This window comes from Bradyrhizobium sp. BRP56, from assembly GCF_020194035.1.
Taxonomy (GTDB): domain Bacteria; phylum Pseudomonadota; class Alphaproteobacteria; order Rhizobiales; family Xanthobacteraceae; genus Bradyrhizobium; species Bradyrhizobium australafricanum.
Window position 1 is genome coordinate 56,817 of sequence record NZ_JADYVV010000016.1, and the last position, 56,589, is coordinate 113,405.

Sequence of the window (56,589 nt, forward strand, 5' to 3'; positions counted from 1 at the left end):
GCGCAGATCGGCATCGCTAAGCGCAACGGTCACCATGTTGCCCCCGGAAAGGTCCGCTGCATCGATTGCAGCTCGCTGAGGAGATGGCCGAGATGTTCGCTGTGGCTGCCACTGCGGCCGCCCTGCTGCATCCAATCGCTCTTCGGCAACGACAGCGTCGCCTCGTTGATGATGCCGGTGACCGTCTTCAGCCAGCGCGGCTGCAGCGCCGCAGGATCGATCGCGATGCCGGCATCGATCAGGCCGCGCTCGCCGTCGTCGACCGCGAACATCTCGCCGGTATAGGCCCAGAGGTCGTCGATCGCATCCTGCGCGCGGCGATGGCTCTCCTCGGTGCCGTCGCCGAGGCGAACGATCCATTCCGACGAATGCCTGACATGATAGGCACTCTCCTTCTCCGACTTCGCCGCGATCGCGGCAAACGTCGGATCGGACGAGGCCATCATGGCGCGCCAGTAGAGATCGGCAAATGCCGCGTAGAAGAACTGCCGCACCATGGTGCGGGCAAAGTCGCCGTTCGGCTGCTCGACCAGCAGCAGATTGCGATACTGCCGGACGTCGCGCAGATAGGCGAACTTGTCTTCGTCGTTGCCTCGGCCCTCGACCTTGGCCGCGTAGCTGTAGAGCTCACGGGCCTGACCGAGCAGGTCGAGCCCCATATTGGCGAGCGCCATGTCCTCTTCCATGGCGGGCGCATGGCCGCACCATTCGGACAGCCGATGGCCAAGGATCAGCGCATCGTCGGCGCGGCGCAGCGCGTAGAGCACCAGCGGCGTTTCGGAGACTTCGATGTTGGCGGTTGCCATGTTCTCTATTCCACCTGCATCCACTTGCTCGACGTCATCCTGAGGAGCCTGCGCAGCAGGCGTCTCGAAGGATGGCCGCGGTTACGATCGGGCGTCATGGTTCGAGACGGCGCTGCGCGCCTCCTCACCATGACGGGTGAAATTCACATGTGCCCGACTTCGTCGGGGACGTCGTAGAAGGTCGGGTGACGGTAGATCTTGGATTCCGCCGGCTCGAACATCATGCCCTTCTCGGACGGATCGGACGCGGTGATCGCGTTCGAGGGCACCACCCAGATCGACAGCCCCTCGCCGCGGCGGGTGTAGATGTCGCGCGCGGCCTGCAGCGCCAGCGTCGCGTCGGCCGCATGCAGCGAGCCGACATGCTTGTGCGCGAGGCCATTGCGGCTGCGGATGAAGACTTCCCAGAGCGGAACGTTCGGCGTGGCCATCTCTAGCGCTCCCTTATTCTGCGGCTTGCGCGAGCTGGCGGCGCTTGCGCTTCTCGGCATAGGCCATCGCGGCCTCGCGCACCCAGGCGCCCTCCTCATGCGCCTTGCGGCGCGCGGCGAGACGATCGCGGTTGCAGGGGCCGTTGCCTGATAGCACCTGCTTGAATTCGTCCCAGTCGATCGGGCTGTGTTCCCAATTGCCGTTTGCGTTCTGCTTCATGCCGGGATCGGGGATCGTCAGGCCCAGGAATTCGGCCTGCGGCACGGTGGCGTCGATGAATTTCTGACGCAGCTCGTCGTTGGAGAAGCGCTTGATCTTCCATTTGGTCGAGGTGTCGCTGTGCTGGCTGACCTGGTCCGGCGGACCGAACATCATCAGCACCGGCCACCACCAGCGATCGAGCGCGTTCTGCGCCATCGCCTTCTGCTCCGCGGTGCCGCGGCACAGCGTCACCATGATCTCAAAGCCCTGGCGCTGGTGGAACGACTCTTCCTTGCAGACGCGGATCATCGCGCGCGCATAGGGGCCGTAGGAGCAGCGGCACAGCGGGATCTGGTTCATGATCGCCGCGCCATCGACCAGCCAGCCGATGGTGCCGATGTCGGCCCAGGTCAGCGTCGGATAATTGAAGATCGAGGAATATTTCGCCTTGCCCGAGAGCATCGCGTCGACCAACTCCTCGCGCGATGTGCCGAGCGTCTCGGCGGCGGCGTAGAGATAGAGGCCGTGGCCGCATTCGTCCTGCACCTTGGCGAGCAGCGCAGCCTTGCGGCGCAGCGACGGCGCGCGGGTGATCCAGTTGCCCTCGGGGAGCATGCCGACGATTTCGGAATGGGCGTGCTGGGAAATCTGCCGCGTCAGCGTCTTGCGGTAGGCGGCGGGCATCCAGTCATTCGGCTCGATGCGCTCGTCGGCATCGATGCGGGCCTGGAACTGACTGGCACGGGCCACGTCCTCGACGCCGCGATCGTCGCCGTCGGATGAGTTGAGCGCCTGCGTGTACATGGCCGACCTCCCAATGTGTTGTTAGGCAGGAATATATGACACAAATTTCCAAATGCAAGACATTTCTGTAATATGTTCAGGCGCCCTCGAAACGGCGCGCCACCGCCCCGTTGGGCTTCGGCAGCGGCCCGTCCTGGTTGGTTGCATGGTCGTCAAGCCATTGTTCCGACGGCGAAAGCAGCCCGCGATAGATCTCGCCGCAGAGCTTGCGCGCCGCCCTGCCCGGCCAATCCTTCGGCAGCAGCTGATACGGCAGCAGCGGATCGCGCAGCACGACGCGGCGGTAATGGTGGATCAAGAGAATGCGCGCGGTGAAGGCGTCGGCGTCGCTCAGCGTCTCGCCGCGGATGATTGAGCCGTACAGCGGCTCGAACGTCTTCATGAACTTCAGATAGGCGTCCGCGGTGCGGTCGAGCGGCCAGCTCTCGCTGAGCAGCCGGCGTCCGCTGTCATCTTCCGCGGAGACTTCGAGCCGGATCGCGCGCGACGCTTCATCAGGGATCGGAACGCCGGACGGCGCAACCCACACGCCGGGCAGCGGGGTGCCGAAGCCGGCATTCTTCAACGCCTCGCGCGCGGCGTCGCGGTCCTCGGCATTGCCGATCAACAGCAGCTCGAAGCGGCCGGTCCAGTCCGACGGCGGCGGATCGTAGATGTGCCGGGTCGCGGTGTCGAAGGTCTGCCGGCCCTTGGCGTTCAGCCGATAAAAACTGTTGCGGCCGACCTTGTTGCGCTCGAGCCAGCCGTCGGCGGCGAGCCGCGACATCGCGGTGCGCACCACATTGCCGTCGATGTCGAGCGACTTGAAGAATTCGAGCAGCGTGCCGAGCCACACCGAGCCGCCGCGCGGCACGATGGAATCGCCGAACACGGTGATGATGATCGAGCCGGTGCGTGACGGCTCGCGCTTCAGCTGATCGACGATGCGGGCAAGCGGCTGTGGCATGCCCAACGCATAGCGCGTTTTGTCGATTCACGACAATGCGGGGTCTTCTCCTTCTCCCCGCGTGCGGGGAGAAGGTCGGGCTGAGGGGGGCTCTCCGCAATCACGGTGCGAGTTGCGCTCGTGGAGACTCCCCCTCACCCGGATCGCATTGCGCTGCGCTTCATGCAATCCGACCTCTCCCCGCAAGCGGGGCGAGGCAAGCAAGTCAGCGATTGGGATCCGGATAGACCAAGCTGCGCCAGCCGCTGCGATCGAACGGCGCCCACTCGCCTTCCTTCTGCGCGAGGCGATCGGCAACCGCGTAGACCACGGCCGGGTGATGACCCATGCCGCAATGGCTGCTCTCGACCTCGATGCTGTCGGTCATCGACGAGGCCTGCTCGCGGCAGCCCTGCCAGGCGCAGACGCCGTCGGTGCGGCTGAAGATCGCGGTGGTCGGCACCGGCGGCGCGCTGGCGAGCGAGCCGCCGAAACGGGAATCCTCTTCATCGGCGCGCCGGCCGCTGGCCATCTCATAGACGCGCCAGGCGTTGGTCGACTTCGGGCCGGCGGCAAACGGGCTGCCGAGCGTGATCACCTGGCGCACGCGCTCCGGCATCATCTTGGCGAGCTGGCGCGCATAGAGGCCGCCGAGGCTCCAGCCGACGACCGAGACCTTGCGGCCGGTGGTTTCATTCATCTCCTGCAGCAGGTCGACCATCCCGTCCTGCACGCCGGCGCGAAGCCCGAGATTGCGGCCCTGGCGCCAGCCGCTGACGGCGTAGCCCTTGCTCCTGAGAAAGTCGCGCAGCGGCCGGGTCGACATGTCGGAAGCGATCAGCCCCGGCAGCACCAGCACCGGATGCCCATCGCCGCGCGGCGCGAGGCTGAGCAGCGGCAATGCACCAAGAAAGGCGCCGAGCTCATGAATGGCGCGGCCTTCCAGAAACATCAGCGTCCTGGACGGTGGGCGTAGCGTCTGCGCAGCAACGGACATTTCAGCTCCTCTTCCGGCAGGGCCGCCGGCAATGGGACCAACGAGAATGGGTCAACGGGATTGACTCAAACCCGGCGGAATCGTTCCGCAACGCAACAATCTGTCCTGAAAAGCTAGGGAACCGGACACTTTCGTGCAAGCGGTCCAGGTCACACTTGCCACAACTAAAGTGACATTCGTGCCCAATCGGTCACAGCAGCCGCAGGGCGTATTCCAGCGTGTAAAGCGCAAGGCCGGCAAGCCCGCCGATCAGCGCGCCGTTGAAGCGGATGTATTGCAGGTCCTTGCCGACATTGACCTCGATCAGGGAGATCAGCTGCTCCATGTCCCAGCTCTTCATCTGGTCGGCGATGAAGCCCGAGACGCCGCTCTTCTGCTCGGCGACGACGGTGCGCAGGATCGCCACCAGGCCCTGATTGATCTCGCCGCGCAGGTCGGCGTCGCCGTCGAGCGCGTCGCCGGCCTCGACCAGCATTCGCGCCAGCTGATGCTGCAGCACCTGCGACTCGCCCGAGGCGCTGCGTTCGATGAAGTCCTTGACGTTGGCCCAGATGGTGCGCCCGAGATTGGCCAGCTCCGGCCGCGCCATCAAATCGCGCTTGAGACCATCGATGCGATCGGCGAACGCCTTGTCGCTGCCGAGCCGGTCGACAAAGGACAGCAGCATGCGATCGAACTCGCCGCGGAACGGATGCTGCGGGTCGTTGCGCACTTCCTCAAAGAATTTCGTGGCGGAAGCGATGATCCGGTTCACCACGAACTTGTCGGCACGATAGAGCCTGAGCAGCGTCGGCATCTCGGCGCGGACCTTGTCGCGGATCACCGCCATGGTCTCCTGCTGCGTCAGCGTCTGGTGCAGCACGCGCAGGATGTCGTCGAGCAGGCCGCCATGCTTGCCCTCCTGCACGAAACCGCGCAGCGCGCCTGCCGCGAGCGGCGCGAGGTCGATCGAGAGCACCTGCGTCGTGACGCGGCGGCTGATGAACTGCATCAACCCCGAGCTCTCGGTCGCCGCGAACGCCTCGGGCAGCATCCGCAGCACGAAGCGGGCGAGATCCTCCGAACGTTTGCGGTCGCGCAGCCAGTCGGCGATGAACGAACCGAAATCGATCTCGCGCAGCTTGGCCTCGACCGGCCCGGATTCCAAAAAGTTGTTCTCGATGAACTCGCCGAGCTTCACGGCGATGCGCGCCTGATTGCTCTGGATGATCGCGGTATGCGGGATCGGCAGGCCGAGCGGCCGCTTGAACAAGGCGACGACGGCATACCAGTCGGCGAGGCCGCCGATGGTCGCGGCCTCGGCAAATGCCGCGATGAAACCGAACACTGGATGCACCGGCAGCAGCGTTTTCGCTGCGATGAAGATGATGAAGGTTGCCGCCAGCACGCCGGTCGCCAGCCACTTGACGCGCCGCAGCTCGGCCGCGCGTTCGACGTCGACTGGCGTTGCCATGAGGGCGGCGGGAAGGGTCATGGGCACTTCGACTGAACGGTAGTTTACATAGGCGCCACAGGCGCAGGCGTTATCCTGAGGTGCGCGCACTTTGCGCGCCTCGAAGGATGGCCACAAGCACCGTCGCTCGCGGCCATCCTTCGAGGCTCGCCGAAGACGGCTCGCACCTCAGGATGACGACCGTGAGGCAAAAAAGAAGGCCCGCAAAATGGCGGGCCTTCGAAAAGGGCAGTTGGTCAGCGCGGCCGCGATCAGGCGGTCTTGCCGTAGACCTTGGCGAAGTTGTCCTGCGCGGTCTTCGCACCGTCGGTGACGAGCTTGCCGAGATATTCGGTGGTGGCCTTCGCCCGCGAGACGAACAGTTCGCCACGCGCACGGGCCAGCTCCGACTGGATCTGGGCGGCTTCGCTCAGCGACTTGGCAGACGCGAGCTTGTCGATACCGGCGAAGAACGCCTCGGCGTCCTGGTAGATCGCCTGCTGGATGTTGCGGCTGATCTTGGCGGCTTCGGTCACCGAACCGGCAACAGCGGACTCGATCACGTTGGTCACCTTCTCCGAGCCGGCATAGGCATCGGCAGCGCGGGTCTTGGCGGCCTCGGCCTGCTTCTTCACGAACTCACGGGCGGCTTCCGGAACTTCCAGGTTCTGAAGCTTGGTGAACGCCTCGGTGACGGGCGCGAAGGCTTCCTTGACGCTGTTCAGCACGGAATTGGTTTCGGTGGTCATTGGGGTCTCTCCATCCTCAGGTTTGAGCTATGGGCTCACCCCGTCCGGTTTGGCCCGGGGCAACGGTGTTATGACACACCTCATGGTGCGCCGCAACATTGATGTTGCGACGCGATATCACGAACCTGTGAACAGCACGAAGATCCGGCAGATTGCCTAGAGAACCAGCAGAAAGAGGTTTCTAATTACCGCTTACCGCGTAAGAGACCCCGTACGCCTCCATCTGTGCCCGGACCTGCGCCACATTGTGCCCCAGCACGACAATGTCGTGGGTCTTGCCCTCGACGTCGCGGACATGGTCGCGCAGCAGGGCCTCCGCCTTGAAGCCGAGGCTTTCGAACAGCGCGATCGCCGCCCGCTGGTCGACGGTCATCTGCACCGAGAACTTCTCCAGCCCGGCGCCGAGCGCGATGGCGAAGGTCTCCTGCGACAGCGCCCGGCCGACCCCCTGCCCGCGCACATCGAGCGACACCACCATCCGGATCTCGCCGACATGCGGCGACCAGGAATGCGGATCGCGCACCAGGGTGCCGCAGCCGACCACCTTGCCGTCCTTGATCGCGAGCAGGCTCGTGATGTCACCGCGCTCGATCTCGTTGATCCAGGCCGACAGCACCTTCGGCTGGCTGATGTTGCGCGGCAGGAACAAGAGATCATGCGTCGGCAGCTTTTGCGCGAAGGCAAGCACCGCGGCCTCGTGGTCCCGAATCATCAGGCGAAACTCGATGTCGCCCGCCTCGGTCTTGACGCGGCGCGGATAGGAACGTTGTTCGGTCATGTCGATCTCTCTCAAGTCGACCCTTCTTAGGTCGATCTTTTGCTCAACCAGGAGTCCAGTTTCGGCCACAGCCGCTTGATTGCATTGGCGCCGGCGACCAGCGAGACGTGACCGCCCTTCAGCATCACCTCCTCCTTGTCCTCGGAGCCGATCTTTGTGATCAGGTGCTTTGCCGCATCATACGGCACAATGTGGTCGTGCTCGGCGACCGCGTGCAGGATCGGCACCTTGATGTCGGCAAGCTTCGCCTCGCGGCCGCCGACGGTCATGGTGTCGTTGTAGAGCTTGTTGTCCCACATCAGGTCCTTGGTGATGGCGCGGAAATATTCGCCGGCGAGCGGCAACGTGTCGGTCGCCCAGCGATCGAACATCCGGTACGACTTGACGAACTCGTCGTTCCAGATGTTGTCCCAGAGCTGGATCTGGCCGACGACACGCGCGGCCGGCCGCAACATGTCGAACGATTGCAGGATCAGTTCGGGCGGCATGTTGCCGGTGCTGTCGATCAGCCGGTCGACGTCGAAATAACGCCGGTCGGCGAAATTCGAGAACAGCTTCATCTCGCGGAAATCGATCGGCGTGGTGAAGCAGATCAGGTTCTTCATCGGCCCGTCGTTGAAGATCGAGCCGTACAGCAGCGACAGCACGCCGCCGAAGCAATAGCCGATCACCGAGACGTCCTTTTCGCCGGAATCCTGCTGCACGCGGCGGACCGATTCCGGAATGAAGTCGAGGACGTAATCCTCCATGCGCAGCGATTTTTCCTCCGGCTTCGGCGCACTCCAGTCCAGCATGTAGACGTCGAAGCCGCGCCTGAGCAGGAATTCGATGAAGCTCTGCCCCGGCACCAGGTCGAGGATGTAGCCGCGGTTGGTGGTCGCCATCACGATCAGCACCGGCACGCGATAGACCTCGCTGGCCAGCGGCCGGTAGTGATAGAGGTTCATGGTGCCGCGCGAATACAGCACGTCTTTCGGCGTCGAGCCGAGCGACGGACCGGAGCTCGAGAAATACTCGACGCCCTTGATGCTGCGCTGGATCGCGCGCTGCACCTCGGACTGGACCCGCTCGGAGATCGAGGCGAAATCAAAGGGGGTGGGAGCATTCATTTGCTGCCTCCCTCCGCCGGCGGCTGCTTGGTCCGCGGTGGCCGCGGCGTTGCGCCATGGCCGTCGTCCGGCGCCAGCGAATTGTGGTGCACCTGCTGCAGCAGCGTCTTGATCTCGTTGAGCTGGTTCTCCATCGATTGCAGGCGCTCCGCCATGCCGACGAGCTGGGCGCGGCTCGGCAGGTTCATCGCCAGCAGATATTTCTCCATCAGCTCGCCGAGCTGCTTCTGCGCGCCGGCCGCGACGCCGCCGGCCTGGTTCATCGCCTTGGAAAATTCCGGCGAGCTCATGAGCTGGTTGCCGAAGGAGTTGAACCCCTTCTCCATCTCGCCAATCATCGTCTGCCAGATCACGGCAGGGTCGTTGCCCTTGTCGGCCATGCGGCGCTCCTCCACACCAATTTCGGGCGCTTGCCGCGCTTCGATTTGTTTCTGCCATACGACACTGTTGCTGCTGATCGGTCAACTGCGCGGCGCGACCGGCGACGCCGAGGCTCTTCTGCGCTGCGTCAATCCGTGGCATAGAGGTTCTTGACCGCGACACCAGCAGGGGACGCCCGTGACCACGCTCGCCCATCAGCCGCCGCAGATCATCCGCGCCAATGGCATCGACATCTGCTACGAGATTTTTGGCGATGCGAATGCCGAGCCGCTGCTCCTGATCATGGGCCTCGGCGCCCAGATGATCCATTGGGACGACGAGTTCTGCCGCCAGCTCGCCGCGCGCGGTTTTCGCGTCATCCGATTCGACAACAGGGATATCGGCAAATCCTCCCGCCTGAGCGGCGGCAAGCGGCTGACCGCGCTCGAACTGCTCAAGCTCCGCTTCCTGAAGATCCCGGTCGCAGCGCCCTACAAGCTGGCCGACATGGCGAGGGACACGATCGGGCTGATGGATGTGCTCGGCATCCGCACCGCGCATCTGGTCGGGGCCTCGATGGGCGGCATGATCGCGCAGGAGGTTGCCATCACCTTCCCCGAGCGCGTGCGCTCGCTGACCTCGATCATGTCGACCACGGGCAATCCAAAGATCCCGGGCCCGACCCGCGAGGCGACCGCAGTGCTGATGGCGCCGCCACCGAAGAGCAAGGAAGAGTATTTCGTCCGCTTCGGGCAGACCTGGAAAGTCCTGCGCAACGGCTCGTTTCCCGAGGATGAGGCGCTCGATCCCGAACGCGCGCGGCGCACTTTCGAGCGCGGCCTCAATCCGGAGGGCGTCGGCCGCCAGCTCCGCGCCATCCTCGCCTCCGGCAGCCGCAAGGAGCGCCTGCGCGGCGTCAAGGCGCCGACGCTGGTGATCCACGGTACCATCGATCCGCTGGTGCATCCCGAAGGCGGCAAGGACACCGCGGTCTCGATCCCGGGCGCGAAGCTGGTGATGATCGAGGGCATGGGCCACGCCCTGCCGATTCCGATGTGGCCGCAGATCATCGACGCCATCGACAAGCACGCGCATGGCGCGGCGGCGAAGGCGGCGTGAGGCCAGAGCGTTTTCGAGCGAAGTGGATACCGGTTCGCGTGAAGAAAACGCCTCAAAGCCAGAATCGAGAGCCCCGTCCCGATTCCATCGGAACGGGGCTCCGGTATCTTCCGGTAACTATGTGAGCCAGGAGTGCGTTCTTCCGGGCGCAGCATGGACGCTGTAGAGAGCGCTATCCACCGCTCAGCCACCGGGAGCAACCAGATGAAGACCCTTCTCCGGCCACGGACAGCCGTCGCCGCTCTCCTCCTCGCGCTCGCGTCTTCATCGGCAATGGCTGCCGCCAGCGAAACGCAGCAGGAAGCCAACCGCAAGGCGGTGCTGGCGTTCTACGAGAAGGGACTGAACCAGAAGGACGCCGACGCGGCGCTCGCCTATGTCGGCAACCGCTATGTGCAGCACAATCCCGGCGCGGCCGACGGCCCGGAAGGCTTCCGCAAGTTCATCGGCTTCCTGCGCGAGAAGTTTCCGAACTCGCACAGCGAGATCAAGCGCTCATTCGTCGACGGCGACTACGTGATCCTGCACGTCCACGCCGTGCGCGAGCCCGGCACCCGCGGCAACGCGATCGTCGACATCTTCAAGCTCGAGGACGGCAAGATCGTCGAGCACTGGGACGTGGCGCAGCCCGTTCCGGAGAATCCCTCCAACAACAACACGATGTTCTGAAGCATCGCGATGGCTTGTGCTCGGCCACTGGCATGATCATGCTGGCGGGCGCGCCCGGATGGCAGCTAGTCCTTGACCGCGATCCAGATCACATGGCGGACACCGCGGCCCCGGCCGGTGGCTCGGACGGCAATTTCGTTGACCGCGAACCCGGCCCGGGTCAGCGATTTCGGGAACCTGGCATTCGGACCGGACGACCAGACCGCAAGCACGCCGCCGCACCGCAATGCCGCGTGTGCGATCTTGAGCCCGGAGACATCATACAGCGCGTCATTGGCCTTGCGGGTGAGACCTTCAGGCCCGTTATCGACGTCGAGCAGGATGGCATCGAAGCTGAGCGGTTGGCGTTCGATCACGCTGGCAACATCCTCCTCCCGGATATTCACACGCGGATCGTTCAGGCTGTCGCCGAAGATCTCCGCCATCGGGCCTCGCGCCCAGGCAACGACAGCCGGCACCAGTTCGGCCACCACGATTCTCGCCTCGGGCCCGAGCACGGCGAGTGCGGCCCGCAGCGTAAAGCCCATGCCGAGGCCGCCGATCAGAAAATGCGGCCGTTCGACGGTCTCGATCTTCTTCGCGGCAAGCGTCGCCAACGCCTCTTCCGAGCCCGACAGGCGGCTGTTCATCAGCTCGTTGGTGCCGAGCATGATCGAGAATTCGCGGCCTCGCCGCATCAGACGCAATTCACCCTCGGTGCCGGGAATGCGCGTGGTATCGATCTTTTCCCATGGAATCATGCGGCGGTTTGTATCATGGCAGGCACCTCTGCCGTAGCCCGGATGAAGCGAAGCGAAATCCGGGGGCCAGTCCGCCCGCATGCGACGCTGTCCCGGATTACGCTTCGCTCCATCCGGGCTACAACGAAGCAGCTACCCACCTGTCCAGACGTCGAGCACGTAGCGGTTCCTGGTGCCCATTTCCTCGATCCAGCGCGCGGCGGCGTCAGTGTCGACACCGGTGCGCTCGCGATAGATCGACATCAGGGTCGCCTTGACGTCGGGCTCCATCCTGCCGCCGTCGCCGCAGACATAGACGATCGCACCCTTCTGGATCAGCTCCCAGACCTGGTCCTTCTGCGCGGCGACGAGGTGCTGCACATAGGTCTTCGGACCGTCGGCACGCGAGAAGGCGGTGTGGAGTTCACTGACGCCGTCGGCTGCGAACGCCTTCAGCTCATCCGCATAGATAAAGTCCTGCTCGGGGTGCCGGCAGCCGAAGAACAGCATCGCCGGCCCCAGCGTCGCACCCTGCGCCCTGCGCGCGGCGCGCTCCTGCAGGAAGCCGCGGAACGGTGCGAGCCCGGTGCCCGGCCCGATCATGATGATCGGCACGGCGTTGTCGTCGGGCAGGCGGAAGCCGGCCTTGGTCTCCTTGATGGTGGCGTGGACGGTGTCGCCGGCGCGGCGGCGCGCCAGGTAGTTCGAGCAGACGCCCTTGTAGATGCCGCGGCCGGAACTTGCCGGCGCCTCCACCACGCCCACGGTGACACTGCAGCGCTGCGCCTCGCCGGCCGGAGACGACGAGATCGAATAATAGCGCGGCGCCAGCAGCGACAGCATTTCAAGATAGAGGTGGAACGGCAGCTCGCAGGCCGGATATTCCTCGAGCAGGTCGAACACCGATTTGCGCTTCGCCAAGACGTCGGTGCGATAGCGCGCGGCCGACGCCTCGTCGTCGCCGACATAGGCCATCAGCTTCGGCTTGGTCACCGGGCAGCGGGTGTGCTCGGCCATGATCTGGATCTGCTTGCGGGTCGCGACCTGCTGCAACTCGACGAACTCGGTGAGCAGCCGCCCGACCGACACGGCGTTGCCGACCGGCAATTGCGCGCGGCGGCCTTCCGAGACCTGCAGACGGATCTGGTCGGCCGGCAGGAAGCCGAAGCGGCGCGCAACGGAATCGACCAGAGTCGGATCGTTGCGCGGCACCACGCTGAGATGATCGCCGACACGGTATTTCAGACTGGCCGGCAACTCGACCTCGATATGCCGGGTCGAACGCTCCGACGGATGAGCGCCTGCCTTGGTCTGCAGCTCGCTGTTGGCGAGCACCTTCATCGGCACCGCGCCGCCTTGCGTCACGATGGTGTTGACCGCACCCTGCGCCACCGGCTCGATCGCATAGAGCGGCTCGTCCTCGGCGGTCCGGGTGAAATTCCAGTCGATGCCGAATTCCTTGGTCGCGACCTTGGCCGCCTCCGGGAACCATTTCTGGAACTGGCCGTCGAGATCGCTGCGCGCATCGCCCTCGCCGCGCGGATAGACCGCGCGCGCACCATGTTTGGTGAGCTGCTCGTCGATGAAGCGCGGCACCGACTGGTAGGTCGCCGCCCAATCGCTGTTGCCGCAACCGAACACCGCGTAGCGGACCTTGGCGAAGGCATCCTTCGGCAGGTCGCTCTCGAGCCATTTGACGAACTGCGTGGCGTTGTCGGGCGCCGCGCCGTTGTAGGAGGCGCAGATGATCAACACGCCGCCCTCCTCCGGCAGCTTGCCGACATAATCGTCCAGCGGACCCAGCCGCGTCGCGAAGCCGTTGATCTCGGACAGATCGGCCATGCGAGTCGCCAATTCCTCGGCGGAGCCGAGATTGGAGCCGTACAGCACCAGCATCGGCGTGTTGTGGCCGGGACGCGTGGTCGGCGCGCGCGGCGCCTTCGGCGCGGCCGCAACCGCGCCCGTGCTGCCGGCGAACGCGCCGCGGTCCTTGTCGTCGCGCGGCCGTACCTTGATCCTGAAGCCGTCCGGCTTGACCGTCAGCGTCTCCTTCAGATGCATCTGGTAGCGATGCACGTCGATCAGCTTGAAGCGTTGCAGGATCATCCCGATCGCCAGCGCCGCCTCGTGCATGGCAAAGCCGCGGCCGATGCAGGCGCGCTGGCCGTTGCCGAACGGCTTCCAGGCATTGATCGGGCGCTTGGCCTCCGCCTCACGGCTGAAATTCTCGGGATCGAACACGTCGGGGTTCGGACCCCAGACGCTGGGATCGCGATGCAGCGCCATCACCAGGATGGTGATGAAGGTGTTCTTCTTCAGCTTGTACTTGCCGCCGATCATCTCGTCGTTCAGCGGCGCGATGCCGTAGGCCGGCGCCGGCGGCCACAGCCGCAGCGCCTCCTTCAGGCATTGGGTGATGTAGGTGAGCTGCGTCACCTGCTGATAGGTCGGCCGCGCATTGACGTCGGGCCCGAGGACGCGATCGACCTCCTCATAGGCCTTCTTCAGCACCTCCGGGTGCTTCAGCAGCGCGTAGATCGTGCACGACAGCAGGCCGCTGGTGGTCTCGTGGCCGGCGATCAGGAAGGTGTTGATCTGGTAGCGGATGTTGACGTCGTCGAGTTGCTCGCCGGTGGCGCGGTCGACGCCGGTCATCATCGCCGCCAGCATGTCCTTCTTGTCGTCGGTCGCGGCCGTGTTGCCGCGCCGCTCGGCGATGATCTCGTCGACCATCTTGTTCATGAAGGCGACGTCGTCGGCGAGCGTCTTGCGCCGCTTCTGCATCCACAGACCCTCGAGCGGCAGGCCGCGGGTCATCATGATGGTTTCGAGCGAGCGCACCAGCGATTCCACGAACGGGTGGTAGTCGCGGCGGTAGAACGAATTGAAGCGGTAGTCGAAGCCGCAGAGGCCGATGGTGTCGAGGGTGAGCGCCGTCATGTCGTGGACGACCTCGATCTCCTCGTCGGCGTTGAGGCGCTCCCATTTCTTGACCAGCTGCTCGGCGATGTCGACCATGCTCGGGTGGTACGACTGCATGGCGCGGTTGCCGAACGGCTGCATCAGGATGTTGTGCGCCTTGCTCCAGTTCGGCTCCTTGGTGTCGGCGGTGAACAGCCCGTCGCCGCCGACCGCGCGCACCCGGCGCAGCGAGCCGCGCACCGCCTTGTCGAAGCGCTTCTCGTCGGAGAGCTCGTCGACCAGATCGTGACCGGACACGATCACGAGCGGCGCGCCCATCATGTCGAGCCAGAAGATCGGTCCGAGCTCCTTGGAGAGCTTGACGAGATGCTGCACCGGCGCGGTCGAGTCCAGCGACAGCATGTTGCCGACCACCGGCTTCGTCGGCGGATGCGGAATCGGACTCAGTCTGTTGCCGGACGCCATTTTCGAAGTGCCCCCTCGCTACGCGCCGTCATCCTGAGGAGCGCGCAACGCGCGCGTCTCGAAGGATGGCCGCTTGCTCCAGTCCCTCTCATCCTTCGAGGCGCGCCAAAGCTGGCGCGCACCTCAGGATGACGGCTATCAGAACCTACGTTTGCGCCATTCGATCAGCTTCGCACTGACTTCGTCAGGCTTTTCCTGCTGCGTCCAATGGCCGCTGTCCTTGACCAGGTACTTCTCGAGGTCCGGCACCAGCCGCTCCATGCCGTCGGCGGCCGAAGGCGGCAGCACCGCGTCGTTCTCGGCCATGATCATCAGCGACGGCACCCGGACGTGATGGTCCAGCCCGGCCGAGCGCTCCCAGTTGCGGGTGAAATTGCGATACCAGTTGATGCCGCCGGTGAAGCCGGTCCTGGTGAAGGTGTCGACGAACACCTTTTTCTCGTCCGCGGACAGGATCGGCGTGCGCGGATCATGCTTGGCGTCGTAGTTCGCGATCATCTGCGGAAACGCCAGGTTGAGCCGCGCCGAGGCGCCGACGCCGGCGATCGGCTGGTCGGGTGGCGCATCCGCCGGACGCGGCACCGGCTTGCGCATGAAGGCGTCGAAGGTCTGCTCGACGCGGCTGCCGAAGATGCGGTCGGGCTCGCGCGCCGGATCCTGGAACTGGACGATGTACATGTGATCGCCGAAGCGTTGGCGGAACAGCGCGATCGGATCCATCGGCGCGCGGTCCCAATGCGGCGTGTTGACGCCGACGACGCCGGCAACCCGCGCAGGATGCCTGAGCGGCATCTGCCAGACGACAAAGCCGCCCCAGTCGTGACCGACGAAGATCGCCTTGTCGATCTTGAGATGGTCGAGCAGGCCGACGAGATCGCCGGTCAGGTGCTCCATGTCGTAGGCCTCGACCGGCTCAGGCCGGTCGGTCGCGCCATAGCCGCGCTGATCCGGCGCAATCACCCGGATGCCGGCCTCGCCCAGCGCCTTGATCTGGTGGCGCCAGGAGAATGCCAGTTCAGGCCAGCCGTGGCACAGCACCACCGGCGGCGTGTCGGTCTTGGGGCCTGCTTCATAAAACCCCATGCGGATGCCGTTCGTCTCGGCGAACTGCAGCGGTGGCATCTCAATCATCGACAGGGATCCTTATTCGGCTGCGCCCTTGATGTCCGCAGGCGGGGGAGCGAACGCCGCCTCGAGGACATCGAACTCGAGCGGCAACATGTCGCACATCACCTGCACGTGGGGAATGATGTTGGCACCCACGATGAAGCCGAAATCGAGCTGATCGCGGTAGCTCTGCACGGTGATGTTGAGCGCCACGCCGTGGGTCGAGATCGAAACCGGGAAGATGTGCAGCAGCTCGGCACCGGCCGCATACAGCGTCTGCCGCGGCCCCGGCACGTTCGAGACCGTGATGTTGGTCGCCGGCGGCAGCACGTTGGAAAGGTCGGAGCGGCTGTAGAGCAGCGCCAGGATCTGCACCAGGATCGGCGCGCCCAGCAGCGAGATGTTGGTGACCTGCGGCACCAAGGCGCGCAGCGGATGCGACATCTCCTTGGACTTGGTCGACTGCGCGATGATGGTTTCGAGCCGCTTCCGGGGGTCCTCGATGTCGGTCGCGATCGAGCAGATCATGCCGAACACCTGGTTGTTGGATTCGGCATTGCCCTCCTCGCGCAGCGAGATCGGAACACCTGCCGTCAGCGACTTGTTCGGCAGCGCGCCCTGGCTGATCAGATAGCGCCGCACCACGCCGGAGGCGAGCGCCAGCACGACGTCGTTGAGCTTGCCGCTGGACGCCTTCGCCAGTGCCTTGGCACGTGACAGCGAGATCGAGGTGCCGGCAAAGCTGCGCTCGGACGAGATCGCCTTGTTGAGGATGGTCGGCGGCGAGGACATCGCCTGCAGGCTCTCGCGCGATCTCGGATCGGCGACCTTGGCGACGACGTCGGACAGGCTCTTCATGACCGTCGGCATCGAGCCGGCGAACTTCACCGCGCTCTCGATCTGGAACATGGCGTTGTCGAACAGGATCGAGCCGAGGTCGCTCTTGCCGGAACGCGGCAGCTCCAGGCTCTTCTGCGCGGCGGCGGCCGCCTCGAACGGCTGGGTCCAGAGCTGCTGATAGGCATCGATCAGATTGGCCGCGATGTCGCGCGGCTCCTGCGCGACCTTCTTCGCGCTCGGCGGCTCGATCTCGCGCGGCACCGGCGTCAGGTCGTAGATCATGCTGGTCAGCGCCGCGCCGGCGCCGCCGTCGATGCAGGCGTGGTGCATCTTGGAATAGAGCCCGATCTCGTTGTCCTTCATGCCCTCGAAGACGTAGAACTCCCAGAGCGGGCGGGCGCGGTTCAACAGCTTGGCGTGCATCCAGCCGACGATACGCTCCAGCGTCGCGCGATCGCGCGGCGCCGGCAGGCTGGCGCGGAAGATGTGACGGTCGATGTCGAACTGATCGTCCTCGACCCAGGACGGGTGATCGATGTCGAGCGGCGCCTTCTGCAGGCGTGCCTTGAGGATCGGCGCGATGTGCAGCCGCGAGGCGATCATCGCCTTGAACTCCTCGAAGAAGTCGCCCTTGTAGCCGTCGGGCAGGCGGAAGATCGCCATGCTGCCGACATGCATCGGCATTTCCGGCGTTTCCAGATAGAGAAACGATGCGTCCAGCGAGGACAGCTTCTTGGCGTCGCTCATGATCTCCTCCCGAGAGCCTACTTACGCGGGCGCCGTGGGCGGCGCTTCTCGTCGTTTGGTCAGGATAGTGCCTGTTCTGCCGGCCCGTAGGCAATGGCAAAGGGGCCCGAGCGGTCAAAATGCCGGAATTCCCCTTCCGGCTGGGCCAGCCGGTCCGCAATCGCCCACAGCGCCGCGGGATTGACGCCGAGGCCGATATGGCTGGCGAAATGCACCTCGATGTTCTCGGCGGTCGCCGACGGCCGCACGCGCGAGGTCCGCCAGTTCACGATGCCATCGGTGCGGGAATAAATCGAGGTCGTCGGCACCGGCATGTCGCCGGCGATCGCGGCGCGGATTTCCGGGATGTCGTCGACAGCTTCGCCGGACAACAGCTCATAGAGCCGCGTCGCATTGGTGGCGCGGATGTCGTCGGCGAACGGGCTGCCCAGGGTGATGATGGAGCGCACCAGCTCCGGCATCTGCGACGCCAGGTCGCGCGCATAGACGCCGCCGAGGCTCCAGCCGATGATCGAGACCTTGCGCCCGGACGCCTCATGGACCCGCTTCAGCAGGTCGCGCAGCGCAGCCCGCCTGCTGGAAATCCCGCCGAAATTGCGGCCCATGTTCCAGGCATAGGCATCATAGCCGAGCTCCTTCAGATAGCGCCGCATCGGCGCCATCGAAAGGTCGCTGGCGAGGAAGCCCGGCAGCGCCAGCACCGGATGACCGTCGCCTCTCGGCGCCCGCATCAGCAAAGGCAACAGCAGCAGGCTCGAGTTGAGCTCGAGCACGCCGCGCGCCTCCGCCAGCATCAGGAACAGGCTCGGCGGGCGCAACCGGCGTTCGGTCCCATCAACGCTCCTGTCCATGCCGGCCACTATTTCTTCTTGCTCGCGCCGCCGAAGCCGGCCATCGCCACGAACATGTCCTGGAAGCGCTCGGCGAGCTTGGGATCGAAGGTGAACCAGCTCTGCATCAGCGATTCCGGCGAAATCTTCTCGATGTTCGACAGCATCTGCTGCTGCAGCTTGTCCATGACGGCGGTTTGCATCGGCGCCACATCCGGCAGGCCGAAGAACTGCCGCGCTTCGAGGGGCGTGCAATCTATCTCGACGTTGACCTTCATATCCGCCTCCTCAAATGCGCCTTGGCCCGCCACAGTATCGCCGGGACGGGGCGAGTTGCGCAAGCGAGCCGTACCTGCCCCGGGGGGCAGTCGGCCTCAATCATCCGTTATGGTCAACCAAACCGTTTGGAGCGGTTGCTCCAAACCGTCAGGAGCGGTTGCTCGAGGCGCGCCGGTGATCATTCCCGTGACCGACAAGCGGCACTCCAAAAGTCGAATGTCACGCGTTCGAGCCGACAGCCTACTCTCCAATCCGGTTCATTGCGCTGCACCCGCGCGGACGGGTTAACCCTTTGGCAAATCGCGCTTGCGCGGCCGGTAAACTCTGGCAACATGGATCAATAATACCAGCCGGACAAAGCAGCCGGCGGACAAGAACGGGGACGCGGGATTACATGTCGGTACGTTGGAGTTTGTTTGCGGCGACTGTCGCCGCACTCGTCGCCTTTGCTTTGCCGGCATCGGCCCAGACGTTGAAGTATGCGAACCAGGGCGAGCTGAAGTCGCTGGATCCCTACACGCTGAAGGAAACCACGACGATCGCGCACCACGCCCACGTCTACGAAGGCCTCACCGCGCGCGACAAGGACCTCAAGATCATTCCGGCCCTGGCGGAAAGCTGGGAGACGCTGAGCCCGACCAAATGGCGCTTCCATCTGCGCAAGGGCGTGAAATTCCACAATGGCGATCCCTTCACCGCCGACGACGTGCTGTTCTCGGCCGAGCGCGTCCGCGCCAAGGGCTCCAACTTCCTCAGCAACGTCCCGGCCGACGCCAAGTTCAGCAAGGTCGACGACTACACCGTCGACGTGACGCTGGATTCGCCCAATCCCATCCTGATCTCGCAATGGGATAGCTGGTACATCATGGACAAGAAGTGGTCCGAGGAGAACAACTCGGTCGCACCGACGCCGGCCTCCGCAACCACGCCGAGCTACGCGGCGCTGCACGAGAACGGCACCGGTCCCTTCACGATCGAGAGCCACCAGCCCGGCGTGAAGACCGTGTTCAAGGCGTTTCCCGGCTATTGGCGCAAGCCCGAGCATAATCTCAAGGAGATCATCTTCACCCCGATCGGCTCCGACGCCACCCGCGTTGCCGCGCTGCTCTCGGGCGAAGTCGACGTCATCGAACCGGTTCCGCTCCAGGACATCCAGCGCGTCAATTCCAGCGGCGTCGCCACCGTCATGACCGCGCCGGAGATTCGTACCATCTTCATCGGCATGGATACGGCGCGCGACGAGCTGCTGTACTCCAACGTCAAGGGCAAGAATCCGTTCAAGGACATCCGCGTCCGCGAAGCTTTCTACAAGACCATCGACGTCGATCTGATCAAGACCCGCGTCATGCGCGGCATGTCGACCCCCTCGACGTTGATGATCGCCCCCGAGCTCTATCCGCTGTCGAAGGATTTCACCCGGCCGAAGCTCGATCCTGATGGTGCCAAGAAGCTGCTGGCCGACGCCGGCTATCCGAACGGCTTCGAAGTCACGATGGACTGCCCGAACGACCGCTACGTCAACGACGCAGCGATCTGCCAGGCGGTGGTCGGCATGCTGGCCCGCATCGGCGTCAAGGTGAACCTGCTGGCGCAGCCGAAGGCGCAGTATTTCGCCAAGGTGCTGAAGCCCGGCGGCTACCAGACCTCGTTCTTCATGCTGGGCTGGACGCCCGCGACGTCCGACTCGCACAACGTGCTGCACGACATCCTCGGCTGCCGCGACGATCCGAAGGATGCCACCCGCGGCGAGGCCAATCTCGGTGGCTATTGCAACAAGGAAGTCGACGCGCTCACCGACAAGGTCCTGATCGAGGGCGACACCGCCAAGCGCGACCAGTTGATCAAGCAAGCCTACGACATCGTCATCAAGGATTACGGCTACATTCCGCTGCATCAGCAACCGCTGGTGTGGGGCGTGTCGAAAAAGGTCAAATTGACCCAGCGCGCGGACAACCAGGTGCTGCTCTACTGGGCGACCAAACAGGGTGAATAGTGGCTTTGGCGAATTGGGTCCCGGAAGCGCAGGCTTCCGGGACCGCTCGTTTTCCGGCCGCGCAAAGCCGCGCGCCGAATGTCAAAGCAGTGAAAGGTAGAGATGCTGGCTTTCACTCTTCGCCGCTTCCTGCAGGCGATCGGCGTGATGCTCGCCGTGGGCGTGATTGCGTTCGCGATGTTCCGCTTCGCCGGCGACCCGGTGAACCAGATCGTCTCGATCGACACCTCGGCCGCGCAGCGCGCTGAGATCCGGCAGTCGCTCGGCCTCGACGATCCCGTGCTGGTGCAGTTCGGCCGCTACTTCATCAATGCGCTGCAGTTCAAGTTCGGCGTGTCCTACCAGTTCCGCCTGCCGGTCTCCTCGCTGCTGGCGGAACGGCTGCCGGCGACGCTGGAGCTTTCGATCTGCGCGACGCTGTTCGCGATGGTGGCCGGCATCCTGATGGGGGTCTATTCGGCGCTGCGCCGCGACACCGTGCTTGCCAAATTATTCCAGGCGGTATCGCTGATTGGCATTTCGCTGCCGACCTTCCTGATCGGCATCCTCCTGATCTATCTGTTCGCGGTGACGCTGGGCTGGCTGCCCTCCTTCGGCCGCGGCGAGGTGGTGAAGCTCGGCTGGTGGACCACCGGACTGCTCACCGTATCCGGCCTGAAGGCGCTGATCATGCCGGCGATCACGCTCGGGCTGTTCCAGATGACCCTGATCATGCGGCTGGTGCGCGCCGAAATGCTGGAAGTGTTGCGGACCGACTATATCCGCTTCGCCCGCGCCCGCGGACTGACCACGCGCGCAATCCATTTCGGCCATGCGTTGAAGAACACCCTGGTTCCGGTAATCACGGTGGCCGGCCTGCAGTTTGGCTCGGTTATTGCTTTCTCGATCATCACCGAAACCGTGTTCCAATGGCCGGGCATGGGACTTCTGTTCGTGCAGGCCGTGCAAAATGTCGATATCCCGATCATGGCTGCGTATCTGTTGATGGTCTCGCTGATCTTCGTCACCATCAATCTCGTGGTCGACATCCTCTACACCGTGGTCGATCCGCGCTTGCGGTCGACCGTCGGCCGCGCGGCGTGAGGGGCTGACCGATGTCCGATGCCGTCGTCCCCCATCGTTCCCAAGACCACCAGGCCCCTGCCGGCTGGTTCAGGCGCGCGCTCGACAGCGACATCTTCTATTCGTTCCGCCGCTCCAGGCTGACGATGGTCGCCGCCGTGATCACGCTGCTGTTCTTTCTGCTCGCAATTTTCGCGTCGTGGCTCGCGGTGCAGAACCCGTTCGACCCGGCACAGCTGCAGCTGATCAACTCGCGGATCGCGCCGCTGTGGACCGCCGACGGCCAAAGCCCGTTCCTGCTCGGCACCGACGAGCAGGGCCGGGACGTGCTCTCGGCGATCCTTTACGGCCTGCGCATCTCGCTTGCAGTCGGCCTGGCCGGCGTGGTCTTTGCCGGCGCGCTCGGCATCGCCCTCGGGCTGATCGCAGGCTATTTCGGCGGTGTGGTCGACACCGTGATCATGCGGATCGCCGACGTGCAGCTCACCTTCCCCGCGATCCTGATCGCCCTGCTGGTCAACGGCGTCGCCAAATCGCTGCTCGGCAACCGGCTCGACGAGATGAGCACGCTCGGCGTGCTCATCATCGCGATCGGCCTCAGTTTCTGGGTGCAATATGCCCGCACCGTGCGCGGTTCGGTGATGGTCGAGAAGAACAAGGATTACGTCGCCGCGGCGCAGCTGATCGGCCTGCCGGCGCCGAAGATCATGCTGCGGCACGTGCTGCCGAACACGATGGGCCCAATCCTCGTCATCGCCACCATCAACCTCGCGCTCGCGATCATCACCGAGGCGACGCTGTCGTTCCTTGGCGCCGGCATGCCCGACACCATGCCCTCGCTCGGCACCCTGATCCGGATCGGCAACAACTATCTGTTCGCCGGCGAATGGTGGATCGTCGCCTTCCCGGGCATTGCGCTGGCCGGCCTGATCCTCTCCATCAACCTGCTCGGCGACTGGCTGCGCGACGCACTCAATCCAAAGCTCCGATGACCAAGCCTGTTCTTTCCGTGCGCAATCTCGAGGTGGAATTCGTCACCCGCCGTGCGACCTTGCGCGCCATCAACGGCGTGTCGTTCGACATCGCCAAGGGCGAGGTGCTCGGCGTGGTCGGCGAGTCCGGCGCCGGCAAATCGGTCACCGGCCTTGCCGTGATCGGGCTGATCGATCCGCCCGGCCGCATTTCCGGCGGCGAGATCGAACTGTCGGGCACGCGGATCGACCATCTTCCGCCGGAGGAGATCCGCCGCATCAGGGGCAAGCGGATCGGCATGATCTTCCAGGATCCGCTGACCAGCCTCAATCCGCTCTACCGGATCGGCGACCAGATCATCGAGACCATTCGCACCCACAGCAATCTCAGCGAGAGCGCCGCGCGCAGGCGCGCCATCGATCTGTTGGCCGAGGTCGGCATTCCTGCGCCGGAAAAGCGCATCGACGGCTATCCGCACGAATTCTCCGGCGGCATGCGCCAGCGCGTCGTCATCGCGCTTGCGATCTGCGCCGAGCCCGAGTTGATCATCGCCGACGAGCCGACCACCGCGCTCGACGTCTCCGTGCAGGCGCAGATCATTGCGCTGATCAAGCGGCTCGGCCGGGACCACGGTACCGCCGTGATGCTGGTGACCCACGACATGGGCGTGATCGCCGAAACCTGTGACCGCGTTGCGGTGATGTATTCCGGCCGCATCGCCGAGATCGGCCCGGTGCAGGAGGTGGTGCGTAACCCGCTGCATCCCTATGCCAAGGGCCTGATGGGCGCGATCCCGACCCTCGCCGGCGAGGACAAGCGCCTGGTGCAGATCCCCGGCTCGATGCCGCGGCTGTCGGCGATTCCGCCAGGCTGCCCGTTCAATCCGCGCTGCGCGTTTGCCTTCGATCGCTGCCACGTCGAACGCCCCGAGCCGATCCGGCAGGGCACGCAATCCGTCGCCTGCCACCTGTTCGAGCCGGCGAAGGAGACGGCGGCATGAGCGCGACATTGATCGAGGTCAGGAACCTGCGCCGCGTCTTCGACGTCTCCAAGCCGTGGCTCAACCGCGTGATCGAGGGCGGCCATCTCGAATTCCTGAAAGCCGTCGACGGCGTCTCTTTCGACATCAAGCGCGGCGAGACCTTCGCGCTGGTCGGCGAATCCGGTTCCGGCAAGACCACGGTCGCACGCATGGTGGTCGGCCTGCTGCCGCCGAGTTCGGGCGAGGTCGTCATCGACGGGGTCTCGATGACCGACCCGCGGCAGGGCCAGGCGCGCCGCCGCTTGCGCCGGCGCATCCAGATGGTTTTTCAGGATCCCTATGCGAGCCTCAATCCGCGCTACCGGGTCGCCGCCATCGTCGCCGAGCCGATCCGCGCCTTCGACCTGATCCAGGGCGAGCGCGACATCAAGGCCCGGGTCGGCGAATTGCTCTCGCTGGTCGGCCTGCACCCCGACGACGGCCAGAAATTCCCGCACGAATTTTCCGGCGGCCAGCGCCAGCGCATCGCGATCGCCCGGGCGCTGGCGTCCGAGGCCGAGTTCATCGTCTGCGACGAGCCGACCTCGGCGCTCGACGTTTCCGTGCAGGCGCAGATCCTCAATCTGATGCGCGACCTGCAGGACAAGTTCGGCCTCACCTATCTCTTCATCAGCCACAATCTCGCAGTGGTCCGCCACATGGCGAGCCGGATCGGCGTGATGTATCTCGGCCGCATCGTCGAGATCGCCGAGGGTCGGGAATTGTTCGAGAACCCGCGGATGCCCTACACGAAGATGCTGCTCGGCGCGGTTCCGGACCTTGCGATGTCCGGTCGCCAGCGCATCCCGGTAAAGGGCGAGATTCCGAATCCGATCGATCCGCCGCGGGGCTGCTCCTTCAACCCGCGCTGTCCCCTCGCCTTCGATCTCTGCCGCCAGAAGACGCCGGAACTGATCGACGGCGTCGCGTGCCATGCCGTCAACAGTCCCGCCGTCGTTCCGGCATGATCACGCGGATGGGAGCGGCCATGTGCACCAAGCGGTTGGCATACCAGCCGGCCTGTGATCAAGTGCGCCCGCCGAGAAGGCCCAACAACAAACCGACGAACGGTCAATCGCCATGAGCAACATCAACCCCGATCCGTTCACAACCCGGCCCGAGATCGAAGGCACCTTCGGCGTCGTCACCTCGACGCACTGGATCGCCACCGCGGTCGGCATGGCGACGCTGGAGAAAGGCGGCAACGCCTTCGACGCCGGAGTGGCCACCGCCTTCACGCTGCAGGTGGTCGAGCCGCATCTGAACGGCCCCGGCGGCGACGTTCCGATCATCGTGCACGACGTCAAGCGCGGCAAAAGCGAAGTGATCTGCGGCCAGGGCCCGGCGCCGGCGAAGGCAACCATTGCGCATTATCGCAGCGAGGGCCTCGAGATGGTGCCCGGCACCGGCCTGCTCGCGGCCTGCGTGCCCGGCACATTCGAATCCTGGATGCTGCTGCTGCGCGACTACGGCACCATAAAGCTGCGCGACGTGCTGGAGCCCGCGATCGCCTACGCACGCGACGGCTATCCGCTGGTCGAGCGTGCATCGGCCACCATCAAGACCGTCGAGCAGCTGTTCCGGAAATACTGGACCACATCGGCCGACGTCTATTTGCCTGGTGGCGAGGTGCCGAAGCCCGGCACCATCTTCACCAACAGGAAGCTCGCGGAGACCTACGCACGCATCCTCACCGAGGCGGAGAGCGCCGGCGGCGATCGCGTGGCGCAGATCGAGCGCGCGCGGCAGGCCTGGTCGAAGGGCTTCGTCGCTGAGGCGATCGACAAGTTCTGCCGCACCCAGGAGGTGATGGACGTTTCCGGCTCGCCGCATCGCGGCGTGTTGTCGGCCGACGACATGGCGCGCTGGCAGCCGACCATCGAGGCGCCGCTCACCTACGACTACGGCCGTTACACCGTGCAGAAGGCCGGGGTCTGGAGCCAGGGTCCGGTGATGCTGCAGCAGCTTGCGCTGCTGAAAGGCTTTGAGCTCGACGGGCTCGATCCCGCAGGCCCCGACTTCATCCATTTGCAGATCGAAGCCGCCAAGCTCGCCTATGCCGATCGCGAGACGTTCTACGGCGATCCGAAATTCACCGAGATCCCGATCGAAACGCTGCTATCCGATGCCTATAACAACGAACGGCGCAAGCTGATCTCGAAAGACAAGGCTTCGCTCGACTTCCGCCCCGGCTCGGTCGAGGGCTTCGGCGGCGTTGTGAAGTTGCGACACGCCGAAGGGCATCGTGAAGCGGTCGGCGCCATGGGCGCGGGCGAGCCGACTGTCGGCCGGTTCGGCGAAGTGCGCGGCGACACCGTGCATTTCGACATCATCGACAAGGCCGGCAACATGATCTCGGCGACGCCGTCCGGCGGCTGGCTGCAGTCCTCGCCGGTGATTCCCGAGATCGGTTTCTGCCTCGGCAGCCGCGCCCAGATGTTCTGGCTCGAAGAGAACCACCCTGCCTCGCTCGCGCCGGGCAAGCGGCCGCGCACCACACTCTCGCCGACCATGGCGCTGCGCGACGGCGAGCCGTATCTCTCCTGGGGCTCGCCGGGCGGCGATCAGCAGGACCAGTGGATCACGCAGTTCTTCCTGCGTCATGTGCACGCCAGGCTCAATCTGCAGGAGGCGATCGACGCGCCGGCCTGGCACTCCGAGCATTTCCCGATCTCGTTCTGGCCGCGCACCTCGCGGCCCGGCGTCCTGGTGCTGGAAAACCGCGTGCCAAAATCGACCATCGACGAATTGAAACGCCGCGGCCATGTGGTCGAGATTGGTCCCGATTGGTCGGAAGGCCGCCTCACCGCGGCCTCGAAGGTCGGTGCCCGCCGCCGCGCCGCCGCCAATCCGCGCGGTATGCAGGGTTACGCCGCAGGCCGCTAAACACGAAGGTTTGAGATGACCTGGTCGATCATCGCCCGCGACAGCGCCACCGGCCAGCTCGGCATCGCCGTCGCGACGCGGTTCTTCGCGGTCGGCGCGCTGGTGCCGCACATCGCACCCGCAATCGGCGCGGTGGCGACGCAGGCGCTGGTCAATCCTTATTACGGCATCGACGGCCTCGCGCTGTTACGCAGCGGCGACAGCCCGCATGAGGTGATCGCGGCGCTGATTGCGCCCGACAGCGGCCGCGAAAGCCGGCAGCTCCATGTCATGGACGCCAGGGGCCGCATCGCGGCGCATTCCGGCAAGGACTGCGTCGACTGGTTCGGCCATATCGCCGGCGACGGGTTCTCGATCGCTGGCAACATGCTGGCCGGCCGCGCGGTGCTCGACGAGACCGCGCGCGTCTATGCCGCGAACGAGAAGCTGCCGTTCGCGGAGCGGCTGATCAAGGCGATGTTCGCCGGCGAAGCTGCCGGCGGCGACAAGCGCGGCAAGCAGTCGGCGGCTCTCTTAATTCACGGCGCGGAGGAATGGCCATTGCTCGATCTGCGCGTCGACGACCACGCCGATCCCCTGCGCGAGCTCGAGCGGCTGGAGGCCGTCAGCCGCGAGCACTGGGTGCCGTTCCGGAGCTTCATGCCGACCCGCGAAAACCCGGCCGGAACTAGCGATCGTGCCACGATCGACGCCGGCATCGCAGCGGCAACCACGAGCCGTAAATGACGGCAGGCCCGCTGATCGAGATCGAGGGCCTGCGCGTCACCTTCCAGGGCGATGACGGCCGCACCACGCATGCCGTCGACAGCGTCGATCTTTCCGTCGCCAAGGGCGCCACGCTTGGCCTCGTCGGCGAGTCCGGCTGCGGCAAGAGCGTGACCTCGCTCGCGATCATGGGGCTGTTGCCGAAGCAATCCGCCGCGGTGTCCGGCGCGATCCGCTTCGACGGCTTCGACCTGCTCGAGGTGCCGGACGAGACGTTGCGCGACCTGCGCGGCGATCGCCTCGCGATGATCTTCCAGGAGCCGATGACCTCGCTCAATCCGAGCTTTACCATCGGCGACCAGATTACGGAGACGATTCTGCGCCATCGCGGCGGCTCCCGCCGCGCGGCGCGCGAGCGCACCATCGAACTGCTGCGCCGCGTGCATATTCCCTCGCCCGAGAAACGCGTCGACGAATTTCCGCACAAGCTGTCCGGCGGCATGCGCCAGCGCGTGATGATCGCGATGGCGCTGGCCTGCGATCCGCAGCTTCTGATTGCCGACGAGCCGACCACCGCGCTCGACGTCACCTTGCAGGCCCAGATCCTCGATCTGATGCGGGAGCTGAAGGCCGCAAGCGGCGCCGCGATCATCCTGATCACCCACGATCTCGGCGTCGTCGCCGAAGTCTGCGACGAGGTCGCGGTGATGTATGCCGGCGAAATCGTCGAGCGCGCGCCGGTCGACGAGCTGTTCGCCAATCCGCAGCATCCCTACACGGTCGGCCTGCTCGGCTCGATCCCGCGGCTCGACCGCCGCACCAGCCACCTCGCCACCATCGAGGGCATGGTGCCGAACATGGCGAACCCGCCCGCCGGCTGCCGCTTCGCCGCGCGCTGTCCGTTCGTCGAGGATGCCTGCACCCAATCGCCGCCGCCGCTCGCGCTGCTGAGCGCGACCCACGCCTCGCGCTGCATCCGCGCGCCGCTGGAGCGGCTGGTGTCATGACGGCGCTGCTCGAGGTCGAAGGACTGGTCAAGCATTTCGTCGCCGAACGCTCGCTGTTCGGCCGGCCGACCGCCCATGTGAAGGCGGTCGACGGCGTCAGCTTCACGGTCGAGGCCGGCAAGACGCTGGCGCTGGTCGGCGAATCCGGCTGCGGCAAATCCACCGTCAGCCGGCTGGTGCTGCGGCTGATCGAGCCGGATGCCGGACGGATCCGCTTCGAGGGCCGCGACCTCGGCACGCTCAATGCCGAGCAGCTCCGCGCCTTCCGCCGCGACGCCCAGCTGATCTTCCAGGACCCCTACGCCTCGCTCAACCCGCGCATGACGGTGAGCCAGATCCTGACCGAGCCACTGGCGCTGCACAATCTTGTGCCGCCGCCAGCCCGCCGCGAGCGGGTCGAGCAGCTGTTGCGCCTGGTCGGGCTCGAGCCGCGGTTCGCGCGGCGCTACCCGCATGAATTCTCCGGCGGCCAGCGCCAGCGCATCGCAATTGCCCGCGCGCTCGCGGTCGAGCCGAAGCTGATCATCTGCGACGAGCCGGTGTCGGCGCTCGACGTCTCGATCCGTTCCCAGATCCTGAATTTGCTGCGCGACCTGCAGGATCGTCTGAAGCTTGCCTACATCTTCGTCTCGCACGATCTCGCCGTTGTGAAGCACATCGCCGATCGCGTCGCGGTGATGAATCTCGGCACCATCGTCGAGACCGCCGATGCACAAGCGCTGTTCGCCGCGCCACGCCATCCCTATAGCCGCGCGCTGCTGTCGGCGATCCCGGTGCCGAAGCCGCGTGCGAAGCGCAGCCGCATCGTGCTGGAGGGTGAGCTGCCGAGCGCGCTCAATCCGCCCTCCGGCTGCCGCTTCCATACCCGCTGCCCCTATGTGATCGCGCGCTGCCGCAGCGAAGTGCCGCAATTGCGCGAAGATGGCACCGGATATGCATCGGCCTGTCACCGGACGGGCGAACTGCCCGACGCGGAGGCGATCGTGCCCTCCGATGGCGGGTTCTCGCCGACACTGGAAAAGCTGGTGGCGGCGTTCAATGCGGCGGAAGCCTCGGGACAGCCCGGGGTTATTTCACAGGGAACAGAGGCGTAGGGAATAAGGGGTTGGCGATGAGATTTTGGCGCTTGGCGGTCCTGATGGCGGCCCTCGTGACATGGTGCGGAACGAGCGCGCGTGCCGAGACGACACTTCGCATCGGGCTCGCCGAGGACCCCGACATCCTCGATCCTTCAATCGGACGCACCTATGTCGGCCGCATCGTCTTTTCAGCCTTCTGCGACAAGCTGTTTGACATTGACGAGAAGCTGAACATCGTTCCGCAACTCGCGCTGTCCTACGAGAACTCGGCCGACGGCAAGGAGATGACGATCAAGCTCCGGCCGGGCGTCAAGTTCCACGACGGCGAGCCGTTCGACGCCGAAGCCGCCAAATTCTCGCTGGAGCGCCATCTGACGTTGCCGACCTCGTTTCGCAAACCGGAATTGGCTGCGCTCGACCACGTCGACGTCGTTGATCCCCTGACCATCAAGCTGGTGCTCAAGACGCCCTACTCGCCGCTGATCGCCCAGTTGACCGACCGCGCCGGCATGATGGTTTCGCCGAAGGCGGTGAAGGAAGCGGGTGACAAATTCGGACTGCATCCAGTCTGCGCCGGACCCTACAGGTTCGTCGAACGCGTGCAACAGGACCGCATGGTGTTCGAGAAATTCGGGGATTACTGGAACAAGGACAACGTCTTCATCGATCGCATCGTGTTCCTTCCTATCGTCGATGCCACGGTGCGGCTCGCCAATCTGAAATCCGGCGGGCTCGATCTGATCGAGCGCGTGCTCGCCACCGATATCAAGGACGTCCGAAGTGACAAGCGGCTCGTGCTGTCGACCGCACCTGAACTCGGCTATCTCGGCCTCACCATCAACATCGGCAACGACAAGAGCAAGGGGCCGCTCAGCCAGTCGGAAAAGGTGCGCCAGGCGCTCGATCTGTCGATTGACCGCGAGGCGCTCAACCAGGTCGTCTTCAACGGCGAGTTCACGCCGGGCAATCAGTGGGTCAGCCCGACGCACCCTTACTATCAGAAGGCGTTTCCGGTTCGGGGACGCGACATTGCCAAGGCCAAGGCGCTGCTGAAGGAGGCCGGGGTCACGCTGCCCGTCGCCATCGACTACATGGTCCCCAAAGGCGCCGAGAACGAAGCCGTGGCCCAGGTCGTGCAGTCGATGGCGGCCGAAGCCGGCTTTGACATCAAGATCCGCGTGGTCGAATTTGCGACGACTTTCAAGCAGGCCCAGGCCGGCGAATTTCAGGTGTTTCAGATCAACTGGAGCGGCCGGATCGATCCTGACGGCAATTCCTATGTCTTCCTGCACACCAAGGCGCCGCAGAACGACGGCGGCTATTCCAACGCGGAAGCCGACAAACTGATGGAAGAGGCGCGGCTGATCAACGATCCCGCCCAGCGCAAGGCGATCTACGAGAAGATGACCAGGATCGTGCTCAATGACGAGCCAATCATCTACATCTATCACCGCACACTCCTGATCGCCCACTCCACCAAGGTCGAGGGTTACCGGCAGATGCCGGACGGATTGGTGCGCGTGGTCGGGCTGAAATTGAAATGATCGCCACAGCGCGGGACACGCGGGGCCGACAATGCTGAACTTCCTCGCCAAGCGGCTGGTTCAGCTGGTCCCGACGCTGTTCTTCGTCTCGCTCCTGATCTTCTCGCTGCAACATTTGCTGCCCGGCGATCCGGCACTCGTCATGGCCGGCGAGGAGCGCGATCCGGCCGTCATCGAGCAGATCCGCCAGCAATACCATTTGGATCAACCGATTCCGGTGCAATACGCCTATTGGGTCAAGGGCGTGCTCACGGGCGACCTCGGCGAGTCCCTGCGCAACAAGATGCCGGTGTCGAGCCTGATCGCGCAGAAGCTGCCGGTTACGATGCAGATCGCCGGCATGGCGATCGTGGTCGCCTTCCTGATCGGCATTCCCGCCGGCATCATCTCGGCGGTGAAAATCGGCACGGCGTGGGACTATGGCGCCAATTTGTTCGCGCTGTGGGGCATCTCGACGCCGAATTTCTGGCTCGGCATCATGCTGATCTTCCTGTTCTCCGTCGAACTTGGCTGGCTGCCGGCCTCCGGCTACGTGCCGCTCAGCGAAAACTGGCGCGCGAGCCTCGCCGCATCGGTCATGCCGGCCTTCGTGCTCGGCAATGCGATCGCGGCGATCCTGATGCGGCATACGCGAAGCGCGATGCTGCAGGTGCTGGAGAGCGACTATGTCCGCACCGCGCGCGCGAAGGGCCTGTCCGAGCGCACGGTGATCCTCAAGCACGCGATGCGCAACGCGCTGACGCCGATCATCACGCTCGGCGCGCTCGAGCTCGGCACGCTGCTGTCGGGTGCGGTGCTCACCGAGCAGATCTTCTCGATCCCGGGCTTCGGCAAGCTGATCGTCGATGCCGTGTTCAACCGCGACTATGCGGTCGTGCAGGGCGTGGTGCTGACCACGGCGACGATCTACATCACGCTCAATCTGATTGCCGACATCGCCTACATCCTCGTCAACCCGCGGCTGAGGGGCTGATTGGATGACCGACGCTGCACTCAGCCCCCTCGCTCCGCTTGCCGCCGCCGAAACGCTCGAGAGCCCGGCGCGGCGCGCCTGGCGGCGGCTGATCCGGCGCAAGGGTGCCGTGCTCGGGCTCACCGTGATCGCGCTCTTCATCCTGCTCGCCGTGTTCGCGCCGTTGATCGTGCCCTATGATCCGGTCGCGACGAGCTGGTCGCTGGTACGCAAGGCGCCGTCGGCGCAGCACTGGTTCGGCACCGACGAGCTCGGCCGCGACGTGTTCGCCCGCGTCGTGTTCGGCGCCCGCGCCTCGCTGCTTGCCGGCGTCATCTCGGTCGGCATCGCGCTTGCGGTCGGCGTGCCGCTCGGCCTCGTCGCCGGCTATCGCGGCGGCTTCATCGACGCGCTGATCAGCCGCATCACCGATGCGATGCTGGCCTGCCCGTTCCTGATCCTGGCGATCGCGCTCGCGGCATTCCTCGGCCCGAGTCTTAGCAATGCCATGATCGCGATCGGCGTCTCGGCGACCCCGATCTTCATCCGCCTGACCCGCGGCCAGGTGATGAGCGTCAAGGTCGAGGATTATGTCGAGGCGGCGCGCGCCATGGGCAATCCGCGCTGGCGGATCGCGCTGGTCCACATCCTGCCCAACATCCTGCCGGCGCTGCTGGTGCAGGCGACGCTGTCGATCGCGGCCGCGATCATCGCCGAGGCCGCGCTGTCGTTCCTCGGCCTCGGCCAGCAGCCGCCGGCGCCGTCCTGGGGCAGCATGCTCAACGCCGCGCAACGCTTCCTGACCAGCGCGCCATGGATGGCGGTCTGGCCAGGGCTTGCGATCTTCCTGGTCGTGTTGTCGTTCAATCTGGTCGGCGACGGCCTGCGCGACGCGCTCGACCCGAAGGCGCGGTAGTGGATTCGTGCCACAGCGAGCGCCTATGCTCTCTCCGTCACCCCCGCGCAAAGGCTCGCCTTTGTCGCTGGAGGAGCGCGCATCTTGCGCGCGTCTCGAAGGGTCGACGGCCACCGACCGGGCCGTTCATCCTTCGAGGCTCGCTTCGCTCGCACCTCAGGATGACGGGACACCAAGTTCTCGTCATTGCGAGCGAAGCGAAGCAATCCACCATCACCGAGCATGCGGAGCTATGGATTGCTTCGTCGCTTCGCTCCTCGCAATGACGGCGGAAGCTAAATCACCACTTCCCTTAGCACCCTGCGGCAATCCATCTCGTATTCGAGATCGACGACCGGCGGGCGGCAGAAGTGCCAGGTCAGGCCGGAGCGGGTGGCGCCGCGGCGGACCAGCTCGTCGACGAGCACCGGATGGATGTCGTGCACGGTGTAGGCCTGCACCGCCGTCGTCTCCTGCCAGCCGAAGCTGAACTCGGCGAGACGGCGTTCCATCTCGCCGGCGGTGAAGCGGACCTTCTCCCGCCACGCGCCGGGACTGAGATCGCGATAGCAGACGATGCGGTCGGGATAGCTGGCGGTGCCGCCGCGTGCCTCGGCGCCGCCGGCGATCACGAAGGACGGCGACGTCGTCGTGCTCGGCCGCGTGAACGAGAACGCATGGAACGACGGCTCGGCCGGCGGATCGATCTCGGGACAGACGTTGCTGCGCGCCACCGGATTGATGGTGCCGTCGAACAGGCCCCATTCGGCGAGCGTCTTGACGTAGTGCTGGTTGAAGGCCCGGAAGCCGTCCTCGGTGAAGGCGGCCGGCGAGCGCAATTCGCAGGCGCAGAACGCGGTCAGCGGCCGGCCGGCGTCCCGGATGTAGGCCGCGATCCGCGCAAAACCTTCCGCGAGCGGCAGCAGGCGATCGAAGCGCACCCGCTCGATCTCATAGCCCGCGTTCGCCTGCGCGCCGCTTGAATATTGGAACACGGCCGGAATGAACCGGTAGTTGCCCGCCGCAAACTCGCTCGCCATGCCTGTTTCCTCCGGATTTCCTGAGGCGAGTGCTTTCTGCCCGCCGTCGGCAAAGCCTATCACGGGACAAAGAAAAGGCGGCAGTGGCTTTCGCCAGTGCCGCCTTCCCTGCGAGCATGAGCTTGGAGGGCTCAGGTCGGTTTCAGCGCGCCGCCACGCTGGTCGAGCTCGTAATCGGCGATCTGCTTGGCGCGATCGGAATGGGCCGCGGCCTGGTGGTCGGTCGCGATCACCGTGTAGACCATCGGCAGCACGAACAGCGTGAACAACGTGCCGATCGTCATGCCGGCCACGACCACAAGCCCGATCGAGAAGCGGCTGGCAGCGCCGGCGCCCGAGGCCGTGAGCAGCGGCAGCAGGCCGGTGACCATGGCCGCCGTCGTCATCAGGATCGGACGCAGGCGGATCCGGGCGGCCATCTCGATCGCCGCGCGGCGGTCCAGTCCCTCGTTGAGCTGCAACTCGTTGGCGAACTCCACCATCAGGATGCCGTGCTTGGTGATCAGTCCGACCAGCGTCAGCAGGCCCACCTGGGTGTAGATGTTCATGGTGGCGACGCCGAAGAACAGCGGGATCAACGCGCCGACGATCGCCATCGGCACCGAGATCATGATCACGAACGGATCGCGCAGGCTCTCGAACTGCGCCGCCAGCACCAGGAAGATGATGATGATGGCGAACGCGAAGGTGACCAGCAGCTGGTTGCCTTCGTGGACGTATTGCCGGGAGTCGGCCAGGAAGTCGTAGCTGAAGCCGGACGGCAGCTTCTTGGCTTCACCCTGCAGGAACTCCACCGCCTGGCCCATCGAGACGCCGGGCATCGGCACCGCCTGGAAGGTCGACGAGTTGAGCTGGTTGTAGTGGGTCAGCGCGTTCGGATCGACGCCGGTCTCGACCGAAACCACGGTCGACAGCCGCACCAGCTGCCCGGTCGCGGTCGGGACGTAGTAATCGTTGAATGCCTCGGGCGCGAGCCGGCTGGCGCGCGGCACCTGGGGGATCACCTGATACGAGCGTCCTTCCAGATTGAAGCGGTTGACATAGTTGCCGCCGAGCAGCGTCGCCAGGGCGCCGCCGATCGACTGCATGGTGATGCCGAGGTCGCTCGCCTTGGAGCGATCGACCTTCACCCGGACCACCGGCTGGTTGAAGTCGAGGTCGCTGTCGGTGACGATGAACAGGCCGCTCTTGCGCGCCGCATCCTTCAGCTTGCTCATCTGGTCGAACACCTGCTGGAATCCGGCCGTCGAAGAGATCACCATCTGCACCGGCAGACCGCCGGGGCCGCCGGGCAGCGGCGGCAGGCTGAACGCGAACGCGCTGATGCCCTCGATCTTGGACAGCTCGGCCTGAACCAGCGGCTGCAGCGCCTGCGCGCTGCGCTTGCGCTCATCCCACGGCTTGAGCAGCATGCCGGCGAAGCCGCCCTGCGGACCGGTGATGCCGTTCAGGATGAACCGCAGGTCGGTCTCGGGAAACTTCTGGAACTCCTTGTCCATCTTGTCGCCGTAGAAATCGATGTAGTCGATGTTGGCGTATTTCGGCGCCTTGGTCACCGCGAACACGATGCCCTGGTCCTCCTGCGGCGCCAGCTCCTTCTGGATGTGCATGTAGAGGAAGCCGACCAGACCGAGGATGGTCACGGCGAACAGTGCCGTGATCGGGCGGTAGTCGAGCGAACGGTCGAGCTGGCGGCCATAGGCGCGCGTCAACGCGCCGAACACGCGATTGACCAGCCTGGCGAAACGCCCCTCCTCCGCGCTCTTGAGGAACACCGAGCACATCATCGGCGACAACGTCAGCGCGATCACGCCCGACACGATCACCGAGCCCGCCAGCGTGAAGGCGAACTCGCGGAACAGCGTGCCGGTCACGCCGCCGAGGAAGCCGATCGGCGCGTACACCGCCGCCAGCGTGATCGTCATGGAGACGACGGGACCGACGATCTCGCGGGCCCCCTTCAGCGATGCCTGCACCGGTGGCAGGCCCTCCTCGAGATGCCGATGGATGTTCTCCACGACAACGATCGCGTCGTCGACCACGAGGCCGATCGCCAGCACCATCGCCAGCAGCGTCAGCAGGTTGAAGCTGAAGCCGGCGGCCAGCATCAGGATGCAGACGCCGATCAGCGACAGCGGGATGGTGACGACGGGAATGATCACCGACCGCAGCGAGGCCAGGAACAGGAAGATGACGACGACGACGATCAGGACCGCTTCGGTGAGCGTCTTCTCGACCTCATCGATCGACGATTGAATGAACTTGGTGGAATCGTAGGCCACCTTCATCTTCATCGACGGCGGCAGGTTGCGCTCGAGGTCGGGGAACAGCGCGCGCACGCCCTTCACCAGGGTCAGCGGGTTGCCCTGCGGCGTCGCCTTGATGCCGATGAAGATCGCATGCTCGCCGTTGAAGGCGACGCTGGCGTCCGTGCTCTGCGCCGCGAGCTCCACCGTCGCGATGTCCTCGATGCGCACAAAGCCGCCGTCCTTCGCCTTCACGATCATCCGCTTGAACTGATCGATGTTCTGAAGGTCGGTATTGGCCGAGACGTTGGAGACGATGAAGAAGCCCTTGGTCTGGCCGGCGGCGGCCTGGAAGTTGTTGGCGGCGATCGCGGCGGCGACGTCGTTGGGCGACACGCCGCGTCCGGCCATGCGGGTCGGATCGAGCCAGACGCGCATCGCGAAGGTCTGGCCGCCGAGGATGTCGGCCGAGGCGACGCCATCGACCGTCGAGAGCACCGGCTGCACGACGCGGGTCAGATAGTCGGAGATCGACGATCCGGTCAGCTCCTCGCTGGAGAAGCCGAGATACATCACGGCGATGGTGTCACCGGTCGCCTTGGTCACGACGGGATCGAAGGCTTCCTTCGGGATCAGGTATTTGACCGAGTTGACCTTGGCGAGCACCTCGGTGAGCGCCTGGTTCGGATCGTGATTGAGCTTGACGTAGACCTGAATCGTCGAGGTGCCGAGCACCGAGTTCGACGTCATGTAGTCGACGCCTTCGGCCGACGCGACGGCCTGCTCGATCGGCGTGGTGATGAAGCCGTTGATCAGCTCGGGCGACGCACCGGGGTATGACGTGGTGATCGTCACGACGGTGTTCGAAAGATTCGGATATTGCCGGATTGGCAAAACCATCGCCGCGCGCAGGCCGATCAGCAGGATCAGCAGGCTGACGACGACCGACAGCACCGGGCGCTTGATGAAAATATCAGTGAAGGCCATCGCCAACTCGATTCGTGTTCTGCCGGCTTGCGGCAAGATGCGGCGGAGGGCCGATGGCCCTCCGAGTTCGATGAATGAAGATCAGTAGCGCGGAGGTTCGGCCGGAACCGGCGGCGGCGGATCGGTCGAGATCGCAACCGGCATGCCCGACTGCAGCTTGATCTGGCCGACTGCGACGACCTTGTCCCCCGCCTTCAGACCCTTGAGGATCTCGACACGGCCCTCGACGCGGTTGCCGGTCTTCACGAAGGTGCGGTCTGCGGTCAGGGTGGTCTTGCCGTCGTCGCCCTTCTTCTCGGTGATCAGGAACACCGAGTCGCCGTACAGCGTGTAGTCGACCGCGGTTTCGGGAATGGTCACGACCGGCGGCTTCCCGGGCAGCACGATCGTGGTGGTCGCGAACATGCCGGGCTTGAGGATGCTGTCCGGATTCTGGATCGTGGCCTGAACCCGGATGTTGCGGGTGTCGGTCGCGATCTGCGGCTCGATGGTCGTGATCTTGCCCTCGAAGGTGCGGCCCGGATAGGCGTCGACCGAGACCCGTACGGCCTGGCCGACCTTGATCTGCGAGCTCTGCTTCTCGGTGACGGTCAGGTTGGCGTACAGCACCGACAGATCGGTCAGCGACACGATCTGCGTGCCGGCCGTCAGGTACTGGCCGACTTCGACCTGGCGCACGCCGAGATCGCCTTCGAACGGTGCGCGCACCAGCTTCTGCGAGATCAGCGCTTCGGTCTTGGCAATGCCCGCCTTGGCCTGGTCGTAAGCCGCCTGCGCCGTATCGACGGTCGATTGCGGACCGAACTGGCGCGACGCGAGTTGCTTGGCGCGGTCGAGCTGCAGCTCGCCCACGGTCGCCTGCGCCTTGTAGTTGGCGAGGTCGCCCTGCTCCGGTGCGTCGAACAACTGCACCAGCGGCGTGCCGGCCTTTACGTGGCTGCCGGCGGTGAACTGGATCTCGGTGATGCGGCCCGGCACGTCGGTCGTGACGTTGACCTGGTGCACGGCGACGAGATCGCCGACAGCGGTCAGCAGGTTCGGAATCACCTCCGTCTTCGCCTCGACGGCCGACACGTTCGCCGGCGGCGGCTTATTGTTGGCAAAGAACTGCGCGATCATGTGGCTGCGGAAGGCGTTGAAGCCGACCAGCGCACCGACGAGCAGGGCCAGCAACAGGCCTACGATGATGAACCAGCGCACCATGCGGACGGGACGCTTGGCTTGCTTCTCCTTGATCGGTTGCCCCGAGATGTGGCTTTCGGTCTGAATATTCATGTCATGCACTTTCTGCAGTTACCGACGGTCCTGCGATCGGCGACGGCTGGCGGCCCAAATGAGTTGAAATTGCGGCTTCGGTAAGTCCGATGCCGCGAAGGATGAATTGGCAAAGCTGCCGCTCCGCCGCGGCGGCATCGCCGTAGGGGAGACATGGTGTCGCAGGCAGCTGGGTCAGCGCACCCATCAGTACGGTATGGTGCGCAAACCAGAACAGGTTGAGCGGCTCGTCGCCGATCTTCGTGGCCTCGCCGGCGGCGATCGCTCGCTCGAGCGAGGCGGCGAAGGTCGGGCCGATCAGCTTGCCGACCTTGTCATAGAGCAGGCGCGCGAACTCGCCGTCGTCGAGATGGCTCGTCACCATCAGCCGCATCCGCTGCGTCTCTTCCTGGTCCGGCGCATCACGCAACTGCATGAAGTGATCGACCATGCCTTGCACCAGCTCGACCAGGGTCGCGGTCGAGGGCTCCTGGCCGAGCAGATGCGCGAGATCGGGATCCGCCTCGCACTCCTCGGCAAGGATCTCGGCATAGAGCGCCGCCTTGGACGGGAAGTGCTTGAACAGCAGCCCTTCCGAAATGGCAGCCGCGGCCGCCACGCTCTTTGTCGTGGTGCCGGCAAAGCCGCTGCGGGCGAAACACCGCTTGGCGGCGCTCAGGATCAACTGACGCCGCAAGTCACTCGTCATGCGTAAGGTAGACATTTGGGTCGTGAGTAATCACTCACTTTACCAAAAGTCAAGGTTCTATTGCACCGCGAAAGCCACTTTAAATAGGAGTGTGGCCGATCGACCCTCTGATGCGGTTCACGAGGTAGGTGCCGTCGCGGCTGGACAGCACGCGCTCCACATTGGCCCCGTCGATCTTCGCGCTGGCGAACCGCGGCCCGGCCGTAACGTCTTGCAAAGACGAGGCAAAAGCCTCGACCTCAGCCATCGTGCTGATAGCCCGGCTATCCCCGATTCCGCAGGCTTTGGCAACACCCACGAGGTCGGCGGTTCCGCCGGTGTGGCTGGCTTGGCCGCCGGTCTCGCCGTAAGCCTCATTGTCCAGCACGATGATCGAGAGATTTTTCGGCTGCTGCAGGCCGACGGTGGCGAGGCTTCCCATCCCCATCAACATCTCGCCGTCGCCGGTGATCACGACGACCGGCAGCGTCGGCTGGGCCAGCGCGAGGCCGAGCCCGATCATCACGGCGCCGCCCATGCCGCCCCAGAGATAGAAGTTGCGGTCGTGGTCGCCGGCAGCGGCGATGTCATAGGTCGAGGCGCCGAGGCCGCCGACGGCGAACGCGCCCTTGCGATCTTTCAGCAGTTCGGAAACGACGGCACGGCGGTCGAGAAGATTGGCTTTGCTCATTTGGTGAAGACCTTTGCCCCGATCAGGCGCTGCGACAGCAGGACGGCGGTGGGCGTGCAGGCGTTATAGGCCTGCGCCGCGCCGGCCTCGACGACTTCGCGGACCTCGTCAGGGTGCGAGGCGCGCAGCACCTTGATCCCGGACAGTTCGAGGATCCCCTGCGTGTTCGAGCCCATCGGCACCTGCCAGGGATTGAACTCGCCCCATTCGCCGCGCATCGTCACCAGCGTGAGGAACGGCAGGCGGAATATCTGCACCAGCGACAGCATGTTGATGCAATTGCCGACCCCACTCGACTGCATCAGCAGCACGCCGCGCTGGCCGCCGGCCCAGGCGCCCGCGAGCAGCGCCACGCCCTCCTCCTCGGTGGTCAGCGCGATGCCGCGCATCGAGGACGCCCCCAGCACCCGCTCGATCAGCTCTGAATGCCCGGCGTCCGGCACGTAGGGCACCTGACGCACCTCGAAGCGCTGCAATATCGAGAAGATCTCCTCGGGCCAGGAGGCCGCAGTGTCGGCACGGGCATGCATTGGCGTTTCCGGTCTTGTTGTTTGGTCGCGACTGTAGAGGGGCGCGTGCGCTTCATCAAAGCGCAAAACCGCATATGGCTCTGCGATTTGCTCGCACCACGCGACGCCCGGCGCGCTGTTCCCGGCACCTGGCAAATTGTGTTGCGCGGCCGCCGCCCGCGGCTTACGATAGTTGCAAATGAAACTAATTGGGTTGGATGCGCCATGAACGGACACGCGCGCGAGCTGGCTGGCGGCTTCGACCTCGAGAGGCTGACGCCGGAGTTCTACGCCGACCCCTATCCGACCTATCGCGCATTGCGCGAGAACGCGCCGGTCAAGCGGCTGCCGAACGGCTGCTATTTTCTCACCCGCTACGACGATCTCATCGCCGCCTACAAGAACACCAAGGCATTCTCCTCCGACAAGAAGAAGGAGTTCTTGCCGAAATACGGCAACTCGCTGCTCTACGAGCATCACACGACAAGCCTCGTCTTCAACGATCCGCCGGCGCATACCCGCGTGCGGCGGCTGATCATGGGCGCATTGTCGCCGCGGGCGATCGCCGGTATGGAGCCCGACCTGATCGCGCTGGTCGACAGCCTGCTCGACCGGATCGAGACCCGCGACCGCTTCGAGCTGATCGGCGACTTCGCCTCGGCAATTCCGGTCGAGGTGATCGGCAATCTGCTCGACGTGCCGCACGACGAACGCGAGCCGCTGCGCGACTGGTCGCTGGCGATCCTGGGCGCGCTGGAGCCGGTGATCGGCAAGAAGGCGTTCGACCGCGGCAACAATGCGGTGAAGGATTTCCTCGCCTATCTCGAAACGCTGGTTGAACGCCGCCGCGCCAAGCCGGGCAATCCCGAACGCGACGTGCTGACAAGGCTGATCCAGGGTGAGGATAATGGCGAGCGGCTGACCGCGAAGGAATTGCTGCACAACTGCATCTTCCTGCTCAACGCCGGCCATGAGACCACGACCAATCTGATCGGCAACGGGCTGGTGACGCTCAGCCAAAATCCGGATCAGAAGCAACGGCTGATCGCGCAACCCGAGCTGATCAAGACCGCGGTCGAGGAGATGCTGCGCTACGAAAGCTCGAACCAGCTCGGCAACCGCATGATCGTGGAGGAGACCGAGCTCGGCGGCATCAAGCTGCCGGCGGGCACGCTGGTCACGCTGTGCATCGGCGCGGCCAACCGCGACCCCGCGCAATTTCCCAACCCCGAAGCTTTCGACGTCGCGCGCACGCCGAACCGCCACCTCGCCTTCGGCACCGGCGCGCATCAATGCGCCGGCATGGCGCTGGCGCGCCTCGAAGGCGCCATCGCGATCTCGCGGTTCCTCAAACGCTTCCCGAACTACGCGCTCGACGGCGAGCCGGTGCGCGGCGGGCGGGTGCGCTTCCGCGGCTTCCTCAGCGTGCCCTGCAGCATCAGCGCATAAATTGTCCCCTGCGAATTCGGCCGGCGACACACTTCCCTGTGGAGGAACTGATGCCCAAATCAACTGCAGGCACGATTTGATGTAATCTCTCGTGCGCTGCAGCGGGAGTGACGCATGATGAATGCATCGGTCACTGATTTCCTCGCAACCGAGGCGCAGTTCGGCACTTACAATTACGAGCCGATCGGGGTCGTGCTGTCCCGCGGCGAAGGCGTCTGGGTCTGGGATACCGATGGCAACCGGTACCTCGACTGTCTCTCCGCCTATTCGGCGGTGAGCCAGGGCCACTGCCATCCTAAGATCCTCGCAGCCATGATCGAGCAGGCGCAGCGGCTGACGCTGACCTCGCGCGCCTTCCACAACGACCAGCTTGCTCCCTTCTACCGCGAGCTCGCGGAGCTGACCGGCTCGCACAAGGTGCTGCCGATGAACAGCGGCGCTGAAGCGGTGGAGAGCGCGATCAAGTCGGTGCGCAAATGGGCCTATGAGGTCAAGGGCGTGCCGGACGGGCAGGCCGAGATCATCGTCTGCGCCAATAATTTCCACGGACGCACGCTCGGCATCGTCGGCTTCTCGACCGACCCCGGCTCGCGCGACCATTTCGGCCCGTTCGCGCCGGGCTTCAAGATCATCCCGTTCGGCGATGCCGCCGCGCTCGCGCAGGCGATCACGCCGAACACCGCGGCCTTCCTGGTCGAGCCGATCCAGGGCGAAGCCGGCGTCGTGATTCCTCCGCCAGGCTATTTCGTCCGCGTGCGCGAGCTGTGCACCGCGCACAATGTGATGCTTGTGCTCGACGAGATTCAGACCGGGCTCGGCCGCACCGGCAAGCTGCTCGCCGAGCAGCACGAGGGGATCGAGGCCGACGTGACGCTGCTCGGCAAGGCGCTGTCGGGCGGCTTCTATCCGGTGTCGGCGGTGCTTTCCAACAACGCCGTGCTCGGCACGTTGCGGCCCGGCCAGCACGGCTCGACCTTCGGCGGCAATCCGCTGGCCTGCGCGGTGGCGCGGGCGGCGCTGCGCGTGCTGATAGACGAGGGAATGATCGAGAACGCGGCGCAACAGGGCGCCCGCTTTCTCGCCGGATTGCAGGACATCCGCGCCAACGTGATCCGCGAGGTGCGCGGGCGCGGGCTGATGCTGGCGATCGAGCTGCATCCGGAAGCCGGCGGCGCCCGTCGCTATTGCCTGGCGCTGCAGGCGCGCGGCATCCTCGCCAAGGACACCCATGAGCACACCATCCGGATCGCTCCGCCGCTGGTGATCACGGGCGATCAGGTCGACTGGGCGACGGAGCGGATCGCGGCGACCCTCACGCAGGACGTCTCCTGACGGTTCCCCTCGCCGGAAGACCGTAACGCCGGCCGTGGCCACAACGAACGAATCCGACGTCGGTGCGTTAAAGTACTGCGGGCGACTGTTGAACGGAGAGCTAAGCTCATGCTTTCCCGCAGCGCTTTGTTTGTTGTCTTTTCGATTGGCGGCTCGATGCTCGTGGCGCACGGCGGCGCGTCCGCCCAGCCACACGGAAAGGGTCCACCGGCGGCAAGGCCGGCTGCACCGGCCGCAATGGCGCGTCCCGCCCCGATGGTACACGCCGCCCCTCCCGCGATGGCCAGGCCGCCCGCAATGGCGAGACCGCCTGCAATGGCGCGGCCACCCGCGATGGCACGGCCGGCAGCACCCGCGTTCCACGCCCCGCAGCGACCGGCGATGGCGCCGCGCCCGGCCCCGCATTTCGCCGCCCCGTCGGTACGCCAGGCCCCCCATATCGCCGCGCCGCGTGTCGCAACGCCACGCCCCGAATTCCGTCGCGGAGCACCGCAGCGCCAGGCTCCGCATATCGCGGCGCCATCACGCCCGAGCCCACCTTCGCGCTTGAGCGAGCGGCCGTCGCCGACGGAGCGCGTTCAACAGCGCGCGCAGCAGCAGCAGCAGCAAATGATCCAGCAACGCCAGCAGGCGGCGCAGCAGCGGCAGCGTGACGCGCTCTCGCGCCAGACCACCGAGCGGCAAACCCGGATCGATCGCCTGCAGCAACGCGTGCAGCAATTGCAGTCGCAAAAGGTCCAAGGCGCACGCGCGCAGCGCGTCCATGACCGCGCCCTGCAGGCGCAGAACCGCCTGTTGCAGCGCGAGCAGCGCGCGCAGCAGGCCGACGTTGCCCGCCAGCAGCGATTGGCGCCGGCAGCGACGGTTGGCGCCGCGGTCGCGACCACGGCCGCGACGCAGGCGGCGCAGCGCGAGCGATTTGCCGCGCGCTTCCGCGAGCAGGCAGGTGCGCAGGGCCAGGCAGGGCTTGCGGCGCGCCAAGGCGGCTGGGCGCCCCGGCATGCCTGGCGCCGCGGCAGCCACGCGGCCTTCGTGGCGTGGCTTGGGCCGGTGTTCTGGCCCTACGCCTATTCGGACATCTTTGACTACACGTTCTGGTCCTATGCCTACGAGCCCGGCTATTGGGCCTACGCCTATGACGACTTCGTCGACACCGTGTTCTGGGACACCAACACTCCCTACTCCGCCTATGCCAGCATCAGTCCTGGCGACTATCCGGCGACCGCGGGCCGCTATCGGTCCCGTCAACGCACCGACACGAGCCCACAGGCAATCAAGCAGCTCTGCGGCGAGCCGGACAAGGGCGTCACGGCCTGGCCGCTTGCCGACATCGCGCGGGCGGTACGGCCGGACCAGCAGCAGCGCGCGCTCCTAGATGAGTTGAAGACATCAGCGGCAACGGCCGCCGATATCTTCAAGGACTCCTGCACGGACAGCTATGCCATGACGCCCACCGGCCGCTTGCGGTCGATGGAAAACCGCATCAGCGCGACGCTCGAGGCGATCAAGATCGTGCGGCCTGCGCTGGAGAATTTCTACAGCTCGCTCAGCGACGAGCAACAGGCCCGCTTCAATGCGCTCGGTCCACATGTCGGCGAGCGTTCGCCGCAGCAGGAGGCGACCGCGCAAGCCGGCAATTGCGGCGATTCGAAATCCGACCTGGCGCACCTGCCGATCAACCGGATCGCGGCCTCGCTTCATCCGGCCGGCAAGCAGAAGGAGGCGCTCGACCGCCTGAGCGATGCGACCACAAAAGCCATCGCGGACCTGCAGGCGGCCTGCCCGAACGACGTGCCGCTGACACCGGTCGGCCGGCTGGAGGCGATGCAGCACCGGCTCGAGGCCATGCAGAAGGCCGCGAAGCTGATCGAGCCTGCACTGGACGAGTTCTATGCGATGCTGAGCAGCGAGCAGAAAGCCCGCTTCAACACGCTGCAGCGGGTCGCGAGCCCCTGAGACGGCCGGCCGGCGCTCCGGATCGCCGGGCGCGCCACAGAATGCCAGTCCCCCATCTTGCCTTTGCGGCCGGCGCGCAGCAATGTCTGTCACCGGCATCACGATGCAATGCCGAATGACGGGGCGGGAATGAAGCGCGGCTGGATGAGCACTGGCGAGCTACGCGAGCGCTGGGGCGATTCCTTGTTGACGGTGCTCACTGTCCTGCTCCTGGTCATGATTTTCGTGGTGGCGCCGTTGCAGGCGTTGGGCCTGTTCGAATTCCAGATTTTTGAGCTTCTGCTCGCGCTGGTCCTGGTCGGCGGCGTCTTCCTGATGTCAGGCAGCACGCTGGCGGTCGTCACGATGCTGGTCGCGCTTGTCATGATCGTCACGGGCGGGATCCTGAGACTACGCTCACCTTCAATTTTCGATCTCAACCTGTTCGCCGCATCCTGGCTGCTCGTCGGCCTCACCATGGCCGTGACGGTGGCGCGCGCGACGTTCGCGCCAGGCCGCGTCACCTATCACCGTGTGATCGGCGCGGTCCTGCTCTATCTCACGGTCGCCGTGATCTTCGCGGCGCTCTACACCTTTGTCGGCACGCTGAGGCCCGATGCATTTCCCGGCATGAAGGTGGAAGACAGCCCGACATTGGCGAGCCGCGTCCTCTATTTCAGCTTCGCCACGCTCACGACGACAGGCTATGGCGACGTCGCTCCGTTGCATCCGATCGCGCGGAGCCTGTGCAATCTCGAGGCGATCTTCGGCCAGCTCTACCCGGCAACGCTGCTGGCGCGGCTCGTCACGCTGGAGATCGAGCACCGCAACGAGGAGTCCTGATGGGGCGGGAAGCATGCAGCGCCGTGCCCACCTGACGGTGTACTAGACCACCGTCCGGTGCCGCTCGATGCAGGTTCGCAGCACCTCGTCCAGCGGACGGCCCCACCAGTCATTCGAGAAGATCTCGATCTCCGAATAGCCGTCAAAGCCCTGCGCCTCGACGGCGGCGCGCACCGATCTGATGTCGATGACGCCGTCGCCCATCATGCCGCGGTCGTTGAGGATGTCCTTGGTCGGCACCAGCCAGTCGCAGACATGGAACGCGAGCAGGCGATCCTGGCCGGCGCGCGCGATCTGGCTCATCAGCTCCGGATCCCACCAGACGTGATAGACGTCGAGCGCGACGCCGATCGCGCCGGTTCTGCCGGGATCGAGCGCGTCGCAGATATCGAGCGCATGCCTTGTGGTGTTCACGCAGGCGCGGTCGGCGGCATAGGCCGGATGCAGCGGCTCGATCGCGAGCGGCAGCTTGGCCTGCTTCGCGTAATCCAGCATCTCGGCGATGCCGTCGTGCACCTGATTGCGCGCGGCCGCGATGTCCTTGGACGCGGCGCTGCCTGGCCGTGAATATTGCGGCAGGCCGCCGACCACCAGCACGATGCAGGAGGCGCCTAGTGCCGCCGCCTCGTCGACAGCACGGCGGTTGTCGTCGCGCGCTTCGCTGCGATGCGCGCCATCTGCCGTGAACATGCCGCCGCGGCAATAGCCCGACAGATCGAGCCCGGCATCCCTGACCGCACGGACGGCGCGATCGAGGCCGACGGCTGCGACCTGGTCGCGCCAGGGATCGATGGCGCGGATGCCATGGCGCGCGCAGGCCTCGACGATGGCGAGGAGATCGCCCTGCTTGCGGACGGTCGCTGTGTTCAGCGACAGCCAGCGGTGATCGTTGGAGAAGTCGCGCATCAGGCGTCGATGCCGCGGGTGGCCAGGATCGTCGTCATCCGGCGCGTCGCGAGCTCCGGATTGGCGAGCAGACCGGCCTTGTCGGCGCGCCGGAACAGCTCGGCAAGATGCAAGGTCGAGCGCGCGCTCTCCTGCCCGCCGACCATGGTGAAGTGATCCTGGTGCCCGTTGAGATAGGCCATGAACACGATGCCGGTCTTGTAGAAGCGCGTCGGCGCCTTGAAGATGTGGCGCGACAACGGCACCGTCGGTCCCAGCACATCGTGGAAGCCGGCCTCATCGCCGGCCGCGAGGCGCGACAGCGCGTAGGACGCCGCCGGCGCGATCGCATCGAAAATGCCGAGCAGCGCGTGGGAAAATCCCTTGTCGTCGCCGGCGATCAATTCGGCATAGTTGAAGTCGTCGCCGGTATACATTTTGACCCGCGGATCGAGCCGGCGCCGCATGTCGATCTCACGCTGCTTGTCGAGCAGCGAGACTTTGACGCCATCGACCTTGGCCGCATTGGCGTTGATGATCGCAACCGCGGTGTCCATCGCCTTGTCGAGATCGGCCGTGCCCCAGTAACCTGATAGCGCCGGATCGAACATGTCGCCGAGCCAATGGATGATCACGGGCTCACGAACCTGCGACAGCACGCGGTCGTAGACCCTGGCGTAGTCGTCAGCGCTCTTGCCGAGCTTTGCCAATGCGCGCGAGGCCATCAGGATGATGCGGCCACCGGCCTTCTCCACTGCCGCGATCTGCTCCTCATAGGCACGGATCACATCGTCGATCGACCTGGCATCTTCCACCGCGAGATGGTCGGTGCCGGCGCCGGAGAACACCAGCGCATTGCCCTTCGCCTTTGCCGCCTTCACCGAGCGCTGGATCAGTTCGAGCGAGGTCGGCCAGTCCAGCCCCATGCCGCGCTGCGCGGTGTCCATGGCTTCGGCGACGCCGAGGCCGAGGTCCCAGACATGCTCACGGAACGCGATCGTCTTGTCCCAGTCGATCGCCGCGGCCAGCCAGGGATCGACGTCGGCGCGCGGATCGGCGACCACATGCGCCGCCGAGAATGCCACGCGGTTCAGCGTACCCTCGAGCTTCGCCGGAAAGGTCCGCGACGCCGCCAGGCGATAGGTCTCGAGGCCGCCGCCAGCGGTCGGCAGCTTCAGCGACAGCGATGACTTTGTCATGGCAGGCTTGGGCAGGACTGGCTTGTTCATGGCAAGGTCCTTTCTCAGACTGATATCGGGGCGACGTCGATCCAGCGCCGCTCCTTCCAGCTCTTCAGCGCGCATTCAGCGAGCTGGACGCCCTTGGCGCCTTCGAGCAGGGTGTATTTGTAGGGCGCGTCCTCGCAGACGTGGCGAATGAACATCTCCCACTGTTCCTTGAAGCCGTTGTCGTAGACGACGTTCTCAGGCAGCTTCTGCCAGTCGGCATAGAAATCATGCATCCGCTTCTCGTCCGGATTCCACACCGGCCGCGGCGTCGCCTGGCGTGCCTGGATCACGCAGTCGGTCAGGCCCGCCACCGCCGAGCCATGGGTGCCGTCGACCTGGAAGGTGACGAGGTCGTCGCGGTAGACACGCGTCACCCAGCTCATGTTGATGTGCGCGATGACGCCGCCCTTCAGGCGGAAGGTGGCGTAGGCGGAATCATCGGCGGTCGCCTGGTATTTCTTGCCCTTCTCGTCATAGCGTTCGGGGATGTCAGTCGTGCCGAGGCAGGTCACGCTCTCGACTTCGCCGAACAGATTGTCGAGCACGTAGCGCCAGTGGCAGACCATGTCGAGGATGATGCCGCCGCCGTCCTCGGCGCGGTAGTTCCACGACGGCCGCTGCGCTTCCTGCCAGCCGCCCTCGAACACCCAATAGCCGAACTCGCCGCGCACCGAGAGCATGCGGCCGAAGAAACCGGAGTCGCGCAGGAAAGCGAGCTTCTTCAGGCCCGGCAGGAACAGCTTGTCCTGCACGGTGCCGTGCTTGAGGCCCTTGGCATTGGCGAGCTTCACGACCGCAACGGCCTCCTCGAGATTGGTCGCGATCGGCTTCTCGCAATAGACATGCTTGCCGGCATTGATCGCCTTGGTCAGCAGCGAGGGCCGCGCCTGCGTGGTGGCGGCGTCGAAGAACACGGTGTCGCCCTTGTCCGCGAGCGCACGGTCGAGATCGGTGGTGTGGCGCTCGATGCTGTAGCGTTTTGCCAACGCGCCGACCTTCTCGGCGTCGCGACCGACCAGGATCGGATCGGGCATAACGCGGTCGCCGTTCGCGAGCTGCACACCGCCCTGCTCGCGGATCGCGACGATCGAGCGGATCAGATGCTGGTTGAGCCCCATCCGGCCGGTGACGCCGTTCATGATCAGGCCGAGGCGCTTGGTCGTCATACTGTCTGCTCCTGCGAAACGCGTGGTATTGGCCGCCGCAGCGGCTGCATGGTGGACCAGTCCGGATGGATCGAACTGGCAAAGCCCGGCGCGACGGCGATCGATCCGGTCAGCAGATCGCCGTCATGGATCGCGAGGCGGACCTTGCTGCGCTCGCGCGTGTAAAGATCGGAATGCGCGGTGAAGAAGGCGTCGGCCTCGTCAGCCGGGGTGTCGGCAAAGCCATCGACATAATGATGTCCGTTGCGCTCGGCATGGGTGACGCCGATCAGCGCGCCGAGCGCGAGGTCCTGCTGCACGCCGAGTCCGGCCTGGCAGGTCAGGTCCTCGCCGCTGACGAAATACCGCTCGCCATCCGTGCTCCACGCCGCCGCACGGGTGGCGTTGATGATCGACTTGTAGATGCCCTTGCAGGATTTTGAGGAGATGCCGCGATAGCCGAGCGCGCGCGCCTGCGGGAATGCGTCATAGGAATCGTCGGCTTCGTCGATGATGAAGCCGTGCGCCGCCAGCTTCCCAAGCGGCGAGGCTCTTGTGATATCGCGCGGCATCGGCTGCTCGATATAGAGCAGGTTTGCCCTGATCAGCTGCAGCGCCGCGTCATGGTCGAGCCGGTCGACCAGCGCGTTCAGCGCGGCAAGGTCGGCATATTGCTCGTTGGCGTCGAGCGTGATCATGGTTGCGTAAGGCAGCTTTGCGAGCTCGCCGCCGATCCGCGCCAGCCGCGCCGCGTCATGTGCGGGATCGCCGTTCAGCTTAAGCTTGAAATAGCGCGCACCGGCGTTCTCGTTGCGGTCGGCGACGCCGCCCTCGCCTTCAACCTTGTCGTCCATTCCGACCGTGTGCCTGACGGCGACACGCTCGAGCCGTTTGCGTGTTGAAAGGAACCGCGCGATTGCCGCGTCGTCTAGATCAGGCGTCAGCCGCGCGTCGATGCCGGCGACATTGCCGGCCATGCCGTCGAAGAAGTTCGCGCCGGCCGCGCGCAGCAGCGCATCCAGGATTGCCTTGTCGATCTCGGCCGGGCCAAAGCCGGCGGCAAGCGGCGGAATATCGTCCGCGGCGCAGGCCGCGACTTGCGGGCCGATACGCTCGGCATGGAGGCCGAATGCGGTCTCAAGACCCTTGTTCACCAGATAGAGCTCGCGTGCGGTCGCAAGCGAGCGGCGAAGTCCGTCGAGCGACTGTGCTTCCGTCAGATGCGGCCGCTTGTCGAACCATTTCGGCGCCAGCATCTCGGCGCTGGCGCCGGTGGCGCGGCCCTTGCCCTCCACCTCGATCTCGACGCGCACGAACAACTGCGTCGACGCGGTGATTGTCACCGCGCCGAAGCGGAACGGCCGGGCGAATACCAGCGACCGTTCGAAGAACGCGATATCGTTGACCTTGAGGCGAAGCGGCATTGAAGGCTCGGGTGTTAGTCCAGCGACCCCTGGGTGAAGAAATGCTTCCGGATCCGCTGCACCAGTTCGTTGAAGACGGGATCGGACATCGTCTCGAGCGAGCGCGGCCGCGGCATCGGCACGTCGTAGATCGCGGCGATCGCGCCGGGCCGCTCGGTCATCACGAGCACACGGTCGGCGAGGAACACGGCTTCCGGGATCGAATGCGTGATCAACAGGACCGTCTTGCCGGTCTCGCGCTGGATCCGCATCAATTCGACGTTCATGCGCTCGCGCGTCATGGCGTCGAGCGCGCCGAACGGCTCGTCCATCAGCATGATCTTGGGGTCGTGCACCAGCGCGCGGCAGATCGAGGCGCGCTGCTGCATGCCGCCGGAAAGCTGCCAGGGCAGCTTCTTCTCGAAACCTTCGAGGCCGACAAGCTTCAGCAGGTCCTTGGCGCGCGCGAGGTATTTGTCCCGCGGCAGCTGCTTCATGTCGATCGGCAGCATCACGTTGGAGAGGATGTTGCGCCACGGCAGCAACAGCGCGTTCTGGAACACGATGCCGACATTGCCGTGCGGCCTGGTCACCGGCTCGCCGTCGACCAGCACCTCGCCCGTCGTCGGTGGCAGCAGGCCTGAGATCATCTTGAGCAGCGTGGACTTGCCGCAGCCGGACGGCCCGACCACGACAAAGAACTCGCCGTCATTGATGGTAAAGTCGAGCGGCCGCAGCGACGGCACATCGCCGTCGCGCGACCGGTAGGTCTTCGAGACGCCGGAGAGTTTGATACCCGGCGTGGCACCCGCGGCGCGATCCGACACCAGGCGCAGATGCGCGGCGGGCTGAACATCGGCTGGTTTGGTTGCAGGATTCATTCTGCCGAATCCACTGGGATGTAGAATGCTGTCATTCCGGGATGGTCCGAAGGACCAGACCCGGAATCTCGAGATTCCGGGTTCGATGCTTCGCATCGCCCCGGAATGACGGTGTTTGTTGCGCTCACGAGTCGCCCTTCGGCAGATAGTCGTTGGTGTAGAACGCCTTCGGATTGGCTTTGGCCTTGGCGTCGAGGCCGCCATACTCGACCATCAAATTGACCGACTCGGTCATGTTCTGGTCGGTGACCTGGAACGGCCGCTTGGTCCTGGTCTCCGGCGTACGATAGAGCGGGATCGTCAGCTCGAAGCCTTGCGTCAACGTGTCGATCTTGCCGCCCTTCGGGTTGGCGTCGAGGATCGATTGCGCAGCCGCCCTGGGGTCCTTCTCCGCGGCTTCCACCGCCTTTGTCGTCGCCGACATGAAGCGGCGGACCAGGTCGGCATTGGCCTTCACATAGTCGGAGTTCGCGATGATGCCCGACGACACCATGTTGATGCCGTAGTCGGCGAACTTGATCGGATAGACGTCCTTGCCGGTGGCGTCCTTGATCTTCATCGACTGGTCCATGACGTAGCCGAGCAGCAGGTCGGCTTGGCCGTTGATCACGGCGTTGAGCTTGGTCTGGCCGTCGCCGGCGACGGTGTTGAAATCGCTTTCCTTCAGGCCGGTCTTCTTCAGGAACAGCGGCCAGATCTGCGTCATCGAATCCGCCGGCGTGATCGCAACCGTCTTGCCCTTGATGTCTTCCGGCTTCCTGATGTTCTTGTCGGCAAGGCTCATCGCCGACATCGGGCTGGTCTGCAGCAGCACGCCGGTGGCGATCACGGGTGCGCCCTTCACCGCCGCGCGCATCATCGTCGGCACGTCGACATAGCCGAAATCGGCGGTCTTGGCGGCCACCGCCTGCGTGGTCGCGGCCGAGCCTCGGCCTTCCTGGATCTCGAGGTCGATGCCCTCAGTGGCATAGATGCCCTTGGCCTTGCCGTAATAGAACGGCGCGTGCTCGCCATAGACGTACCAGTTCAGCATCAGAACGACCTTGTCGGCCGCGGATGCAGGGGCCACCGCAAGCGCGGTCCAGGCCAGCGCGGCAATGACAGCAGTGATCAATCGCATCACGTTCTCTCCCTGTTTCTCGTCATTGCGAGGAGCGAGAGCGACGAAGCAATCCATTCCTCAGCTTGTGGCGCGATGGATTGCTTCGCTTCGCTCGCAATGACGGTTTCCCTTTTCGTTAGGTGGCTCTGCGATATCCCTAGGAAGCAAAAATGATGTCGTCGCGCTGGCTGACGTGCCAGGGGATCACCAGCCGCTCGATGCGGTCGACGATCCAGAACAGGATGACGCCGAGCAGCGCGAGGATCACCAGCGCGGCGAACATCGTCGGCAGATCGAAGGTGCCGATCGAGCGCTGCATCACATAGCCGATGCCGGAATTGGAGCCGACGAACTCGCCGACGACGGCGCCGACCACGGCGAGCGTCACCGAGACTTTCAGGCCGGAAAAGATCGCGGGCATCGCGTGCGGCAGGTTGACCGCGCGGAACACCTGGAAGCGGCTGCCCTGCATCGCGCGCGCCAGATCGACCATGTCAGGGTCGACCGATTTGAAGCCCTGCACCGCCGAGACCACCACCGGGAAGAAGCCGAGCAGGAACGCGGAGATCACCTTGGGGATGATGCCGAAGCCGAACCACACCACGAACAGCGGCGCGATCGCGATCTTCGGCACAGACTGCGAGAACACCAGCAGCGGATAGACGTAGCTCTCGACCGTCTTCGAGCCCGCGATCAGCATCGCAACGGGAATGCCGAACAGCGCCGAGAGCAGGAAGCCGCAGATCGTTGCATAGGTTGTCGGCCAGGACTGCCGCAGCAGTTCCGGCCAGTCGCTCCAGAGCACCGCCACGACATCGCCGGGCGAGGGAATTTGGTAGGCCGGAATATGGAACAAGCGGATCGCGAGGTCCCAGGCCGCCACGATGACAACCAAAAACAGGAACGGACGTACCCACGCCGCATTCAGCACCTTCGACAGGCCCGAAGGGCTCTTTGCCTCCGCCACGTCACGCTCCCTTTGCAGTCTCTCTGTTCGTTCAGAAATTAACCCGTTGGATAAATACTGTCCAGCCCCAAGCGCGCGGCAAAATCGCGCCGAAATACGCGACTTTCGTCAGGCGAGAATTTTTGTCGGATGAGACTTCGTAGCTGTGTAGCCCGGATGAAGCGCAGCGAAATCCGGGACCGGACTATCCGGGACTGAGCTGTCCCGGATTGCGCTTCGCTCAATCCGGGCTACGATCATCAGTAATAAGCGCGAGCGCGCGCCTCACACCACCCGGTGCTCGGCCGCGCGCAGCACCGGCATCGCGCCACCGAATGCTGCCGTGGATTTGCCTGTCAGCGCCGCCAGCACCAGCGCGGTCATGTGCTCGAGGCGCTCGTCGCGGGCGTCCTTCTTCAAGAGGTCGCGGCCGAAGATCACGCTCAGCGTGGCGCTGTTGGAGAGATAGAAGAATGCCAGCCCGGCGATCGAGATGTAGAGCTGCACCGGATCGACCGCGACGCGGAAATCGCCACTCTCGACCCCGCGCGTCACCACGGTGCGGATCATCTCGACAAAGGGCGAGTGCATCGACTTGACCTTGGTCGAACGCTTCAGGTGTTTTGCCTTGGCGAGGTTTTCGGTGTTCAGGAGCGCCAGGAACTCGGGGTTACGCAGAAAATAGTTCCACGTGAAGTCGATCAGACGCCCGATCGCCTCGGGCGGATCGAGATGCTCGAGATCGAGGGTGCGCTCCTCGGCGCGGATCTTCTCATAGGCGCCTTCCAGCACCTCGAGATAAAGATCCTCCTTGTTGCCGACGTGGTAGTACAGCATGCGCTTGTTGGCGTCGGCGTTGGCCGCGATGCGGTCGACCCGCGCGCCAGCGAGGCCATGGGCGGCGAATTCCTGCTTGGCCGCCTCGAGAATCCGCAGCCGCATCCCCTGGGGGTCGCGCTGCCATCTCTGAATTCGCTTTGCCTTGGCCAAATCGATCGCCCGTGATGCTGAATTGATGAATGTAGCATGACGAACGACGTTTGAGAACGAATGTTGTCGTGACGGCCATGCGGGAATATTTCTCGCAGACGCGACATGCAGCGTCCTCCCTGCCGTTCCCGGATGCACGCTGTCGTGACGACGCACGCATGAAACGCGGCCTAGTCCGGCTTTCCTTGCGAAGGCTGCACCAGAAGCGTCGGCACACCGCATGTGCTGTTGCGCACCGTCATCACGCGCGTGCCGGGCTTGCGGCCGGTGCGGACCTCGGAGACGTCGACGCCAGCGGCAATCAGCCGCGCGCGTGTGGCGTCGATGTCGGCGACGCGCCAGCAGATGCCGCGCAGCCGGTCCGGCGCGTCCGTCTCCGATTTGCCCGGCCGGTGCGTGACCTCGACCACGAGGTCGCCGCAGCGGAAGAACATCAGCCGGCCCCACTCCGGATGCGACCGGTCGAGCGCCATGTCGAGCCCGAGCCGCGCGCCATAGAGCGCGGCGGCGCGTTCCGGATCGGCGGTCGAAACCACCACATGATCCATCGCGGTGATCGATGCGGTCGTGGTACGCACCGACAACGGCCGCTCCTGCTCGCGTTCCAAGAAGAACATGCGCACGCCGCGCGTCGCATCGGTCGCGGCCCGCGTACGCTTCCACGACAGCACGGCGCCGCTGGTCTCGTCGCGGCTTTCGACTTCGGTGACGGGTTCGGGCTTCAGCGTCAGCCGGTCGAGCCGGCGGTGTGTCCTCGCGATGTCGCTGGTGCGGAAGCAGAGGCTCGCAAGCCCCTCGCCTTGCGTTACGAGCGCGCTGCGGACGCGCTGGGCTGCATCATCGTCGCCGTGCGGCGCCACCAATTCCAGCGTGGTGTTGTCGAGCGTGAACAGCGTGCGATCCGCGCCGCCGCCGCTGTAGCGCCAGGAAGGCGTCCGCGCGAACAGCGTCTCGTAGGCGGCGCTGGCAGCAGCGATGTCGCTGGTCAGGACGACGACGTGATCGAGACCGGTAATCATGGCTGCAACCTCCCCGAATCTGCCGTCATTGTGTTTCTCCCTTAACCCAACCCGGAACCACGGGCTGCCGCCGGCCGTTATGCCGCATGCCAGAACGGCCCGGCGCAGCCATCATCTCTACCTGTAAACCAGGCAGGGTTGCGAATATTTTCAGCGATATCGGCCGATCAGCAATGCTAGTCTGGAACCGCCGGCCGGGACCACACCAAGCCACGACGGAAAGCGAATGCAGGCCCTCTTCATCGGACAGACCTATATCGACGTCACCTTCATCACAGATCACATGCCCGTCGGCGACGAAAAGCACGTCGCCGACGCCTATGCGGTGTCGTTCGGCGGCAACGCCGTGACCGCAGCATTCTGCTGCGCCAAGCTCGGCGTCCCGCCGGACCTGATCGCCACCATGGCCAATGACTGGCTCGGACGGATGTTTTGGGACATGGCCGACAGGTACGGCATCTCGTTCCACCCCCGCAAGGTCAACTCCTCCTCGCTGTCCTTCATCATGCCGAACGACGGCAAGCGCGCCATCGTCCGCTGCCGCGATGACCAGCACATCCACCCCTTTCCGCTGCTGAACATCAAGGGCTGCCGTGCGCTGCACATCGACGGCCACCAGCCGGACGCCGCGATCCATTATGCGAAGCTGTGCCGCGAGGATGGCATCCTGACCTCGCTCGACGGCGGCGGCCTGCGCACCAACACCCACGAGCTGCTCGCATTCATCGACATTGCGATCGTCGCCGAACGCCTGTGCGAGCAGATGGACAAGACGCCGGAGCAGATGCTCGACTATCTCAAGGGTCGCGGCTGCAAGGTCGGCGGCGTCACCATGGGCGAGCGCGGCCTGCTCTGGTATGACGAGGCCGGCACAGTGCGCACGCTGCCGGCCTTCCCGATCCCGCGCGCGCGTGTGATCGATACCAACGGCGCCGGCGACGTCTTCCACGGCGCCTACATCTACTCCTACCTTTCAAACCCGAGCAAAGGCTGGCATGAGCACTTCAAGTTCGCGCGCGCAGCCTCGACCTTCAAGATCCAGAAGCTCGGCAACGAGGCCGGCCTGCCGACGCTGGCGGATATCGCGGCGGTCAAGCAGGAGTTTCGCGCCGAGGCTTGATAGGGGTGAATGGGGCTAGGCCATGGGGCGCGTCTTCGTCGCCGGCAGCATCAATATGGACGTGGTGGCGACCGCCGAGCGCCATCCGCGGATCGGCGAAACCGTGGCAGGCGAGGCCGTGCTCTATTTTCCCGGCGGCAAGGGCGCCAACCAGGCGGTGACTTCGGCCAAGCTCGGCATACCGACCGCGCTGATCGGCCGGCTCGGCACCGATGCATTCGGCAAGGAGCTGCGAACGTTCCTTGCCGCGCAAGGCGTCGATCTCACCTTCGTCAAGGACACCGACGGCACGCATTCAGGCACGGCGATCATCACGCTAGCCAACGCCGACAACACGATCGTCGTCGTGCCGGGCGCCAACGGGCTGGTCGAGGCCGATGATGTCGCGGCCCTCGTCCTCGCGAGGGGTGACGTCGCGGTCAGCCAGTTCGAGATCCCGCTGCCGGCGATCGCTGCCTTCTTCCGACGCGCCCGCGCCGTCGGCGCCAC

53 protein-coding genes (2 of these 53 running past the window's edge) are annotated in these 56,589 nt (G+C 65.1%); 20 read left to right on the forward strand and 33 right to left on the reverse strand.

Translation table 11 applies throughout. The annotated features are described in order from the left end of the window. The 11 genes from paaD to I6F38_RS13985 all read right to left on the reverse strand — a co-directional run. On the reverse strand, positions 1–36 hold the beginning of the coding sequence (paaD, locus tag I6F38_RS13935) for a 1,2-phenylacetyl-CoA epoxidase subunit PaaD (RefSeq protein ID WP_225160736.1). The gene continues 468 nt to the left of window position 1, outside the view; the window shows 36 of its 504 coding nt (coding positions 1–36); it begins with the start codon at positions 34–36; its stop codon lies beyond the left edge, outside the window. Next, complete coding sequence (gene paaC / locus I6F38_RS13940) at positions 30–806, reverse strand: 1,2-phenylacetyl-CoA epoxidase subunit PaaC (protein WP_225160737.1); 777 nt, start codon at positions 804–806, stop codon at positions 30–32. Before paaC ends, paaD begins: the two co-directional genes overlap by 7 nt. Before the next feature lie 143 nt (positions 807–949). After that, positions 950–1,237: a 1,2-phenylacetyl-CoA epoxidase subunit PaaB gene (gene paaB, locus I6F38_RS13945; RefSeq protein WP_016842890.1), complete on the reverse strand. Its 288-nt coding sequence runs from the start codon at positions 1,235–1,237 to the stop codon at positions 950–952. A 13-nt stretch (positions 1,238–1,250) separates the two neighbouring features. Beyond that, positions 1,251–2,243, reverse strand: coding sequence for a 1,2-phenylacetyl-CoA epoxidase subunit PaaA (gene paaA, locus I6F38_RS13950; RefSeq protein WP_225160738.1), 993 nt, complete (start codon positions 2,241–2,243; stop codon positions 1,251–1,253). 76 nt (positions 2,244–2,319) lie between these two features. After that, complete coding sequence (gene paaX, locus I6F38_RS13955; RefSeq protein ID WP_225160739.1) at positions 2,320–3,189, reverse strand: phenylacetic acid degradation operon negative regulatory protein PaaX; 870 nt, start codon at positions 3,187–3,189, stop codon at positions 2,320–2,322. Positions 3,190–3,394: 205 nt separating this feature from the next. Then, on the reverse strand, positions 3,395–4,165 hold the full coding sequence (locus I6F38_RS13960) for an alpha/beta hydrolase (RefSeq protein ID WP_225160740.1): 771 nt from the start codon (positions 4,163–4,165) through the stop codon (positions 3,395–3,397). A gap of 190 nt (positions 4,166–4,355) precedes the next feature. Continuing rightward, on the reverse strand, positions 4,356–5,639 hold the full coding sequence (locus tag I6F38_RS13965; RefSeq protein ID WP_225160741.1) for a DUF445 domain-containing protein: 1,284 nt from the start codon (positions 5,637–5,639) through the stop codon (positions 4,356–4,358). A 230-nt stretch (positions 5,640–5,869) separates the two neighbouring features. After that, entirely contained in the window at positions 5,870–6,346 is a 477-nt protein-coding gene (locus tag I6F38_RS13970) for a phasin (RefSeq protein WP_028331816.1), read from the reverse strand. A gap of 181 nt (positions 6,347–6,527) precedes the next feature. Next, positions 6,528–7,124: a GNAT family N-acetyltransferase gene (locus tag I6F38_RS13975; RefSeq protein ID WP_225160742.1), complete on the reverse strand. Its 597-nt coding sequence runs from the start codon at positions 7,122–7,124 to the stop codon at positions 6,528–6,530. Between the two features lie 26 nt (positions 7,125–7,150). Further along, entirely contained in the window at positions 7,151–8,233 is a 1,083-nt protein-coding gene (locus tag I6F38_RS13980; RefSeq protein ID WP_092083259.1) for an alpha/beta fold hydrolase, read from the reverse strand. After that, the gene (locus I6F38_RS13985) at positions 8,230–8,613 is read right to left on the reverse strand and encodes a hypothetical protein (protein WP_057017659.1); all 384 of its coding nucleotides are present in this window, start codon (positions 8,611–8,613) and stop codon (positions 8,230–8,232) included. Before I6F38_RS13985 ends, I6F38_RS13980 begins: the two co-directional genes overlap by 4 nt. A 178-nt stretch (positions 8,614–8,791) precedes the next feature. On the opposite strand from I6F38_RS13985, the gene I6F38_RS13990 reads away from it, so the two are divergent. Together I6F38_RS13990 and I6F38_RS13995 are read left to right on the forward strand one after the other, a co-directional pair. Further along, positions 8,792–9,712 (forward strand): alpha/beta hydrolase, encoded by a 921-nt coding sequence (locus I6F38_RS13990; RefSeq protein WP_225160743.1) that lies wholly within the window; start codon positions 8,792–8,794, stop codon positions 9,710–9,712. 204 nt (positions 9,713–9,916) lie between these two features. Beyond that, positions 9,917–10,381, forward strand: coding sequence for a nuclear transport factor 2 family protein (locus I6F38_RS13995; RefSeq protein WP_225160744.1), 465 nt, complete (start codon positions 9,917–9,919; stop codon positions 10,379–10,381). 65 nt (positions 10,382–10,446) lie between these two features. Here the strand turns inward: I6F38_RS13995 and I6F38_RS14000 are convergent, their stop codons facing one another. The 6 genes from I6F38_RS14000 to I6F38_RS14025 all read right to left on the reverse strand — a co-directional run bounded on the left by I6F38_RS14000 (position 10,447) and on the right by I6F38_RS14025 (position 18,289). Then, the gene (locus I6F38_RS14000) at positions 10,447–11,121 is read right to left on the reverse strand and encodes a spermidine synthase (RefSeq protein WP_225160745.1); all 675 of its coding nucleotides are present in this window, start codon (positions 11,119–11,121) and stop codon (positions 10,447–10,449) included. Positions 11,122–11,253: 132 nt separating this feature from the next. Further along, positions 11,254–14,487: a cytochrome P450 gene (locus tag I6F38_RS14005; protein ID WP_225160746.1), complete on the reverse strand. Its 3,234-nt coding sequence runs from the start codon at positions 14,485–14,487 to the stop codon at positions 11,254–11,256. 138 nt (positions 14,488–14,625) lie between these two features. Beyond that, complete coding sequence (locus I6F38_RS14010) at positions 14,626–15,618, reverse strand: alpha/beta hydrolase (protein WP_225160747.1); 993 nt, start codon at positions 15,616–15,618, stop codon at positions 14,626–14,628. A gap of 12 nt (positions 15,619–15,630) precedes the next feature. Further along, positions 15,631–17,181, reverse strand: a complete 1,551-nt coding sequence (locus tag I6F38_RS14015; RefSeq protein ID WP_225160748.1) for a wax ester/triacylglycerol synthase family O-acyltransferase — start codon at positions 17,179–17,181, stop codon at positions 15,631–15,633. Between the two features lie 59 nt (positions 17,182–17,240). Further along, entirely contained in the window at positions 17,241–18,032 is a 792-nt protein-coding gene (locus I6F38_RS14020; protein WP_225160749.1) for an alpha/beta fold hydrolase, read from the reverse strand. Between the two features lie 8 nt (positions 18,033–18,040). After that, the gene (locus tag I6F38_RS14025; RefSeq protein WP_018270495.1) at positions 18,041–18,289 is read right to left on the reverse strand and encodes a DUF6489 family protein; all 249 of its coding nucleotides are present in this window, start codon (positions 18,287–18,289) and stop codon (positions 18,041–18,043) included. 395 nt (positions 18,290–18,684) lie between these two features. Here I6F38_RS14025 and I6F38_RS14030 point away from each other — a divergent pair, with 395 nt between their 5' ends. The 12 genes from I6F38_RS14030 to I6F38_RS14085 all read left to right on the forward strand — a co-directional run bounded on the left by I6F38_RS14030 (position 18,685) and on the right by I6F38_RS14085 (position 32,427). Continuing rightward, positions 18,685–20,283 carry an ABC transporter substrate-binding protein gene (locus tag I6F38_RS14030; RefSeq protein WP_225160750.1) on the forward strand — a complete coding sequence of 533 codons (1,599 nt, stop codon included), beginning with the start codon at positions 18,685–18,687 and terminating at the stop codon, positions 20,281–20,283. Between the two features lie 102 nt (positions 20,284–20,385). Beyond that, positions 20,386–21,366 carry an ABC transporter permease gene (locus I6F38_RS14035; protein WP_038383837.1) on the forward strand — a complete coding sequence of 327 codons (981 nt, stop codon included), beginning with the start codon at positions 20,386–20,388 and terminating at the stop codon, positions 21,364–21,366. A gap of 11 nt (positions 21,367–21,377) precedes the next feature. After that, on the forward strand, positions 21,378–22,337 hold the full coding sequence (locus I6F38_RS14040; RefSeq protein WP_225160751.1) for an ABC transporter permease: 960 nt from the start codon (positions 21,378–21,380) through the stop codon (positions 22,335–22,337). Then, positions 22,334–23,317, forward strand: coding sequence for an ABC transporter ATP-binding protein (locus I6F38_RS14045; RefSeq protein ID WP_225160752.1), 984 nt, complete (start codon positions 22,334–22,336; stop codon positions 23,315–23,317). The genes I6F38_RS14040 and I6F38_RS14045 overlap by 4 nt, the downstream gene beginning before the upstream one ends. After that, complete coding sequence (locus I6F38_RS14050; protein WP_225160753.1) at positions 23,314–24,306, forward strand: ABC transporter ATP-binding protein; 993 nt, start codon at positions 23,314–23,316, stop codon at positions 24,304–24,306. Before I6F38_RS14045 ends, I6F38_RS14050 begins: the two co-directional genes overlap by 4 nt. Positions 24,307–24,418: 112 nt before the next feature. Further along, positions 24,419–26,224, forward strand: a complete 1,806-nt coding sequence (locus I6F38_RS14055) for a gamma-glutamyltransferase family protein (RefSeq protein ID WP_225160754.1) — start codon at positions 24,419–24,421, stop codon at positions 26,222–26,224. A gap of 15 nt (positions 26,225–26,239) precedes the next feature. Then, complete coding sequence (locus I6F38_RS14060; protein WP_225160755.1) at positions 26,240–26,950, forward strand: DUF1028 domain-containing protein; 711 nt, start codon at positions 26,240–26,242, stop codon at positions 26,948–26,950. Continuing rightward, entirely contained in the window at positions 26,947–27,936 is a 990-nt protein-coding gene (locus tag I6F38_RS14065) for an ABC transporter ATP-binding protein (protein WP_225160756.1), read from the forward strand. The genes I6F38_RS14060 and I6F38_RS14065 overlap by 4 nt, the downstream gene beginning before the upstream one ends. Further along, positions 27,933–29,030, forward strand: coding sequence for a dipeptide ABC transporter ATP-binding protein (locus I6F38_RS14070; protein WP_225160757.1), 1,098 nt, complete (start codon positions 27,933–27,935; stop codon positions 29,028–29,030). Before I6F38_RS14065 ends, I6F38_RS14070 begins: the two co-directional genes overlap by 4 nt. Before the next feature lie 17 nt (positions 29,031–29,047). Further along, positions 29,048–30,559 (forward strand): ABC transporter substrate-binding protein, encoded by a 1,512-nt coding sequence (locus I6F38_RS14075; protein WP_225160758.1) that lies wholly within the window; start codon positions 29,048–29,050, stop codon positions 30,557–30,559. 31 nt (positions 30,560–30,590) lie between these two features. Further along, a complete protein-coding gene (locus I6F38_RS14080; protein WP_016842919.1) occupies positions 30,591–31,532 on the forward strand; it encodes an ABC transporter permease in 942 nt (313 codons plus the stop codon). 4 nt (positions 31,533–31,536) lie between these two features. Next, complete coding sequence (locus I6F38_RS14085) at positions 31,537–32,427, forward strand: ABC transporter permease (RefSeq protein ID WP_225160759.1); 891 nt, start codon at positions 31,537–31,539, stop codon at positions 32,425–32,427. A gap of 275 nt (positions 32,428–32,702) precedes the next feature. On the opposite strand, the gene I6F38_RS14090 is transcribed toward I6F38_RS14085, so the two are convergent. From I6F38_RS14090 to I6F38_RS14115, 6 genes are all read right to left on the reverse strand, one after another. Further along, positions 32,703–33,446, reverse strand: a complete 744-nt coding sequence (locus I6F38_RS14090) for a hypothetical protein (RefSeq protein ID WP_057017604.1) — start codon at positions 33,444–33,446, stop codon at positions 32,703–32,705. A gap of 131 nt (positions 33,447–33,577) precedes the next feature. After that, the gene (locus I6F38_RS14095) at positions 33,578–36,679 is read right to left on the reverse strand and encodes a multidrug efflux RND transporter permease subunit (RefSeq protein ID WP_038383847.1); all 3,102 of its coding nucleotides are present in this window, start codon (positions 36,677–36,679) and stop codon (positions 33,578–33,580) included. Positions 36,680–36,760: 81 nt separating this feature from the next. Then, positions 36,761–37,954 (reverse strand): efflux RND transporter periplasmic adaptor subunit, encoded by a 1,194-nt coding sequence (locus I6F38_RS14100; protein ID WP_076827115.1) that lies wholly within the window; start codon positions 37,952–37,954, stop codon positions 36,761–36,763. A 1-nt stretch (position 37,955) separates the two neighbouring features. Next, on the reverse strand, positions 37,956–38,657 hold the full coding sequence (locus tag I6F38_RS14105) for a TetR/AcrR family transcriptional regulator (protein ID WP_076827113.1): 702 nt from the start codon (positions 38,655–38,657) through the stop codon (positions 37,956–37,958). A 64-nt stretch (positions 38,658–38,721) separates the two neighbouring features. Beyond that, positions 38,722–39,312 carry a thiamine pyrophosphate-dependent enzyme gene (locus I6F38_RS14110; protein WP_225160760.1) on the reverse strand — a complete coding sequence of 197 codons (591 nt, stop codon included), beginning with the start codon at positions 39,310–39,312 and terminating at the stop codon, positions 38,722–38,724. Next, positions 39,309–39,842, reverse strand: coding sequence for a thiamine pyrophosphate-binding protein (locus I6F38_RS14115; RefSeq protein ID WP_225160761.1), 534 nt, complete (start codon positions 39,840–39,842; stop codon positions 39,309–39,311). Before I6F38_RS14115 ends, I6F38_RS14110 begins: the two co-directional genes overlap by 4 nt. 204 nt (positions 39,843–40,046) lie before the next feature. On the opposite strand from I6F38_RS14115, the gene I6F38_RS14120 reads away from it, so the two are divergent. Both I6F38_RS14120 and rocD read left to right on the forward strand, forming a co-directional pair. After that, on the forward strand, positions 40,047–41,270 hold the full coding sequence (locus I6F38_RS14120) for a cytochrome P450 (RefSeq protein ID WP_225160762.1): 1,224 nt from the start codon (positions 40,047–40,049) through the stop codon (positions 41,268–41,270). Between the two features lie 117 nt (positions 41,271–41,387). Next, positions 41,388–42,602, forward strand: a complete 1,215-nt coding sequence (gene rocD, locus I6F38_RS14125) for an ornithine--oxo-acid transaminase (protein ID WP_225160790.1) — start codon at positions 41,388–41,390, stop codon at positions 42,600–42,602. 522 nt (positions 42,603–43,124) lie between these two features. Here the strand turns inward: rocD and I6F38_RS14130 are convergent. Next, a complete protein-coding gene (locus I6F38_RS14130) occupies positions 43,125–43,583 on the reverse strand; it encodes a hypothetical protein (protein ID WP_225160763.1) in 459 nt (152 codons plus the stop codon). Between the two features lie 51 nt (positions 43,584–43,634). Here I6F38_RS14130 and I6F38_RS44220 point away from each other — a divergent pair, with 51 nt between their 5' ends. Continuing rightward, positions 43,635–44,558 (forward strand): Spy/CpxP family protein refolding chaperone, encoded by a 924-nt coding sequence (locus tag I6F38_RS44220; protein ID WP_225160764.1) that lies wholly within the window; start codon positions 43,635–43,637, stop codon positions 44,556–44,558. Positions 44,559–44,702: 144 nt separating this feature from the next. Then, entirely contained in the window at positions 44,703–45,380 is a 678-nt protein-coding gene (locus I6F38_RS14140) for a potassium channel family protein (RefSeq protein WP_225160765.1), read from the forward strand. Positions 45,381–45,422: 42 nt separating this feature from the next. On the opposite strand, the gene I6F38_RS14145 is transcribed toward I6F38_RS14140, so the two are convergent. From I6F38_RS14145 to I6F38_RS14185, 9 genes are all read right to left on the reverse strand, one after another. Next, the gene (locus I6F38_RS14145; protein WP_225160766.1) at positions 45,423–46,286 is read right to left on the reverse strand and encodes a sugar phosphate isomerase/epimerase family protein; all 864 of its coding nucleotides are present in this window, start codon (positions 46,284–46,286) and stop codon (positions 45,423–45,425) included. Next, a complete protein-coding gene (locus I6F38_RS14150) occupies positions 46,286–47,494 on the reverse strand; it encodes a dihydrodipicolinate synthase family protein (protein WP_225160767.1) in 1,209 nt (402 codons plus the stop codon). The genes I6F38_RS14145 and I6F38_RS14150 overlap by 1 nt, the downstream gene beginning before the upstream one ends. Before the next feature lie 14 nt (positions 47,495–47,508). Next, positions 47,509–48,660, reverse strand: coding sequence for a Gfo/Idh/MocA family oxidoreductase (locus I6F38_RS14155; RefSeq protein WP_225160768.1), 1,152 nt, complete (start codon positions 48,658–48,660; stop codon positions 47,509–47,511). Next, positions 48,657–50,063, reverse strand: a complete 1,407-nt coding sequence (locus I6F38_RS14160) for a hypothetical protein (protein WP_225160769.1) — start codon at positions 50,061–50,063, stop codon at positions 48,657–48,659. The genes I6F38_RS14155 and I6F38_RS14160 overlap by 4 nt, the downstream gene beginning before the upstream one ends. Positions 50,064–50,077: 14 nt before the next feature. Continuing rightward, on the reverse strand, positions 50,078–50,923 hold the full coding sequence (locus I6F38_RS14165) for an ABC transporter ATP-binding protein (RefSeq protein WP_069276149.1): 846 nt from the start codon (positions 50,921–50,923) through the stop codon (positions 50,078–50,080). A 124-nt stretch (positions 50,924–51,047) separates the two neighbouring features. Continuing rightward, complete coding sequence (locus tag I6F38_RS14170; RefSeq protein WP_225160770.1) at positions 51,048–52,043, reverse strand: ABC transporter substrate-binding protein; 996 nt, start codon at positions 52,041–52,043, stop codon at positions 51,048–51,050. A 139-nt stretch (positions 52,044–52,182) separates the two neighbouring features. Beyond that, a complete protein-coding gene (locus I6F38_RS14175; RefSeq protein WP_016842153.1) occupies positions 52,183–52,992 on the reverse strand; it encodes an ABC transporter permease in 810 nt (269 codons plus the stop codon). 264 nt (positions 52,993–53,256) lie between these two features. Further along, positions 53,257–53,913: a TetR/AcrR family transcriptional regulator gene (locus tag I6F38_RS14180; RefSeq protein ID WP_057017592.1), complete on the reverse strand. Its 657-nt coding sequence runs from the start codon at positions 53,911–53,913 to the stop codon at positions 53,257–53,259. Between the two features lie 218 nt (positions 53,914–54,131). Continuing rightward, entirely contained in the window at positions 54,132–54,980 is an 849-nt protein-coding gene (locus I6F38_RS14185; RefSeq protein ID WP_225160771.1) for a VOC family protein, read from the reverse strand. 226 nt (positions 54,981–55,206) lie between these two features. Here I6F38_RS14185 and I6F38_RS14190 point away from each other — a divergent pair, with 226 nt between their 5' ends. Then, positions 55,207–56,100, forward strand: a complete 894-nt coding sequence (locus I6F38_RS14190; RefSeq protein WP_028331857.1) for a sugar kinase — start codon at positions 55,207–55,209, stop codon at positions 56,098–56,100. A 22-nt stretch (positions 56,101–56,122) separates the two neighbouring features. Continuing rightward, on the forward strand, positions 56,123–56,589 hold the beginning of the coding sequence (rbsK, locus tag I6F38_RS14195; protein ID WP_225160772.1) for a ribokinase. 469 nt of this gene lie beyond the right edge of the window; 467 of the gene's 936 nt are visible here — the first part of the coding sequence; it begins with the start codon at positions 56,123–56,125; its stop codon lies beyond the right edge, outside the window.

What these genes read in the sequence shown, in the direction of transcription:
- rocD (WP_225160790.1), top strand. Translation starts at nt 41,388, where the DNA reads ATGAATGCATCGGTCACTGATTTCCTCGCAACCGAGGCGCAGTTCGGC.
- I6F38_RS14050 (WP_225160753.1), top strand. Translation starts at nt 23,314, where the DNA reads ATGAGCGCGACATTGATCGAGGTCAGGAACCTGCGCCGCGTCTTCGAC.
- I6F38_RS14065 (WP_225160756.1), top strand. Translation starts at nt 26,947, where the DNA reads ATGACGGCAGGCCCGCTGATCGAGATCGAGGGCCTGCGCGTCACCTTC.
- I6F38_RS14090 (WP_057017604.1), bottom strand. Translation starts at nt 33,446, where the DNA reads ATGGCGAGCGAGTTTGCGGCGGGCAACTACCGGTTCATTCCGGCCGTG.
- I6F38_RS14020 (WP_225160749.1), bottom strand. Translation starts at nt 18,032, where the DNA reads ATGGACAGGAGCGTTGATGGGACCGAACGCCGGTTGCGCCCGCCGAGC.
- I6F38_RS14165 (WP_069276149.1), bottom strand. Translation starts at nt 50,923, where the DNA reads ATGAATCCTGCAACCAAACCAGCCGATGTTCAGCCCGCCGCGCATCTG.
- I6F38_RS13995 (WP_225160744.1), top strand. Translation starts at nt 9,917, where the DNA reads ATGAAGACCCTTCTCCGGCCACGGACAGCCGTCGCCGCTCTCCTCCTC.
- I6F38_RS14155 (WP_225160768.1), bottom strand. Translation starts at nt 48,660, where the DNA reads ATGACGACCAAGCGCCTCGGCCTGATCATGAACGGCGTCACCGGCCGG.
- I6F38_RS13960 (WP_225160740.1), bottom strand. Translation starts at nt 4,165, where the DNA reads ATGTCCGTTGCTGCGCAGACGCTACGCCCACCGTCCAGGACGCTGATG.
- I6F38_RS14095 (WP_038383847.1), bottom strand. Translation starts at nt 36,679, where the DNA reads ATGGCCTTCACTGATATTTTCATCAAGCGCCCGGTGCTGTCGGTCGTC.
- I6F38_RS14150 (WP_225160767.1), bottom strand. Translation starts at nt 47,494, where the DNA reads ATGAACAAGCCAGTCCTGCCCAAGCCTGCCATGACAAAGTCATCGCTG.
- I6F38_RS14170 (WP_225160770.1), bottom strand. Translation starts at nt 52,043, where the DNA reads ATGCGATTGATCACTGCTGTCATTGCCGCGCTGGCCTGGACCGCGCTT.
- I6F38_RS14010 (WP_225160747.1), bottom strand. Translation starts at nt 15,618, where the DNA reads ATGATTGAGATGCCACCGCTGCAGTTCGCCGAGACGAACGGCATCCGC.
- I6F38_RS14190 (WP_028331857.1), top strand. Translation starts at nt 55,207, where the DNA reads ATGCAGGCCCTCTTCATCGGACAGACCTATATCGACGTCACCTTCATC.
- I6F38_RS14160 (WP_225160769.1), bottom strand. Translation starts at nt 50,063, where the DNA reads ATGCCGCTTCGCCTCAAGGTCAACGATATCGCGTTCTTCGAACGGTCG.
- paaA (WP_225160738.1), bottom strand. Translation starts at nt 2,243, where the DNA reads ATGTACACGCAGGCGCTCAACTCATCCGACGGCGACGATCGCGGCGTC.
- I6F38_RS14060 (WP_225160755.1), top strand. Translation starts at nt 26,240, where the DNA reads ATGACCTGGTCGATCATCGCCCGCGACAGCGCCACCGGCCAGCTCGGC.
- I6F38_RS13965 (WP_225160741.1), bottom strand. Translation starts at nt 5,639, where the DNA reads ATGACCCTTCCCGCCGCCCTCATGGCAACGCCAGTCGACGTCGAACGC.
- I6F38_RS14140 (WP_225160765.1), top strand. Translation starts at nt 44,703, where the DNA reads ATGAGCACTGGCGAGCTACGCGAGCGCTGGGGCGATTCCTTGTTGACG.
- I6F38_RS14055 (WP_225160754.1), top strand. Translation starts at nt 24,419, where the DNA reads ATGAGCAACATCAACCCCGATCCGTTCACAACCCGGCCCGAGATCGAA.
- I6F38_RS14085 (WP_225160759.1), top strand. Translation starts at nt 31,537, where the DNA reads ATGACCGACGCTGCACTCAGCCCCCTCGCTCCGCTTGCCGCCGCCGAA.
- I6F38_RS13980 (WP_092083259.1), bottom strand. Translation starts at nt 8,233, where the DNA reads ATGAATGCTCCCACCCCCTTTGATTTCGCCTCGATCTCCGAGCGGGTC.
- I6F38_RS14110 (WP_225160760.1), bottom strand. Translation starts at nt 39,312, where the DNA reads ATGAGCAAAGCCAATCTTCTCGACCGCCGTGCCGTCGTTTCCGAACTG.
- paaX (WP_225160739.1), bottom strand. Translation starts at nt 3,189, where the DNA reads ATGCCACAGCCGCTTGCCCGCATCGTCGATCAGCTGAAGCGCGAGCCG.
- paaB (WP_016842890.1), bottom strand. Translation starts at nt 1,237, where the DNA reads ATGGCCACGCCGAACGTTCCGCTCTGGGAAGTCTTCATCCGCAGCCGC.
- I6F38_RS14115 (WP_225160761.1), bottom strand. Translation starts at nt 39,842, where the DNA reads ATGCATGCCCGTGCCGACACTGCGGCCTCCTGGCCCGAGGAGATCTTC.
- I6F38_RS14070 (WP_225160757.1), top strand. Translation starts at nt 27,933, where the DNA reads ATGACGGCGCTGCTCGAGGTCGAAGGACTGGTCAAGCATTTCGTCGCC.
- I6F38_RS14180 (WP_057017592.1), bottom strand. Translation starts at nt 53,913, where the DNA reads ATGCGGCTGCGGATTCTCGAGGCGGCCAAGCAGGAATTCGCCGCCCAT.
- I6F38_RS14185 (WP_225160771.1), bottom strand. Translation starts at nt 54,980, where the DNA reads ATGATTACCGGTCTCGATCACGTCGTCGTCCTGACCAGCGACATCGCT.
- I6F38_RS14120 (WP_225160762.1), top strand. Translation starts at nt 40,047, where the DNA reads ATGAACGGACACGCGCGCGAGCTGGCTGGCGGCTTCGACCTCGAGAGG.
- I6F38_RS14105 (WP_076827113.1), bottom strand. Translation starts at nt 38,657, where the DNA reads ATGTCTACCTTACGCATGACGAGTGACTTGCGGCGTCAGTTGATCCTG.
- I6F38_RS14025 (WP_018270495.1), bottom strand. Translation starts at nt 18,289, where the DNA reads ATGAAGGTCAACGTCGAGATAGATTGCACGCCCCTCGAAGCGCGGCAG.
- I6F38_RS14145 (WP_225160766.1), bottom strand. Translation starts at nt 46,286, where the DNA reads ATGCGCGACTTCTCCAACGATCACCGCTGGCTGTCGCTGAACACAGCG.
- I6F38_RS14000 (WP_225160745.1), bottom strand. Translation starts at nt 11,121, where the DNA reads ATGATTCCATGGGAAAAGATCGATACCACGCGCATTCCCGGCACCGAG.
- I6F38_RS14075 (WP_225160758.1), top strand. Translation starts at nt 29,048, where the DNA reads ATGAGATTTTGGCGCTTGGCGGTCCTGATGGCGGCCCTCGTGACATGG.
- I6F38_RS13985 (WP_057017659.1), bottom strand. Translation starts at nt 8,613, where the DNA reads ATGGCCGACAAGGGCAACGACCCTGCCGTGATCTGGCAGACGATGATT.
- I6F38_RS14030 (WP_225160750.1), top strand. Translation starts at nt 18,685, where the DNA reads ATGTCGGTACGTTGGAGTTTGTTTGCGGCGACTGTCGCCGCACTCGTC.
- I6F38_RS14005 (WP_225160746.1), bottom strand. Translation starts at nt 14,487, where the DNA reads ATGGCGTCCGGCAACAGACTGAGTCCGATTCCGCATCCGCCGACGAAG.
- I6F38_RS14015 (WP_225160748.1), bottom strand. Translation starts at nt 17,181, where the DNA reads ATGAGCGACGCCAAGAAGCTGTCCTCGCTGGACGCATCGTTTCTCTAT.
- I6F38_RS14035 (WP_038383837.1), top strand. Translation starts at nt 20,386, where the DNA reads ATGCTGGCTTTCACTCTTCGCCGCTTCCTGCAGGCGATCGGCGTGATG.
- I6F38_RS14040 (WP_225160751.1), top strand. Translation starts at nt 21,378, where the DNA reads ATGTCCGATGCCGTCGTCCCCCATCGTTCCCAAGACCACCAGGCCCCT.
- I6F38_RS14100 (WP_076827115.1), bottom strand. Translation starts at nt 37,954, where the DNA reads ATGAATATTCAGACCGAAAGCCACATCTCGGGGCAACCGATCAAGGAG.
- I6F38_RS14080 (WP_016842919.1), top strand. Translation starts at nt 30,591, where the DNA reads ATGCTGAACTTCCTCGCCAAGCGGCTGGTTCAGCTGGTCCCGACGCTG.
- paaC (WP_225160737.1), bottom strand. Translation starts at nt 806, where the DNA reads ATGGCAACCGCCAACATCGAAGTCTCCGAAACGCCGCTGGTGCTCTAC.
- I6F38_RS14045 (WP_225160752.1), top strand. Translation starts at nt 22,334, where the DNA reads ATGACCAAGCCTGTTCTTTCCGTGCGCAATCTCGAGGTGGAATTCGTC.
- I6F38_RS13970 (WP_028331816.1), bottom strand. Translation starts at nt 6,346, where the DNA reads ATGACCACCGAAACCAATTCCGTGCTGAACAGCGTCAAGGAAGCCTTC.
- I6F38_RS13975 (WP_225160742.1), bottom strand. Translation starts at nt 7,124, where the DNA reads ATGACCGAACAACGTTCCTATCCGCGCCGCGTCAAGACCGAGGCGGGC.